Source organism: Aquimarina litoralis (assembly GCF_019295435.1).
In the GTDB taxonomy this organism is placed as follows: Bacteria; Bacteroidota; Bacteroidia; order Flavobacteriales; family Flavobacteriaceae; genus Aquimarina; species Aquimarina litoralis_A.
Genome location: NZ_WEKL01000007.1, coordinates 57,672 through 115,342, shown reverse-complemented (window position 1 = coordinate 115,342; position 57,671 = coordinate 57,672). Strand labels below are relative to the sequence as shown.

General features: G+C 32.2%; 59 protein-coding genes (2 of these 59 cut by a window edge). 3 read left to right on the top strand and 56 right to left on the bottom strand.

All coding sequences use genetic code 11. The annotated features are described in order from the left end of the window. The 11 genes from GBO31_RS05820 to GBO31_RS05770 all read right to left on the bottom strand — a co-directional run. Nucleotides 1–1,909: the 5' portion of an AsmA family protein gene (locus tag GBO31_RS05820; protein ID WP_219007387.1), read on the bottom strand. 1,286 nt of this gene lie to the left of the window's left edge; only the first 1,909 of its 3,195 coding nucleotides appear in the window; it begins with the start codon at nucleotides 1,907–1,909; the stop codon falls past the left edge of the window. A 341-nt stretch (nucleotides 1,910–2,250) separates the two neighbouring features. Then, complete coding sequence (locus GBO31_RS05815) at nucleotides 2,251–2,835, bottom strand: hypothetical protein (protein WP_219007386.1); 585 nt, start codon at nucleotides 2,833–2,835, stop codon at nucleotides 2,251–2,253. A 156-nt stretch (nucleotides 2,836–2,991) separates the two neighbouring features. Continuing rightward, nucleotides 2,992–3,738 carry a HupE/UreJ family protein gene (locus GBO31_RS05810; RefSeq protein ID WP_219007385.1) on the bottom strand — a complete coding sequence of 249 codons (747 nt, stop codon included), beginning with the start codon at nucleotides 3,736–3,738 and terminating at the stop codon, nucleotides 2,992–2,994. Nucleotides 3,739–3,810: 72 nt separating this feature from the next. After that, complete coding sequence (locus GBO31_RS05805) at nucleotides 3,811–5,982, bottom strand: M3 family metallopeptidase (RefSeq protein ID WP_219007384.1); 2,172 nt, start codon at nucleotides 5,980–5,982, stop codon at nucleotides 3,811–3,813. Nucleotides 5,983–6,123: 141 nt separating this feature from the next. Continuing rightward, nucleotides 6,124–6,708 carry a HupE/UreJ family protein gene (locus GBO31_RS05800; protein WP_219007383.1) on the bottom strand — a complete coding sequence of 195 codons (585 nt, stop codon included), beginning with the start codon at nucleotides 6,706–6,708 and terminating at the stop codon, nucleotides 6,124–6,126. Between the two features lies 1 nt (nucleotide 6,709). After that, complete coding sequence (locus GBO31_RS05795; protein WP_219007382.1) at nucleotides 6,710–7,219, bottom strand: DUF6702 family protein; 510 nt, start codon at nucleotides 7,217–7,219, stop codon at nucleotides 6,710–6,712. Nucleotides 7,220–7,236: 17 nt separating this feature from the next. Then, nucleotides 7,237–8,517: a dipeptidase gene (locus GBO31_RS05790; RefSeq protein ID WP_219007381.1), complete on the bottom strand. Its 1,281-nt coding sequence runs from the start codon at nucleotides 8,515–8,517 to the stop codon at nucleotides 7,237–7,239. A 160-nt stretch (nucleotides 8,518–8,677) separates the two neighbouring features. Next, nucleotides 8,678–9,352, bottom strand: a complete 675-nt coding sequence (locus tag GBO31_RS05785) for a suppressor of fused domain protein (protein ID WP_219007380.1) — start codon at nucleotides 9,350–9,352, stop codon at nucleotides 8,678–8,680. 22 nt (nucleotides 9,353–9,374) lie between these two features. Further along, entirely contained in the window at nucleotides 9,375–12,488 is a 3,114-nt protein-coding gene (locus GBO31_RS05780; protein WP_219007379.1) for a VPS10 domain-containing protein, read from the bottom strand. A 219-nt stretch (nucleotides 12,489–12,707) separates the two neighbouring features. Then, nucleotides 12,708–13,274: a hypothetical protein gene (locus GBO31_RS05775; RefSeq protein WP_219007378.1), complete on the bottom strand. Its 567-nt coding sequence runs from the start codon at nucleotides 13,272–13,274 to the stop codon at nucleotides 12,708–12,710. 85 nt (nucleotides 13,275–13,359) lie between these two features. Continuing rightward, complete coding sequence (locus GBO31_RS05770; RefSeq protein ID WP_219007377.1) at nucleotides 13,360–14,004, bottom strand: alpha/beta hydrolase; 645 nt, start codon at nucleotides 14,002–14,004, stop codon at nucleotides 13,360–13,362. A gap of 178 nt (nucleotides 14,005–14,182) precedes the next feature. Here GBO31_RS05770 and GBO31_RS05765 point away from each other — a divergent pair, with 178 nt between their 5' ends. Further along, nucleotides 14,183–14,899 carry a putative quinol monooxygenase gene (locus GBO31_RS05765; protein ID WP_219007376.1) on the top strand — a complete coding sequence of 239 codons (717 nt, stop codon included), beginning with the start codon at nucleotides 14,183–14,185 and terminating at the stop codon, nucleotides 14,897–14,899. A gap of 56 nt (nucleotides 14,900–14,955) precedes the next feature. Continuing rightward, nucleotides 14,956–15,819, top strand: a complete 864-nt coding sequence (locus GBO31_RS05760; RefSeq protein ID WP_219007375.1) for a helix-turn-helix domain-containing protein — start codon at nucleotides 14,956–14,958, stop codon at nucleotides 15,817–15,819. A 100-nt stretch (nucleotides 15,820–15,919) separates the two neighbouring features. Here the strand turns inward: GBO31_RS05760 and GBO31_RS05755 are convergent, their stop codons facing one another. The 16 genes from GBO31_RS05755 to GBO31_RS05680 form a co-directional block, all read right to left on the bottom strand. Further along, nucleotides 15,920–16,753 (bottom strand): rhomboid family intramembrane serine protease, encoded by an 834-nt coding sequence (locus tag GBO31_RS05755; RefSeq protein WP_219007374.1) that lies wholly within the window; start codon nucleotides 16,751–16,753, stop codon nucleotides 15,920–15,922. Nucleotides 16,754–16,888: 135 nt separating this feature from the next. Further along, complete coding sequence (locus GBO31_RS05750) at nucleotides 16,889–17,608, bottom strand: SIMPL domain-containing protein (RefSeq protein WP_246615778.1); 720 nt, start codon at nucleotides 17,606–17,608, stop codon at nucleotides 16,889–16,891. A 19-nt stretch (nucleotides 17,609–17,627) separates the two neighbouring features. After that, on the bottom strand, nucleotides 17,628–18,026 hold the full coding sequence (locus GBO31_RS05745) for a hypothetical protein (protein ID WP_219007373.1): 399 nt from the start codon (nucleotides 18,024–18,026) through the stop codon (nucleotides 17,628–17,630). Nucleotides 18,027–18,207: 181 nt separating this feature from the next. Next, nucleotides 18,208–18,834 carry a hypothetical protein gene (locus tag GBO31_RS05740; RefSeq protein WP_219007372.1) on the bottom strand — a complete coding sequence of 209 codons (627 nt, stop codon included), beginning with the start codon at nucleotides 18,832–18,834 and terminating at the stop codon, nucleotides 18,208–18,210. Between the two features lie 80 nt (nucleotides 18,835–18,914). Then, the gene (locus GBO31_RS05735; protein ID WP_219007371.1) at nucleotides 18,915–19,340 is read right to left on the bottom strand and encodes a hypothetical protein; all 426 of its coding nucleotides are present in this window, start codon (nucleotides 19,338–19,340) and stop codon (nucleotides 18,915–18,917) included. A 253-nt stretch (nucleotides 19,341–19,593) separates the two neighbouring features. Next, on the bottom strand, nucleotides 19,594–19,782 hold the full coding sequence (locus tag GBO31_RS05730) for a hypothetical protein (RefSeq protein WP_219007370.1): 189 nt from the start codon (nucleotides 19,780–19,782) through the stop codon (nucleotides 19,594–19,596). A 47-nt stretch (nucleotides 19,783–19,829) separates the two neighbouring features. Beyond that, nucleotides 19,830–20,780, bottom strand: coding sequence for a bifunctional helix-turn-helix transcriptional regulator/GNAT family N-acetyltransferase (locus tag GBO31_RS05725; RefSeq protein WP_219007369.1), 951 nt, complete (start codon nucleotides 20,778–20,780; stop codon nucleotides 19,830–19,832). Nucleotides 20,781–20,825: 45 nt separating this feature from the next. After that, complete coding sequence (locus GBO31_RS05720; RefSeq protein WP_219007368.1) at nucleotides 20,826–21,428, bottom strand: TlpA family protein disulfide reductase; 603 nt, start codon at nucleotides 21,426–21,428, stop codon at nucleotides 20,826–20,828. Between the two features lie 117 nt (nucleotides 21,429–21,545). Then, entirely contained in the window at nucleotides 21,546–22,061 is a 516-nt protein-coding gene (locus GBO31_RS05715) for a DUF6985 domain-containing protein (protein ID WP_246615777.1), read from the bottom strand. Nucleotides 22,062–22,269: 208 nt separating this feature from the next. Continuing rightward, complete coding sequence (locus tag GBO31_RS05710) at nucleotides 22,270–22,806, bottom strand: NADPH-dependent FMN reductase (protein ID WP_219007367.1); 537 nt, start codon at nucleotides 22,804–22,806, stop codon at nucleotides 22,270–22,272. A 146-nt stretch (nucleotides 22,807–22,952) separates the two neighbouring features. After that, nucleotides 22,953–23,534: a Crp/Fnr family transcriptional regulator gene (locus tag GBO31_RS05705; RefSeq protein ID WP_219007366.1), complete on the bottom strand. Its 582-nt coding sequence runs from the start codon at nucleotides 23,532–23,534 to the stop codon at nucleotides 22,953–22,955. Between the two features lie 123 nt (nucleotides 23,535–23,657). Further along, the gene (locus GBO31_RS05700) at nucleotides 23,658–24,347 is read right to left on the bottom strand and encodes an SH3 domain-containing protein (protein ID WP_219007365.1); all 690 of its coding nucleotides are present in this window, start codon (nucleotides 24,345–24,347) and stop codon (nucleotides 23,658–23,660) included. Nucleotides 24,348–24,428: 81 nt separating this feature from the next. Continuing rightward, complete coding sequence (locus GBO31_RS05695; protein WP_219007364.1) at nucleotides 24,429–25,370, bottom strand: hypothetical protein; 942 nt, start codon at nucleotides 25,368–25,370, stop codon at nucleotides 24,429–24,431. 192 nt (nucleotides 25,371–25,562) lie between these two features. Next, on the bottom strand, nucleotides 25,563–26,084 hold the full coding sequence (locus GBO31_RS05690) for a hypothetical protein (RefSeq protein WP_219007363.1): 522 nt from the start codon (nucleotides 26,082–26,084) through the stop codon (nucleotides 25,563–25,565). 5 nt (nucleotides 26,085–26,089) lie between these two features. Next, a complete protein-coding gene (locus GBO31_RS05685; RefSeq protein ID WP_219007362.1) occupies nucleotides 26,090–26,896 on the bottom strand; it encodes a hypothetical protein in 807 nt (268 codons plus the stop codon). Between the two features lie 138 nt (nucleotides 26,897–27,034). Beyond that, nucleotides 27,035–27,397: a winged helix-turn-helix transcriptional regulator gene (locus tag GBO31_RS05680; protein WP_219007361.1), complete on the bottom strand. Its 363-nt coding sequence runs from the start codon at nucleotides 27,395–27,397 to the stop codon at nucleotides 27,035–27,037. Between the two features lie 127 nt (nucleotides 27,398–27,524). Here GBO31_RS05680 and GBO31_RS05675 point away from each other — a divergent pair, with 127 nt between their 5' ends. Further along, a complete protein-coding gene (locus GBO31_RS05675; RefSeq protein WP_219007360.1) occupies nucleotides 27,525–28,526 on the top strand; it encodes a zinc-dependent alcohol dehydrogenase family protein in 1,002 nt (333 codons plus the stop codon). 92 nt (nucleotides 28,527–28,618) lie between these two features. On the opposite strand, the gene GBO31_RS27380 is transcribed toward GBO31_RS05675, so the two are convergent. The 29 genes from GBO31_RS27380 to GBO31_RS05535 form a co-directional block, all read right to left on the bottom strand. Next, nucleotides 28,619–28,840, bottom strand: coding sequence for a DUF7220 family protein (locus GBO31_RS27380; RefSeq protein WP_429725701.1), 222 nt, complete (start codon nucleotides 28,838–28,840; stop codon nucleotides 28,619–28,621). Beyond that, nucleotides 28,830–29,552: a metallophosphoesterase family protein gene (locus GBO31_RS05670; protein WP_219007359.1), complete on the bottom strand. Its 723-nt coding sequence runs from the start codon at nucleotides 29,550–29,552 to the stop codon at nucleotides 28,830–28,832. Before GBO31_RS05670 ends, GBO31_RS27380 begins: the two co-directional genes overlap by 11 nt. 68 nt (nucleotides 29,553–29,620) lie before the next feature. Next, on the bottom strand, nucleotides 29,621–30,469 hold the full coding sequence (locus GBO31_RS05665) for a helix-turn-helix transcriptional regulator (RefSeq protein WP_219007358.1): 849 nt from the start codon (nucleotides 30,467–30,469) through the stop codon (nucleotides 29,621–29,623). A gap of 75 nt (nucleotides 30,470–30,544) precedes the next feature. Beyond that, on the bottom strand, nucleotides 30,545–31,516 hold the full coding sequence (locus GBO31_RS05660; protein ID WP_219007357.1) for an acyl-CoA thioester hydrolase/BAAT C-terminal domain-containing protein: 972 nt from the start codon (nucleotides 31,514–31,516) through the stop codon (nucleotides 30,545–30,547). Between the two features lie 72 nt (nucleotides 31,517–31,588). Next, on the bottom strand, nucleotides 31,589–31,873 hold the full coding sequence (locus GBO31_RS05655) for a hypothetical protein (protein ID WP_219007356.1): 285 nt from the start codon (nucleotides 31,871–31,873) through the stop codon (nucleotides 31,589–31,591). Between the two features lie 3 nt (nucleotides 31,874–31,876). Continuing rightward, on the bottom strand, nucleotides 31,877–32,191 hold the full coding sequence (locus GBO31_RS05650) for a hypothetical protein (RefSeq protein ID WP_219007355.1): 315 nt from the start codon (nucleotides 32,189–32,191) through the stop codon (nucleotides 31,877–31,879). Nucleotides 32,192–32,455: 264 nt separating this feature from the next. Next, the gene (locus tag GBO31_RS05645) at nucleotides 32,456–32,992 is read right to left on the bottom strand and encodes a DUF2306 domain-containing protein (protein WP_219007354.1); all 537 of its coding nucleotides are present in this window, start codon (nucleotides 32,990–32,992) and stop codon (nucleotides 32,456–32,458) included. 248 nt (nucleotides 32,993–33,240) lie between these two features. Continuing rightward, complete coding sequence (locus GBO31_RS05640; protein ID WP_219007353.1) at nucleotides 33,241–34,311, bottom strand: ligand-binding sensor domain-containing protein; 1,071 nt, start codon at nucleotides 34,309–34,311, stop codon at nucleotides 33,241–33,243. A 233-nt stretch (nucleotides 34,312–34,544) separates the two neighbouring features. After that, on the bottom strand, nucleotides 34,545–36,044 hold the full coding sequence (locus tag GBO31_RS05635; protein ID WP_219007352.1) for an alpha/beta hydrolase: 1,500 nt from the start codon (nucleotides 36,042–36,044) through the stop codon (nucleotides 34,545–34,547). A gap of 81 nt (nucleotides 36,045–36,125) precedes the next feature. Beyond that, nucleotides 36,126–37,250, bottom strand: a complete 1,125-nt coding sequence (locus GBO31_RS05630) for a helix-turn-helix domain-containing protein (protein WP_219007351.1) — start codon at nucleotides 37,248–37,250, stop codon at nucleotides 36,126–36,128. Nucleotides 37,251–37,621: 371 nt separating this feature from the next. Continuing rightward, a complete protein-coding gene (locus GBO31_RS05625) occupies nucleotides 37,622–38,080 on the bottom strand; it encodes a hypothetical protein (RefSeq protein ID WP_219007350.1) in 459 nt (152 codons plus the stop codon). A 137-nt stretch (nucleotides 38,081–38,217) separates the two neighbouring features. Further along, complete coding sequence (locus GBO31_RS05620; protein ID WP_219007349.1) at nucleotides 38,218–38,664, bottom strand: GNAT family N-acetyltransferase; 447 nt, start codon at nucleotides 38,662–38,664, stop codon at nucleotides 38,218–38,220. Between the two features lie 92 nt (nucleotides 38,665–38,756). Then, the gene (locus GBO31_RS05615; RefSeq protein WP_219007348.1) at nucleotides 38,757–39,326 is read right to left on the bottom strand and encodes a hypothetical protein; all 570 of its coding nucleotides are present in this window, start codon (nucleotides 39,324–39,326) and stop codon (nucleotides 38,757–38,759) included. Nucleotides 39,327–39,450: 124 nt separating this feature from the next. Beyond that, nucleotides 39,451–40,362 carry a putative phage abortive infection protein gene (locus GBO31_RS05610; RefSeq protein ID WP_219007347.1) on the bottom strand — a complete coding sequence of 304 codons (912 nt, stop codon included), beginning with the start codon at nucleotides 40,360–40,362 and terminating at the stop codon, nucleotides 39,451–39,453. A gap of 150 nt (nucleotides 40,363–40,512) precedes the next feature. Beyond that, nucleotides 40,513–42,357 carry an AAA family ATPase gene (locus tag GBO31_RS05605; RefSeq protein WP_219007346.1) on the bottom strand — a complete coding sequence of 615 codons (1,845 nt, stop codon included), beginning with the start codon at nucleotides 42,355–42,357 and terminating at the stop codon, nucleotides 40,513–40,515. A 342-nt stretch (nucleotides 42,358–42,699) separates the two neighbouring features. After that, nucleotides 42,700–43,293 carry a hypothetical protein gene (locus tag GBO31_RS05600; protein WP_219007345.1) on the bottom strand — a complete coding sequence of 198 codons (594 nt, stop codon included), beginning with the start codon at nucleotides 43,291–43,293 and terminating at the stop codon, nucleotides 42,700–42,702. A gap of 186 nt (nucleotides 43,294–43,479) precedes the next feature. Further along, complete coding sequence (locus tag GBO31_RS05595; protein WP_219007344.1) at nucleotides 43,480–43,887, bottom strand: DUF6326 family protein; 408 nt, start codon at nucleotides 43,885–43,887, stop codon at nucleotides 43,480–43,482. Between the two features lie 30 nt (nucleotides 43,888–43,917). Next, nucleotides 43,918–44,562, bottom strand: coding sequence for a hypothetical protein (locus GBO31_RS05590; RefSeq protein WP_219007343.1), 645 nt, complete (start codon nucleotides 44,560–44,562; stop codon nucleotides 43,918–43,920). 562 nt (nucleotides 44,563–45,124) lie between these two features. Next, nucleotides 45,125–45,823 (bottom strand): LytR/AlgR family response regulator transcription factor, encoded by a 699-nt coding sequence (locus tag GBO31_RS05585; RefSeq protein ID WP_219007342.1) that lies wholly within the window; start codon nucleotides 45,821–45,823, stop codon nucleotides 45,125–45,127. A 58-nt stretch (nucleotides 45,824–45,881) separates the two neighbouring features. Next, nucleotides 45,882–46,907, bottom strand: coding sequence for a sensor histidine kinase (locus tag GBO31_RS27295; protein WP_219007341.1), 1,026 nt, complete (start codon nucleotides 46,905–46,907; stop codon nucleotides 45,882–45,884). Nucleotides 46,908–47,150: 243 nt separating this feature from the next. Continuing rightward, a complete protein-coding gene (locus GBO31_RS05575; protein WP_219007340.1) occupies nucleotides 47,151–48,401 on the bottom strand; it encodes a serine hydrolase domain-containing protein in 1,251 nt (416 codons plus the stop codon). A 285-nt stretch (nucleotides 48,402–48,686) separates the two neighbouring features. Beyond that, a complete protein-coding gene (locus GBO31_RS05570) occupies nucleotides 48,687–49,643 on the bottom strand; it encodes a hypothetical protein (RefSeq protein ID WP_219007339.1) in 957 nt (318 codons plus the stop codon). Nucleotides 49,644–49,748: 105 nt separating this feature from the next. Continuing rightward, the gene (locus GBO31_RS05565; protein ID WP_219007338.1) at nucleotides 49,749–51,467 is read right to left on the bottom strand and encodes a serine hydrolase domain-containing protein; all 1,719 of its coding nucleotides are present in this window, start codon (nucleotides 51,465–51,467) and stop codon (nucleotides 49,749–49,751) included. A gap of 66 nt (nucleotides 51,468–51,533) precedes the next feature. Next, entirely contained in the window at nucleotides 51,534–52,346 is an 813-nt protein-coding gene (locus tag GBO31_RS05560) for a helix-turn-helix domain-containing protein (RefSeq protein ID WP_219007337.1), read from the bottom strand. Between the two features lie 65 nt (nucleotides 52,347–52,411). Continuing rightward, nucleotides 52,412–52,948, bottom strand: a complete 537-nt coding sequence (locus GBO31_RS05555) for an SRPBCC family protein (RefSeq protein WP_219007336.1) — start codon at nucleotides 52,946–52,948, stop codon at nucleotides 52,412–52,414. A gap of 200 nt (nucleotides 52,949–53,148) precedes the next feature. Next, complete coding sequence (locus GBO31_RS27165) at nucleotides 53,149–53,967, bottom strand: M23 family metallopeptidase (protein ID WP_219007335.1); 819 nt, start codon at nucleotides 53,965–53,967, stop codon at nucleotides 53,149–53,151. Nucleotides 53,968–54,065: 98 nt separating this feature from the next. Continuing rightward, nucleotides 54,066–54,566 carry a hypothetical protein gene (locus GBO31_RS05545; RefSeq protein ID WP_219007334.1) on the bottom strand — a complete coding sequence of 167 codons (501 nt, stop codon included), beginning with the start codon at nucleotides 54,564–54,566 and terminating at the stop codon, nucleotides 54,066–54,068. Nucleotides 54,567–54,706: 140 nt separating this feature from the next. Further along, a complete protein-coding gene (locus tag GBO31_RS05540) occupies nucleotides 54,707–56,455 on the bottom strand; it encodes a TonB-dependent receptor (protein ID WP_219007333.1) in 1,749 nt (582 codons plus the stop codon). 24 nt (nucleotides 56,456–56,479) lie between these two features. Next, nucleotides 56,480–57,671, bottom strand: partial view of a tetratricopeptide repeat protein gene (locus GBO31_RS05535; protein ID WP_219007332.1) — the final stretch only. It continues 1,829 nt past the right edge of the window; only the last 1,192 of its 3,021 coding nucleotides appear in the window; its start codon lies off the right edge, out of view; its stop codon occupies nucleotides 56,480–56,482.

The following is a 57,671-nucleotide window of genomic DNA, read 5'->3' as shown; positions in this document are numbered from 1 at the left end:
TAAGATTGATATCTAAATCCACATCTCCATTAAGTTCAGGTTGCATCCAAAAGGCATAATCGTGTATCAACCCATCAAAGTGAAAATCACTATCATCTATATAGCCTGTAAAATCCACTATTTTTAGATCTCTGTTATTAATCAATACATCTGCATGAAAATCATGTAACTTATGTGGATAATGTTTTGGATCTGCATATAGGTTATCAATAAAAAACTCGCCTTTAGGTAAATATTTAGATTCTGTAAAATCCTTTGCAGAAGCTTTAAATGAAAGGCCTAAGCTTAGATCCTTGACTTCTTCGTCGAAACCTCTTTGGATAGTATCTTGTTTTGAAAAGCGAGTTAATTCAGCAATATCCAATGTATTAGAACTAATATCCAAATGAACATCTACTGGAATATCAGTATGGTGTACAATGGCGGGTAAATCTGAAAGAAAACCACTTATAGATAAATCCGATTTTCCAATCGCCAATTCAAATTGGTTAAGATTCGCTTCTTTACCATTCATTACTAAATTCACATTCAAATCGTGTAAAGGAGCAGGAAGTTCTTTAGCTTCTAGACTCAAGTCTTTTATGATCAATTCTGCAAAATATGCTTGATTAAGTTTCTGTAATGCCTTTTCAGGATTATCGATATCGATAATGTCATGAAAATTCATTTTCAAGGAAACTTCACCAGATGCATTCTGGACTTGTTCTAGTTCAAAAAATTCTGTGATAAAGTCCAAATTAAAATTAGAATTGACTTGCATATCGACTTCTGGTGAGTCAAAATTCTTCACAAAAACGGAACCTTTAAATTCGCCTTTTTCTAAAGATGCTGTCATATCTGTAAGCGAAAATTCCATGGTGCTAGTATCCCGATTTTCACCATTTGTAAAATGACCGTTGAACCCCATATTATCAATCTTTTTAGCTTTTTTAGTATTTTCTAAAAAAGCTTTCCCAGCTCCAAAATTAGCCTTGATAAAAGGTCTGTTTCCTTTGTTTGCAGGCCCTTGGATCTTTGCATTAAAATAGATCTCACCTGCATTTCTGTATTTTTCTAAAACTGGTATGACATCTGTTGGAGCAAAAGCAATCAGCATATCAAAATTAGGTTTTGTTCCTTTTATAGAAAGGTCGAGATCCACATCATTTTTTGTATCTATGGATCCTTCTAACTCAAAATCTCCATTTTCCATGACAATACCTGAAGGTGATATATCTAAAATACCTGTATCTTCATTAAATACTACATCTGTATGTACTTCAAAATGTTTATTATGTATAAAAGTGGTATCTCCGTCTTTGATTACATTTAACTCAAAATGAGTATCTATATGTCCTGCGATCTCATTCTCTTTCTGGCTAAAACCACCAGTCCCCGCATACATAAACTTTTCTACATCTGTATTTGTTGCTTCGTCTAAAGTGTGAATATCCAAGCTTTTAAATCTAATTTTTTTTAGATGAATATTGGTAGAAGATGCTTCGGTTTCAGAAGTACTTGCTAAAGAATTTTGAATATTGGTGGTATTGTTTTCATGAATCACAATATTAAAAACTCCCTCTTCTATCACCAATGACTGAATATCATAATTTCCTTTTATTATATCCCAAAGATTGAAACCCACATAGATATCTTTTACATCCATAATAGTGGAAGCATCCTCTTCTTTGGTTTCAAAAATTTGAACATCATACACTTTTATGGAAACATAAGGAAAGTTGCTAAAAAGAGATAATTCGCTTTCTCCTACTTTTATTAGACCTTTATGTTCTTTATTTAGTTTTGCTATCTCTCCTTGAATGATCTCAGATTGGTTATTTTGAATATAGAGCATTAGGCCTCCTATTACTAAAGTTGGGGCTAAGATTAGTACTACTAAAATTCGTTTCCAGAATTTTTTAATCTTCAAGGCAGTGGTCTTTAAGGTTAGAAAAAGTATACGACTTTAAAAGTAACGAATTCGTATCAAAAAATCGTATGTCAAATGTTATTTTGTATGTCATTCTATTGCTTACTATTCCTTTTTTATTTTTAAAATCTAAAACAGCACAAATTATGATTTTTATATGGTAATTATTCATATGCTATAGATGTCAATTGCTTCTGTTATTAAAGGGTTATAAACTTCCCTTTGAGAATCATTTTATCATACATTCAATTTTAAATACTATTACATTCTAAGGTTCTAAATAACAAAACCGAAGTATATATCATACCTCGGTTTTAAACATTTTGTATATAAAGAATAATTTACCTCTGGTTAAAATAGTTTGCTACTTCTTCATAGCTATAGATATCAATACCTTTATCTTGTAAATTCTGCATTTTAGTTTCTACAGAAGTAGCACTTCTTGAAGATGCATCGTTCGAAGAAATAATAAAATAACGCACTTTTGAGATACTAGCATTTAATGGGCCTGTAGTAGAAAGCGCATAAACGGTAATTAAATCTGGTTCATAGGTATACGTAATTACTTCTTCATTACCATTATCAAAAGGAAATGCATACGTCATAGGATACCAAATATTACTACTAAAAAGTTGGAAGTAGACTAAAACTAAAGCATCATCAGCAACTGCTTCTGTTAATAACGGTTCTGTAATTTCTACAAAATTGGCCTCTTGTCCTAGGTAGGATCCTGAAGTCCAAGATGGAAAAGGATCTACTGTTACACCAGTTACGTTTGCATTTCCATCCTCTCCATCTTGTCCAGGTTCTCCTTGTATTCCTTGTTCCCCGTTTAATCCATCCATACCATCTTCACCTTCGCATGACATGCATAATGACAAAGAAATTATAAACGAAAAATAAAATAGTCTTTTTAAAGTTTTCATAATTTAATTTTTAAAAAAGTTTTGTTTACTATTAATCTGTACTCTTTTAAAAAGGTTAACATTCAAAAGAATATTTTTTTAAAAATTAATTATGCTAGTACTATTTTTAAGTTGAAGAATAATTAAAAAGAGAATAAATTTATACTGATATTACAGCTACAACATTCTTTCAATAAACCAAAATAATCCCATTGCAGCAATCATTAGAGAAGCTGGAATCTGTATTCGTTTCCTATACCAGCTTTTGTTTTTCATAAACCATACAAGTATTGCAGCGGTAATTAACACCAATAACTGTCCTAATTCCACACCAATATTAAAGGCTAATAAAGAAGGCACAAAGTTATTTTTAGGTAATCCATATTCACTTAACACCACTGCAAAACCTAAACCGTGTAGTAAACCAAAGCCAAACACAATAAATGGTCTCCATTTGGTCGTTTTTTTAAACACACAATTCTCTACAGCAACCCAAACGATAGAAAGTGCTATAAGAGGTTCTACTATATCCGAAGGCACTTGTACAAAACCAAGTGCTGCTAATGCTAATGTAATCGTATGGGCAAGGGTAAATGCTGTTACCTGCCAAAGCAGTGGTCTTAAAAAAAGACTAGAAAAAAATAGGCCTAGCACAAAAAGTATATGATCCAACCCTTTTGGGATGATATGTACAACACCTGCTTTGACGAATAAGAAAAATCTTTTATACCAAGGCATCGCTGCTAATTGGCGCTTACGCTGGCGTTTTAAAGCAGCTTTGTATTCAGCTGTCATTTGTTCATCTTGGAAAGAAAGTTCACCTTGCTCTATTTCCAATATCAAAAGGTCATCTTGCTCATGAGAGAAAGCCACAAAACTTGAATGTAAGAAAATAAAGAGAATAAAAATTTTAAGATACTTCATACAAGCAATAGGTATTTTTAAAAACAAAGCGGCAAGAATACCCTTGCCGCTTTCTATATAACTTTAGAAGAATTAGTCGGTGGAACCATCCAATCCTCTTACTTTCAATAGTGCATCTATTTTAGGCTGACGCCCACGGAATTGTTTATATAGCTCCATTGCTTCTTCTGTAGATCCTTTTTCATAAACATGTGTTCTTAATTTTGCCGCAAGTTCTGAATCAAAAACATTTCCTGCTTCTTTAAATGCCTCAAAACCATCTGAATCCAGAACAGCTGAGTGCACATAACTATAATATCCTGAAGCATAACCACCAGCAAAAATATGTGAAAAGTAAGTACTTCTATAACGAGGTGCTATTTCCTTAATTAAACCAATTTTGGTTAATGCAGCTTCTTCAAAAGCATCAGCATCTTTAAGATCTTCGTCAGCCTTAATCGTATGCCAATCCATATCCAATAATGATGCAGCTAGATATTCTGTATTTGCAAAACCTTGATTGAATTTGGAAGCTTTTAATAATTTGTCAATTAATGCATCAGGAATAGCTTCTCCAGTTTCATAATGTGTAGCAAACGATTTTAGAATTTCAGGTTCACTTGCCCAATGTTCAAGAATTTGTGCTGGAAATTCAGTAAAATCCCGAGGACCAGATGTACCCGACATACTACCGTATGTAACATTCGTTAAAATACCGTGCATCGCATGACCAAATTCATGAAATAAAGTAGTTACATTTTCAAAACTTAGTAATGCTGGTGCATCACCTACAGGAGCAGGAAAATTACACACATTCACTACAACTGGGCGTTCTTTTCCATCAAGATTGGATTGCCCTTTAAAACTACTCATCCATGCTCCACCACGTTTATTGGAACGTGTAAAGTAATCGCCAATAAAAATACCAAGGTGAGTTCCATCCTTATCTTTTACTTCCCAAACACGAGCATCTGGATGATATACATTAATATCAAATAATTCGGTATAACTTAACCCCCATAATTTATTTGTAGTTGCAAATACACCTTTAAGGACATTATCCAATGATAAATAAGGTTTTAACGCTGCTTCATCTAAATCGTATTTAGCTTTTCTAACCTTCTCAGAATATTGCCACCAATCCCAAGCAGCTACTTTAAAGTCATGTCCTTCTTTATTTACGACTTCTTGCATATCAGCAACTTCCACTTTTGCTCTTTCCAATGCTGGCTTCCATAATTGCATTAATAGATCATAAACTTCTTCAGGTGTTTTTAGCATACGTTCTTCTAGTACAAAGTGTGCATGTGTTTCATATCCCATTAACCGAGCGCGTTCTGCACGTAGTTTAGCTATTTTGGCAGCGATTTCCTTATTATCAGTTTCGTTATCATTATCACCTCGCTGTACATAAGATTTGTATAGTTGCTCACGTAAATCACGTCGATTAGATTGCGTTAAAAACGGATACATACTACTACGATGTGGAGTAAATACATATTTGTCTTTGTATTTTGCCCTTCCTTCTTCAGTTTCGGCTTTTTCCATTTTCTGTGCGGCTGTTTCTGCAGCTGCTGCAATAATACCTTCTGAAAGACCGTCTAAGTCATCTTTACCCAAAACAAGTTCGAAACCATTCGTTTCGGCTAATAAATTTTGACCGAATGCTGTTGTAAGTTCGGAAAGCTTTGAATTAATTTCTGTAATCTTCGCTTTTTGTTCTTTATTCAATAAAGCTCCACTACGAACGAATGACTTACGCGTATCTTCCAATAATTTAAGCTGCTCATCCGTTAGTTTAAGATTCTCACGATCTTGATACACGCTTTCCACTCTTTTGAACAAATCTTCATTAAGCGTTATTTTATCGTAATGAGCAGAAATAAGTGGGCTTAACTCTCGCTGTAATTCCTGCAATTTCGGGTTCGTATTTGAACCTGTTAAATTAAAAAACACACGTTGCACTTTAGTAAGTGACTTTCCTGTTCTTTCTAAGGCTTCTAGTGTATTAGCAAAGGTTGGCGCTTCGGTATTTTTTACAATGGCATCAATTTCCGCAAGGTTTTCTTCCATACCTTTTTTGAAAGCAGGCATAAAATGCTCATCTTTTATTTTATTAAATGGCGGCACACCAAATGGTGTATCCCATTCTTGCTCAAACGGGTTTTCTGATTCTGTTACTGGCACTTGGTTTTCAGTTTTTTTTGTTTCTTTTTGACAGGCAGCTAAAAGCACTACTATAGAAACAATAAGGACTTTTTTCATTATTTGAGTTATTGATGATCTCGTAAATATAATTGTTTAAGGTATTCTAAACCAAGAAATTTTAAAAGATGACTTTTAAAGTTTTCTTAATTAACAGGCATTTTTATTCAGAATTACTTAAAATTTTAGAAATAAAGGTATTTACCAGATCTTGTTTTCCAGTATAAAAATAAGTGACATTCCTGTTGCAGCTCCTGAAATAAAAACATTCCAATCTCTATGTTTCACTGCAAGTTTATTTAAAAACAAATAGGCTATACCAACAATAAAAAACACTACCAAAATTTGTCCAAGCTCAATTCCAATATTAAACCCTAATAAGGGCAATGCTACTGATGATGAATCCATTAAAAGTGCCTTAAAATAATTTGAAAAACCCATCCCATGAATAAAACCAAAGAATAATGCCATGGCATAGTTTTTTCTCATTTTGGTGTTATCATCTGCTGGATTTGAACCTATGACATTATTTAATGCTGTTAGAAATATAGTAACAGGTATGAGGAATTCGATAATATTAGATGGAATTGTAACGATATCGAGTGATGACAAAGCTAGCGTAATACTATGACCAATGGTAAAAGCTGTGACCAAAACAAGTATACTCTTCCACTGCTGAATTCTATAGATAGCACATAAAGCCACTAAAAAAAGCATATGGTCATAGCCTGCAAAATCAGAAATATGTTCGAAACCTAATTGAATATAAAAACCAAAAGAATCCATACTAAAACTTTAATTCATGAACCGACTTTTTTTTATCAAGCATCAAACTTTTTGATTTTTCATCGACATGAACATAGACGATATTGTTTTGATCAAAAAAAAGGTCTGTAAAAACTGCATTTTTAACTTCAAGAGATTTTAAAGGTGTAGATTGATTATATTCGAAGTATACCCAAAGCGCTGTATTATCTCCTTCTCCTTTTAGGTTTTTATTTTTAATTTTCAGCTCTACCAAGGTATTATTCACTTTGACATAGAAAAATCGATTCAAATAATTAAGAAGTAATTGATTTGCTTTTGCTGATTCGTTAGGTTGACAGAATGCAAGTTCATTACTATTAGGATCAAAGACAATGGCTTCATTCACATCTGTAAGGAACAGTTTAAGATTAATTGTTAATTTTTGTTTTTTGGAAGAATACTCAATCTCACATAACGATAACTTCAGTGGATGTGCTTTTAATGAGTTAGTTGTCCAACATAAAATTATAAATACAAACAATCGAAGCATGATCATAGAATTTTCACTTATGTGGTCTCTTCAGCTTGTATCTTTTTAGCAACTTCCTGTACTTCTTTAAAGACACGAATCAAATTACCTCCCCAAATTTTTTCAATCTCTTCTTCTGTATATCCTCTTCTTACCAATTCGATAGTAATATTCATTACTTCACTAGCATCAAAAACCCCTTCTATTCCTCCTCCTCCATCAAAGTCACAACCAATTCCTACATGATCAATTCCTGCTACTTTTACAATATGATCAATATGATCTCCTACATGCTTTAATGTAGCTGGTGGAGCAGGATATTTCGTATTGAGCTCTTCAAAAGCTTTTCTAGCAGCAGTTTGTTCTTCTAATGTCATCTGACCAAAAGGCTTCATATTAGCTCTTAGTGCAGCAACAGCAGAATCTCTTTCCTTATTCGGTGGTGCTTGACGTAAATAATCAGCTAGCATTGTAAGTTGAACAACTCCTCCATTTTCAGCCATTAACTTTAACATTTCATCAGACATATTACGATCGTGTTTGGTTACTACTCGCGCATTAGAATGACTGGCAATAATAGGTGCTTTGGATACAGAAATGGCATCGTAAAACAGACTATCACTTCCATGAGAAACATCTACCATAATCCCTAAACGGTTCATTTCTTTCACAACTTCACTACCAAAATCACTTAAACCATCATGTTCAGGTCCATTAGGATCAGTAGCTGAATCTGCTAAATCATTATTAGCTGAATGTACCAAAGTGATATAACGAACTCCTTTTTCAAAATATAAACCAACATTTGAAATATCATTACCAACAGGATATCCATTTTCAATACCGATATAGATAGCACGTTTCCCTTGTTTTTCAAGAGAATAAGCATCATCCGGATTGAGTGCTAAACCTACCTCATCGGCATTTCTTTTTGTGGAGGTAATAATAGAGTCTATCATTTGCAGACAAAGATTTTTTGCTCTACCATGACCATCATCATCTCGAATATCTTGCGCCACAAAAGTTGCGAAGAAAATACCATCTAATCCTCCTTCTTTCATGCGTGGATAATCTACCTTAGAACCAGTTTCCTTGGGGTCATGTTTTTCAGATAGATCAAAACCTGGTTGTATCATCCGTAAAGGAGTATCTGCATGTGTATCCAGTGTTAGAACACGACTATGAATTTCAAGTGCTTTCTGAATTAACTCTTTGTCTTTATCCGCATTTGCATTTGTTGTTTCAGAACTTTTTTTACAACTTACTAGTAAGAAAGTAATCACTAGAATAACTAAATAATTAGAGTTTAGCTTACACATATGAGTTTCTATTATGATTTGAATGTATTTAAAAGTACAATAATAACTTTAATTGTGTTCATTTAACTTTATAGAGTTTCTTAAAAGCATCAATTGAAAATTGATTTTCAGCAAATTATCTTAAACAAGAGATCTTTTGGCGTTTTGTTATTCATAAAACTTATATCACTGATTCCCGATTCTTTGATAATTTATAATAGCCTTTTTCTATTAATTTATCTGCAATTTCCTTTCTACCATCTGCACCATTTTTCATGATATGATCTAATTCATTTTTTGTCAAAACAACTACACTTACTAGCGAAATTTCTTCAATACTTAACGCGATTTTATCAGAAATCTCATTGTTTTTTAATCCTAATAATACGCCAACTTCTCCATTCTCTCCTAAAAATATCTCTGGTAAACCATTTCCATTTATGGTTGATGATATATAGGTATAATCATTTAGAGTATACGATATATTTGGGTTGAAAGCCGCCATATTACTAACTTGTTTAAGAATACTAAATTCCCATGAATCAATTACCTGTTGAATATCAGTATATATATTATCTGTTATTGCGTATAATTCAATTCCTATACCATTATACCCTTGATTCTCTTCATTAGTATCAAAGTCATCATAGGGATCACTCAAACCATCAGTAGCGATAACCGTTCCGTTCGCTGTTTTTATTCCAATATGAGCTTGCCTTAAGGACGGCCATCTTGGCCCTCCTAAAAAAGAAGGATTTATCAGATTCCCTGCAACATCTGAAAAAAGTTCTCCAATACTCTTCCAATAGGTATCTCTTTTTTCATTAGATAGTTTAAAATGATCTTCGTATTTCACAAGTTTAAATTCTAAGAGTTACTTAATTCTTTTCAATAATTAATGCTGGAATATCTAATGATTTGTATAGATCATTATAAGCTTTCATTTCAGTATTAATAATAGCATCTCTTTCATTTTTATACACTTTCCAATCACCCATAAGATCATTAAAACGTTCTTTTGCTCCTTTAGTCACTTTTGGATCTGCTTGATCTATATAGTGTAATAGTTGTATCAGCTGTGCATTTAGTTTATTATTAAAATTGATGACATCCTGAAATGTTTTCTGCTTTTCTTGTACCAAATTTTCTTCCCATGTATTGATACGTTTTTGTAATTCTTCTCCTTTTTCAATCAATGTCTTAGCTTTCTCATCCTCTTTCAAAAGTTTAGCATATTTGGTCAATTGATCTTTTGCAGAACGCATTTGAATAACAGATTCATGCATATCTTTCAATGTATTTTCTATGTTTACCAGTATTCTTTGTTGCTCTACAAAATCCTCAGGAGTTGATTGAATTGATGGATTCGGAAGAATTGTTACTTCTGTTTCTACGGTTTCTTTCTCCAAGGATAGTCTTATTGTATACTTTCCCGGAGCAACACTTGCTCCAGAAAGTCCTCCAAAAACAAAAAGTTTATTGATGGCTGGAATCGCTTCTCGATGAAAGTCCCAAGTAAATCTATGATATCCTTTTTTGGAAGGTAGTACTTCAGGTTTAGCAGGACCTCCAGGCCAAGTTTTAAAATCTTTCTGCTTCTTATTCGTATAAGATCTGATCACTTTTGTTCCTTGTAAAACATCTAATTGTAACTTTAAAGAATCTGCATCTTTGTTTAAGTAATAATCTAATGTAACTCCACTTTTAGGATTGAGTCCTTGACCAACGGCTTTAGAAACTCCTCCAAAAATTCGATAGCTAGCTTTAGGTTTAAATAATTGAATATTTTTCTTTTCTACATTCATTTTTTGAAGCACACCTAAGTCATCTAAGATCCAGAATCCACGTCCGGATGTTGCTGCGACCAAATCATTATCCTGAATAATCAAATCATTAATAGCAACTACGGGTAAATTTAATTTTAGACGTTGCCAATGTGCACCGTCATCATTAGAAACATATAAACCTGTTTCGGTACCTGCATATAACAATCTTTTTTTCTTTTTATCTGCTCTAACCACTCTTACAAAACCATTCGGGTCGTCCAATCCATTTACAATTTTCACCCAAGTTTTACCATAATCATTCGTTTTAAAAACATAAGAATTCAGATCCAAAGATTTATACCTCATAATTACGATATAGGCAACCGCAGGATCATGTTCAGAAATGTCGATGCTATTGATAATACCATCAGCAATACCTTGAGGTGTAATATTTTCCCAATTAGTACCTCCATTTTTAGTAATATGTACCAAACCATCATCAGTTCCCGCATACAGTACTCCTTCCTGATGCTGAGACTCTACCAAAGCGGTGATTGTATTATAGTTTTCACCACCAGCAGCTTCGTTGGTATATGGGCCTCCACCAGGACCATGCTTATCTTTTTGGTTTTTTGTTAGATCAGAACTTATAGTAGTCCAATTGATTCCTCCATCTGTTGTTTTAAAAACGACATTCCCGGCATGATAAATAGTTTTTCTATTATGGGGAGATGCAATGATAGGAGCATTCCAATTGTAACGATATTTAGAATCTTTTGGTGCAATACTTAATCCTAATTCAGGATATTCTTTGATTGATTTATGTTCTCTAGACGATTTTGTCCACTTACTAATATTTCCTTGATAGGTTCCTCCATAAACAGTTTCAGGATTGTCCGGATCAAATGCAATAAAAGCACTTTCTCCTCCAGCTACAGAATACCAATCTTTCCAATCAATTCCTGCATCATTGGTACGACTTGCAATAGCAATTGCGGTATTATCTTGTTGTCCTCCGTACACATTATAAGGCACCAAATTATCCGTAATCACACGATAAAACTGGGCAGTAGCCTGATTTTGTTGTGTGCTCCAACTCTTTCCTCCATTAAAAGAAATATTTGCACCGCCATCATTAGAATTGATCAAATTTGTATTATCATGTGGATTAATCCACAGATGATGGTTATCTCCATGAGGTACAGGAATATTTACAAAGCTTTTTCCTCCATCGATAGATTTCATTACTGGAGCATTTAGAACGTATACCACATTTTCATTCTGCGGATCTGCAAAAATCTCCATATAATACCAAGAGCGTGCTATATTAACACGGTTTTTATTGACTTGTTCCCATTTTTTTCCGGCATTATCAGAACGGTATACACCACCTTTTTCGCCTTCGGCTTCTATTACTGCATACACTCGTTCTGGATTTGCTCTAGAAACAGATATTCCAGATTTACCGAAATCTTTAGGCAAACCTCCTTTCAATTTATTCCAAGTATCACCACCATCAATAGATTTATATAATCCAGAATGTTCTCCACCAGATTCCATGATCCAAGGATAGCGACGATGTTGCCACATAGAAGCGTATAAAATTCTTGGATTTGTCATATCCATGGATAAAGAAGATGCTCCTGTAGTATTATTAACGAATAGTACTTTCTTCCAAGTTTTTCCTCCGTCATTACTTCTGTAAATTCCTCTTTCATTGGTAGGAGCATATTGTGCACCTTGAGCAGCAATATAGATGACATCTGGGTTTGTTGGGTGAATAATTACATCAGAAATATGACGTGTTTTCTCTAACCCAATATGAGTCCAAGTTTTTCCCGCATCCATTGATTTATATACACCATCTCCCATAGAAGTCATTACACCACGTGCAGGATGTTCTCCCATTCCGACAACTACAATGTTTGTATCACTTTCTGAAACGGTGATGGCACCAACAGATCCCATCTTAAAAAATTTATCTGAAATGTTATTCCAAGTAATACCATCATCGGTAGTTTTAAAAACTCCTCCTCCGGTAGATCCCATATAGTAGGTATGAGGCTCACCTATAACTCCGGTAGAAGCAACACTTCTACCTCCTCTAAACGGGCCAATATTTCGCCATTGTAATCCATGAAATAAGGAATCAGTAAGCTTTAAATTTGGTTCTTTTGTATTCTTTTTTCTTTTTTGAGCCTGATGAGTTACAGGCACTAAAAGCATACAAACAAGAATGATTTTAAGAGTTTTACAATAGCTATGAATTGTTGGGGAAACAGACGAGCGTCGAAAAAAATTGATAATTATTTCTGAGTTCATTTTGATGAAGTACTAAGATATTTGTGTGATTCGTTACAGAATTTTCTGAAGGAAATATTCTGAAAAGTCACTAAGGTAGGAAAATTACAATGTTTTTTAAAGATTACTTCAAGATCATCCGTTTTAATTTATAATTTCGATATCCCATTTTTTATTTGCCCCCATATTGAAATATTCATTTGTAAATTCAATAAGTCTCTTTGTATTATCTTTCTTTGGATAGAATACTATTTTTACTACTTTCTCATCCTTATAATAATAAGTTTCAGGTATTGAAGCGAATATTTCAGGTTTATAATATCCCGCTTTCAGATATGCTTTACAAACAGCACTTAGCGGAATTTCTTGACCAGATTCCGTTGTTATGTACTGATGTATGATCTCATCGATACCTTTTGATGGATCAATCTTTTTCAAATTCTCTTGTATAAGACTCATTGAAATTCCCATTTGATGTATACGTAAAGTATCTATTTCAAACTCTAGTTTAGGAATGCTAATCGGTCTGCCTATAATTTTCAAACTATCGATTAAACCTGTCTTCACAAAATCCTCTATTAGCATATCGTACGCTTTTGGAGGGTCTAAAAACTCATTACGGACAATTAACTCCAGAATCTCATTTTTTTGATAAGAAGCACAGGAATTAAAGGTTAAGAAAAAAATAATAAAATAGCTGATTCTAGTCATTTGAACTTTTTAAATTTGATTAGCCTTCATTATAATTCTTATTAGGTTTTGATTCTTAAATCAATTTATGGTATTCAACAAAAGTCTAATTCATCTTATAATTACCATTTGCCCATTGCATCGTAGGCTTTATCCATTCTTTTAAAGGTTTGAATAAAAATCCATGTTCCATTCCTGTATTTAATTCTATTTCTTTAAAATTCTCAATAGTACAAGTGGAATTTTCTTTCCGTTCGATTGCTGAGACACCAAAGGGATCAGATTTTTCATAAATCGTCAAAATATTTCCGCAATAATTAATTTCAGGAATATCCTGAATATCACTATTCTTGAAACTAGCAATAAATACAAAATTTAAATTAGGATTGTTTGCTAAGGTAGAAACGTATTGCGCAATATATCCACCTTTAGAAGTTCCAACCACAGTAATCTTTTGAGGTGTTATGCCGTTTTGTAGCAAACTATCGATTTGGTTCACAACTCCAATAGCATATGTACGCGCATTTACATTTCCTTTTCTTTGTTCACTAATAACATTGAATCCGCTATTTTCAAAAGCTTTCAGAATCTCATTGTATTGAGTTCTTCCATATTGTGGATGAGATTCTTTTAGTGTATGCTCTTCCAGAAATCGGTTATGAAGAAAAAAAATAAATCGATCATCCTTTTGCCCATTACAAGCAAATAATATGGAACAAAATAAAATTCCTATGAACCAATTTGTTTTCATGTACTTCTTGATTTTTAATTATGTGTAAGGTGTAGATTACATATTAAAAGAAAATATAAAGGTAACTAATTCCGACATGCTTATTTATTAGAAAATTGTCCATGCATTAGTACTGGTTATCCATTCTGAGAACTTCTATTTCGCCTCAACTTTGCATTGCAACGATAAAACAAAAAAAATGAAAACAAAAATCCCACTAAGATTAGCACTATTAATTATCCTTTTAGGAATTACTATTCAAACATTTTCAAACTCTAAAAACACAAGTACTATGGACACAAAAAAAGAAAACATTGGATTATTAGTTATTATGAAGGCAAAGCCTGGAAAAGAAGAAGCTGTAAAAGACTTTCTTTTTAGCGGATTGGATCTAGTAAACCAAGAACCTCAAACGCTATCATGGTTCGCTTTTCAAATCGATGATCGTACCTTCGGTATTTACGACACATTCGAAGTTGAATCAGGCCGGCAAAAGCATTTAACGGGTGAAATAGCTAAGGTTTTATTAGAAAATGCAGAAAGTTTATTGGAGAACTTTAATCCAAATACCGACATTAAGACTGTGAACTTAATTGCTGCTAATCATAAAGTAGGTATTCAAAACAAAGGTTTATTTGTTACAATGAAAGCAAAGCAAGGAGAAACAACTGTAGTTGAAAAATTTTTAAACACAGGTGCTCAATTGGTAAGTGATGAACCCGAAACCCTATCTTGGTATGCTATAAAAATAGATTCTCAAACCTATGCTATTTTCGATACTTTTACTGCAGACTCTGGCAGAGATACTCATCTAACAGGCAAAATAGCAGCTGCGCTAATGGAAAATGCTCCTATTATTCTTGATGGTTTTGACGTATCTGCCATTCAAAAAATAAAAATTCTAGCTTCGAAATAATTAATATATTTAGAAAGGAGTGTAAATAACACTCCTTTCTTTGATTAAGAAATAGTATGGCACAAATAATTATTGATAAACAAAATGGTGAACTTGCTTTTCGGTTAGAGCAATTTGATGAGCTAAGTCATTTTGATCACATACAACGCAAAAATTATTATTCGATTATTTTATTAAAAGGGAATCATTTTACATTAAAGGCCGATTTCTCAACCTATGAATTAAGTGGAAATCAATTGATTTGTTTGGCTCCTTATCAGCCATTTATGATTACGTCTTCAGAAAAATGTACTGGATGGTTATTGAATTTTCATCCTGATTTTTTCTGCACATATCGACATCAAAATGAAATAGAAACAGAAGGTATATTGTTTAACAATTTTTATGGTCTTCCTTATTTTGAAATAGCTAAAGAAACTTTGTTTTATAATCTGATTAATCAAATCTCTGAAGAAATGAATCGCAATTCTATTGCGCAACATGAAGTACTTGTCGCTTTTTTAAAAGTTCTTTTGATTGAAGCTGTGCGACAGAAAAAACAGTTTGATAAAACTATAGTTCCTAAATTCTTAGATAATCAATCTGAGCTCCTACAAAATTTGGTAGATGCTATTGAAAATAATTATAAACGGTTACATTCCCCACAAGAATATGCAGATGAACTATGTGTAAGTCCAAAAACATTGGCCAGTATTTCTAAAAAATACCTCAACCAAACTCCTACGTCCTTAATATCCAATAGAATTATTATAGAAGCGAAACGAGAGTTGTATTTAACATCTAAACCGGTAAAACAAGTGGCAGCCCTATTAGGTTATGAAGATGAATTTTATTTTAGTCGCTTCTTCAAGAAGAAAGTAGGTGTATCTCCAGATATCTACAGAAAGACTGTCGGCTTTGCAAAACTAGAAAGAGATTGAGATATAGGTTTTGTTTTTTCATTTATAAAAAAAACTTTTTCATAGAAATCTATGAATTACGTATTTAGCGATACTCCAGATCAGTCATCCAAAGAGTACTCTACTTCGATAATCGATCGAGTTTTTCCTTTTCTTTTTTTGATAGTTTATCGTAACCTTTTTTATTGATCTTATCCAAAATTTTGTCTAATTCGTTCTGTTTTGAAACTTTATTTGAATTATATCTATCTTCTAAGGTGTATACATTTTTTGACTTTGAAAAAGGATTCTGAACTATCAATAAATGAGGTTTTCTACTAATGAGATATAAAAAAGTTAATGATGGTATTAAGATCAGAATTATAGGAAGATAATTCACATAGATAATATTTGGATGTATTCCAATTGCCATAAGGATTCCAACAATTCCACCTCCTAAATGTGCTTCATGTCCTATATTGTCTTTTTGTGTTTTAATTCCATAAATAGAATATAAAACGTAAGCTATTCCATAAAGCCAAGCAGGAATAAAAACTGGCAGAAAAATAAATCCGATTTCCATTCCAGGAAATAATCCGATTGATGCAAAAACTAACCCGCTAACTGCTCCAGAAGCTCCAATTGCAGAATAATCAGGATGTTTTCTATGAATATAAAGCGCTAACAAATTACCTCCGATTAAGCTTCCAAAATATACAGTTATGAATGCAGGTATTCCTATAGCTTCTTCTAAACCTCTGCTAAAGAGATACAAGGTAATCATGTTAAAGCCAAAATGCGTCCAGTCTCCATGTAAAAACCCTGATGTAATTAATCTTTTATAATCTTTGTGAATTAAAATTTGATCTACATTGAACAAGAATTTATTGAAGAACACCAAATCTTTTAGTCCCTTATAACTAACAATTCCATTCACTAGGATAATTGACAGTGTTATTATTCCAATTTCTTTCATTTATTTTTTCATTTCCTCCAATCTTAGCATTGCTACATAAAGCTCACAGAATTACTTTCCCCTATATTCTTTTCTGAAACGTCTATTATAATAGTTCAAGATTCATTTTAAATTTTCAAGTCTAACTGGTTGTTTTTATTCTAATCTAAAGTGCACCGTAACCGTTGCAGCAACCTTTATCTTATCAAATTCTACTTCTAACTCTGCTTCTGCTCGATTTACTTCATACGCTGCTGCCATCCTTGCCGCGCTATATCTTCTTACATTCAAACCATTTACTCCTCTTTGATATGCATTTATATTTGACTCTACATCAGAAATGAAGATTGCTTTTCCAATACTTTGATTGAGCGCTTTTGCCATTTCTTCTGCTTGTTTTTTTGCCTTTAAAACTGCTTTTGATTTGAGTTCAATTTTCAGTTCTTCTAACTTGGTATATTCTGTTTTGGAAAGATCTACATTCGATATTTTTTGCGACTCTAAATCTCTTAGTATTTTGCCCACAAGCTTTAGGTCCTTTAGTTCTAACTCGTAACTTTTCGACTTATAAACATCTGTCTTTTTTAAGAAAAAGCTTCTAAAATTACTAGAAAGTGTAACAAGCCTTAATTGACTTTGTATATCTATATCATTCGATTGTAAAACCATTTCCAATCGCTTTTCTAATTCCTCCACTGAAACTTTCCCTCTTGTATTACTTTCTTTTAGTAAAATAGATAGTACTATTTTATCAGGTGCAACTTCTGTTGTATACGTAGCCTTGGTTTGGATCTGTGGAATCCTCGAAAAATCCTTCTCTTGAGAAAATCCTAATATTGATAGTAAAACCAGTAATACTATTATATATTTTTTCATTTTGTGTTTTGTTTTTATTTCAAATATGATGGGTTCTACCTTTTAGTTTTCGTCTATTGAAATCACTAACTCTTGTTTGATCTTGTTTATTGATAATTGCATACGCCACGACAGGAACTAACAAGAAACCTCCAACAAAATAAATCGAATAATGGCTTTGAGTTCCTGTAAAAACTGGATTTATTAAAAAGAACATCAATGGCGTTCCTATTAGAAAAATTAATCCAGCTCCAATTTGAGCTATTTTTGAAGGTTTTGTATACAATTCATCTACACTAAATTCTGAATCCGCTCCACACTTTTCGCAATTTATTTTTTTCGATTCTCCCTCTTGGATAGCAAATTCTACCCTCGTATATGCATTCGTAGTATATTGCATTTCATGGCCGCAACATTTACATTTTCCGTATACTTTCATTTGATCAGATTGATGTTTTATAAGGTTTCTTATGAGTACCAAAAGAACGCAAAATGTTACCTCCTAATTTTGTTTTTTTTGTAAACAGAATATTAACTTTTTGTTTTAAAAAGTATTATACTTAATTAAAATATAATATCCATCATATGTATTTTTAGAAATTAGAATTGCTTAAGTGATTTTAATGATTTTGTTTTATTGGTATTTCATTGTCAAGCTTGTTGAACACTACCCAAAGTTCACTACCAATACTATCTTTTTCTTCATATCTCATAATAGCATTTCGATCAACTTCATAAATTGAAGGCTTGATTACGGCATACTCATAGTAACTATTCTCAGATCTATTTAGATTAATGTCATGAAAAAATATAGTATCATTCTTTACTCTATAAGATCCTGTAACCTCACTAACACCAAAACAAACACTACGCTCTTTGAATGTATTATTCTCTTTTAATTGTAAAGTCGTCATGCAATTTGCTACGCCTTCTCTTTGTGCAAATAATACATCTTTTGCTTCGAACTTGTAAAAGTCTATTACACCTCTTGGTCTTAAAAATATTAGTATCAGGATGAATGTTACGAAAACTACTGTAAAAAGTCTTTTTATATTTCTAAAATTTTCGGCGAACAAAAATAATATCTGAATAACCACCAATGCACATAGTACAAAAAATACCAATATTAGCGCTATAAATACTGGAAGTGCAAAAGCTTCTAGTTTAGCATCCCAAAAGTATCTTGTATTAACTAAGACAAATAACAAAAAAGTAGCTACTACTAATCCTATCTTTTTAAAGTTCATCTCTTTAAATGATTATGTGCTTTAATATACGTGTTATAGTACGTAAAAATGTTACTATGCTTTTTTAATAAATCATTTTTTCAATCTAAAATAGTCCGCTTTACTTTTCGAAGGTCTTTTATGATAAAAAATAGCCCTGCCAAGATAACAAAAGTCAATATGATGGTTCGACCAATAGAGATTGGTGTAACCATAAAAAATCTTTTAAGGATAAATACTAAAAATAATAGAAATGGCGGTGATAAAATCCAGTAAATAAATTTCCAGTAAAAAGAATTAAATTGTAAAGGTTTATCTAATAGCATCCTAATTGAAACAATAACGTTGTAAAATAGTATTAGAGTACATAAGACAACTATAAAAATCAAACCCAACTTCGTTCCTAAGGAATCAGGATTTGTTACTTCAGTTTCAATATTAAAGTGTAGCATCGAATTGATAAATCTATATCCAATGAATAGTGTAAGAGCCAATCGAATAATACCGTAAAAAATATTTTTGTTCATTAGTTACCGTTTTATAAAAGTTGGTGTTGTACTGAAGTAAAACATTACTTCATCTTGTCACTTTACCTTGTTTCATTTTATTCTTTATATGAAATAAGACATTTTATATAAGTATCAGAACAAAGCTAAATGTTACCCACTTTTTTTATTTTTTGAATTGGCAACTATCTTTTTCTATGCAAGTATATATGATAATTAATATGAACAGTTTGTTCTCTTTAGGTATTAGCGTATACTGAGATTAGTTATTCAATCACTTTTCTATATTTCTGGTAATCAATACTTTTTGTGATTGTTTTAGTTTTAACAAATGAAACCCTTGAATTATAATCGCAATTCCACAACCAATTATAAACGGTGGTGCATTTAATAATAGACCATAAATCATATAAATTGAATTAGCAATTAATGACAGTAATCTTAATAGGAAGATATTTTTCATAGTCATTGAAAGTAAATTAATGCCTAAAGCTATACCAACTATATGAATCATAGCGGAAGACACATGATTTTTTCAGTTCTTTTCAGAACATCCATTTGTGGTGGTGATACTCTATCATTAAAGCCAAGTTTGTAGTATAGCTTGTGAGCTTTAGGCATACTCATCGTAGTTTGTAGCCACAATTCTTTAGCATCATTTTCCAAGCAACGACTTATGCAACGTTCAATTAATTTTGTTGCTATTCCAAGCTTTCTAAATTTTGGATTGATAAATAATTTCGCAAACTCAAAAGTCTCGTCATCTAATCTCTTTAATGCTACACAACCTACAATTTCATTCTTAAATTTTGCGTAAAACAGAAATCCACCCTTTTCTAAATAAGCTTTTTCCGGATTGTTTAAAGTAAATTTATCATCTTCTTCTAATTCCCCTTGTAGCACTTCTAACAACCAAGGTCCAGCCAATTCATAGAAATATTTTTTTAAACTAGGCTTATAATCAACGATTTTTATAAACTCATCCTTTGCTTGATGAATACGTTTATTTATTGGTTTATTATTGATCTCCCAATCCAACCTATTCAAAATATTAATCATATCTGGATGTCCTATTGAGAAAAGGTCCTTCAACGTATTTGAAAACGAAAGCCATAAAGGTTCGAGTTGCTTTTGTAGTGCTTTCCCTTTTTTGGTGAGTTCAACCAATTTCGAACGCTTGTCATTGGGATTAGGGTTTATGCTAACCAGCTCTTCTTTTTTTAATTCTCGTAAAATATTTTTTACCGTAATGTGAGAAAAGTCAATTTGATTAGAGATTTCAAGTATGGTTTGAGAAGAATCTGATTTTGCTAATACGTAATAAACCGAAAACCAGCTTGCTTTGAATCTGATTTTAGCATCAGCATAAATCTTATCACCATCTTGTTGTAGTTTTTCACTTATTCTACGAAACCTTGAAGCTCCTGCAAGATATCCTAAATCATTTAATACATCAATCATTTTTATTATTTATGAAAGTCCTTTCACAAAAGTATGAAAGGTGTTTCATAAATTCAAATATTTTTTAATTTTGATCTCAAATTCTGGCTCTCTAGGCCTCATATAGACATTGCTTAAAATCTTACCACTTGGTGATATGATGACATATTTGGGAAGAGCGATTGCTACATCCCATTTGCTTTCAAAAGGTGGTTTTGAATATAATAAATAAGAAAAATCATCATTCTTGTACCTTCCGTGCCAAAAGTGATTTCCTTTCCAATCATTTTCTATTAGAAACTTCTTCCATGTTGAGAAGTCACTATCAATGGATATGGAGATAAACGCTACATTTTCATTTTCATATTTTTCTGCGATTTCCTTAAAATATGGAGCATCGATAACACAACCAGAACACCAGGTTGCCCAAAAATCAACCACTAATAATTTCCCCCTAAAAGAATCGGTTTCAATAAACGTACTATCCCTCGTTGTAAGTGTTGCTTTTCCTACTTGATTGCCTTCTGCAGCCAATTCTAATTTTTGTGCATCAGTAAGAGAAATACTGTCTTTTTCTTCAACTATTGTATTCTCGGTTTTCGTAGTATTTGTACAGCTATAACATAGTAGTACTATTACCAATAAAAAATGTAGTTTACTAGATATCATGACTTTAAGATTTCTTATAGGTATCATATATTCGAAAAATGTTACTCTAATATTTTGGCTTTTTGTGTATTGGTAACAAAAACATCAAAATTCACAATATTCGACTTACATCTCTATCTAGCAATACGTTTTATTATATTCATTTAACAAGAAGTCTTCACTATCCTCTTTTCCGTAGGCATCCGCTTCTGTTATATGTCCGTCGATTCCACTAATACGTGTAAGCATTTTACCTTGTCTAAATACTAGTTGAAGTCCATGTTCTTCTTCCCAATTACAATTACATTTTATACTTACATACACATCTTTATCCGACCATAATCTTCTTTCTACATGAATCTCATTAAAAGAGATGTACTTCCAGATATCGGATCTATTTTTGATATTCAGAAATTCCTGAAATTCGTCGTGATATTCTTCTTCTAATCCATTTACAAAATCAATACAATTCTGATACACTAAATTCGTTACGGTTCTAGCATCTTGTATTTCAGTTAGGTTTTTTAAAGCGGTATCAGCTTCTCTTATAAAGGACACATCTTCTTCGGGAATAAAACCTGTAAATGTCACTGGTAATTCCTCGTTTTTAAACAGTGGCACCACGATATCTCCACCATACCACCATACCACCATTCTTCAAATTCTTCATCTTGTTCTAATTGCCCTACGATTTCTGAACGTATTTCTTTCATTTTTAAATTAATTGAAGTGTTTAGTATAAGAATATAATTGAATTGTATATTAAAATTACGATCGTTTGATATCCTTTATACGTAAATATAAAAAAAGCAACTTTGACACTTGACCAAAGTTGCTGCTGTTTATACAGTTAGTATTATATTTAGCTATTCAAATGCTGTTCAAAAAGTTGGATTTTCTCGCTCAATTCTTCTTTAAATTCAACATTCGTAATTTCATTTTCTACAAAAGAGTCATAATAATTTGGTAATGAAAAATCTGCTATAACTGTACCTCCTAAATATGGAAAATAAGATTTGGCAGATTCCAAGACTGTTTTTCCTCCTCTACCACCAGGAGAAGTTGCTAATAACAACATGGGTTTATCCTTCCATACCTTCATGTCAATTCTAGATAACCAATCCAATGTGTTTTTAAAAGATGCTGTATATGAACCGTTATGTTCAGCAAGTGCTATAACGAATCCATCTGTTGATGTTATGAGATTATTCAACTGTTTGGCATTCTCTGGAATTCCATGTTCCGTTTCAAAATCTACTCCATAAAGAGGTAATTCATATTCATTTAAATCAACAACCTGTACTGTTGTATTTTCAACTTTATTCGCGGTATAAACTGCCAATGTTTTATTGATGGAATTTTTACTATTACTTCCTCCTAATGCGATTATATTTTTCATCTTTTCTCTTGTTACTATTGTTATACATTTGAATTCTATAAATTGGTTAAAAAATCGATAGTGGTTACCAAAAATGCTATTGATTTTTTAGCTACTACAAAGAACTAGCTCTTTGCCATAGAGAAAAATAATGTACATTAAGAAAATTACTTTGAGGACAACTTTTTTCGCAGTACACTCAAAAATTCGGGAGTAACACCTAAGTAAGCGGCGATATTTTTTTGAGAAATTCGATGGATCAAAGAAGGATATTTTTTGATGAAGTTATAGTATCGTTCTTCAGCGTTTAGCGAAATATTTTGATCCGATTGCTGGATAAAAGATACTAGTGATCTTTGATATAAGATTCTATAAAAACGTTCAAACTTTGGAATTTTTTCAAATAGCAAATCAAAATTTTCTTTTGACATGAGTAACACTTCAGAATCTTCGAGTGCTTGAATGAAATAGTTGGAAGGTTGCTGAGTGATATAACTTGCCAAATCTCCAGACCACCAATCTTTAATTGCAAACATGGTGATATGTTCTGTCCCATTATTATCTATTTTATAGATTTTTAAGCAGCCTTGCGCGGTAAAGTAATTATACCTAGCTATTTCGCCAGGTCTTAGTAGAAATTCCTTTTTTTTAAGTTTCTTTTCCTTTAATAAAGAAACATACAGATCCTGTTCTTCTTGAGTTAGCTCTATAAAACGACCAATGTTTTTTAAGATTAATTCACTACTCATTTTTATAGAGATTTCAAGAGTGGATTAAGTAAAAGTAGCTAATTTGATTGAATTTTTATTACTATTGGAAGTTTGGCTGTATGAATACATCGTTATAAAACGGTGAGCTTCTAAAAATAATTTCTAACAACCTGGAGCATTAAAAAAAGATATTATTTTCCACTTTCCATTTACCTTAGCAATCGTCATTTCTTTTATTAGAGCATAAGAAGTTAACGCTGCTGAAATGTACCCAACCTTTCCCGATTTAAGTTTTATTTCCAGCCAATTTATACCATCAACTTGCTGATGGGTGCTTTTTTTCATTGTAGTAATATTGCAGTCACAGCTAAATTTTTCGAAAGATGCTTGCCTTATGATCTTTCCTTTTAAGCTTGGTGTCTCTCTAATATTTACATTTTCCCCAAGTACTATTATTTCGTTATCCGTATCTACTTTTTTTAAATAGGAAGGCCCTTTAAATATTATTTTATCATGAGGGACTATATTATTCGGGTATTCATCTTCAATCCTACTAAATCCAAATCTTAAAATAGTAAGCATATGATTCCAAGACTCATCTGGATACTCTCCAAAATAATATTTGATAAATTCATCCTTAGTACAACCGGGATATCCACAAGTATCTTTACTTTCTAGTACATGCTCTGCTAGAAAGTCTTTCAATTTTTCTTTGTCCTTTCGGATAACACAATGCAAAAGATTGGTTTTGAATTCTAAAAACTCTACATCCAAATACGACTCATCGTTGATTAATTGAGCATTGGTATGTAAACAAAAAAATCCTATTAATATGCATGCAATTTTTCTCATTAGAATGATTATCTATGTTTTTTGTATAATGCTTTTGCTACCTTAAAATAGCCAAAATAATATACAATTTGTTAGTGCTTTTTATTTAGTATAGTATTCATATTCATAACTTATAGAATACACCAAATCTCCTTTTTCGTAAGCATCAGCTCGTTCTAACAATCCATTGTTCAGATAATAATGCTTGTACAAATAATGATTGTCTAAACTCATACAAGGATCGCTGAAATAGGTGTATTTTTCTTTAATAGCGCCATTTTTATAATACGAAATTCTCGTTATTAGTTCTGAAATATCTGAACGATTACCATACTTCCTATGATTAATCATTTCGATTCTAAAACTATTCTTTTCTCTCTTTTCTATTAATCGATTGGAAGTATCATAGGTATATCTGATTGTATTTTTAATAACATCTTCATTATAATAAACTTCTTTGAATACATTATGATTGCCATCATATTCATATTCTGTACGGTAGACCGTTACTTCTCCATATTCAGAAGGTTTTGTTGAATCAATGATCTCCGTTTCCGTAATTTTCCTTTTTAGTTTCCCAAAAGGTGTCCAATCGAAGGTTTTCGTTTTACAAACTATAGTCTCATCGGCTTGCTGATCTTCACTTAGTTGTTTTATAAGTTGCTGTTTTGAGTTATAAAAATTTCTAAACGTATCTTTTCCACTTTTAATTAATTGATTATTTGTGTCATATATATGCGGAAACGAATCTATTTTCGTGGTGTCTATTTTGTCTATCCAAATGGTGAAGATTTTACGATCCTTTTTATCATAAACCATTTTGTATCTAGTTCCCAATCTTCCCATATTCCATTCGATTGCATTTCCTCGTCTGTCATAGGTTTCCCAAATAGCAGTACAGCTAGAATTCGAACCCGCAAAACAATGTTTTTCAATGGATTCTTTCACTTTGTTTTTAATAATCATATCCTTTTCATTTTCGACTTGCGCAGAAATCGAACTTAAGAATCCTAGGAGGATGGTTATTGTGATTTGAATTTTCATTTTTCTCGTGATATCATATAATGATTCCTATATAGAAAATTTATCTTTCTATGTTTTATCAATTATTTAAAGACCCAATAACTATTAAAGTTCTAAAATAGATAATTTCGAAGTTGCAAACTTCGAAGAGCGACGGTAATGTTTAATGTAAAATGCGTTTAGTACGTTTTTATATACTATAGACACTGGCTTTTATTTTTTTATATCATATCCTATTTCCTTTATTCCACAAAAATCCTGTTTTGACTCCCGTTCAATCAATATTCCATTTTCTTTCAATTCCACTAGCAATTTCTTTAATTTTTTTACCCTTGGTTTTTGATTCAATAACCAAGTTTGATCAGAAACAGGAGCTCCATTCAATTGCATGAGGTTTATTGGAGTAATCACGATATTTTTATTAGAGATTTTAATTTCTGCTATGAATTTCTCTAATAGTTCGATTGTCAATTCTTTTGGATCAATTCTACTAACATTCGAGTATTTTTTCCGATTAGGAATTGCTATTGGCTTTTCAGTTTCTAATTCCTTTCTATTATCAAATTTCAAAAGTCCGTTCATTAGGTCTTCATCTTCTATATAGAATACTTCGGGGCAAAGTTCTTTTGGTTTTGCAACAGCAACAATAAGTTGTCCCAATCTAAAGTCAGGATTAGCTTTCCAAATTCGTTCTAGTTCATTCAGTATTTTCGGAATTCGATGTTTATCTCTCATTTTCTTTATTTCTCCCAAATTTTTCGCACCAGTTTTAAAATCGGAAGTTTAGATACATCCAATTTTGTTGTTTCTGGTTCAGTGTCTATTTGTTCATCCGTTTTCTGCTCAGTGATATTTTCTTTTTCTGCTTTTTCTCTTTTCGCCATTTCAATTTCCCATAATTCATCTTCGTCAAGCGGTTGAACTAAATCAGCTCCACCTTTATGTGGAACTTGAACATAATTCTCTGGTGGTATAGGTAACTTTTGTTCACATTCTGATGAACAAAGGTTTGCAAGCATAGGAATAGTATCTGTTCCAATATATGCTGAGATCCACTTTTGATTTGTGGTTTCATATGTCAAATCCTTATTACAAACACTGCACTTTAATTTATCCCCAAAATACCTTACAGGATTATGATCAAGTTTGGGAAATCCCATTCGGTTTTTATAATTCCCATAAAGTGCTCTTGTACTAATTCTACTATCCTTTAAGTTTTTACACTTATATATCTCAAAAGGAAACCAATGTAAATTATAGGAAGTATATGGATCGAAGTATTCTAGCGATTCCATTTCTCCAATTTCGGGTGGAATTCTTTTTAAATTACTTCCATAGAGTCCAACTTTTTTAACTTTTTTAAGCTTTCCAATTGATTCAGGTAGTGTAAAAATTTGAGCAAATAATTCATCCCCAAGAACTTCTCTTGGAACAAACTCGTCAGAACCGCTTTCAGCAACTTGTTCAATGTATTCACATAATTTTTTCCAAGCAACGGAATCTCTGTCTTGAACTTCATTCGATATTTTGGAAATTCTTTTATTCATTCTTTAGTATAGATTGTGTATAATGTTTTATATAAGTGTCATTGCTGTACAAAATGTTACCTGCTTTTTAAATAATTGGGAAGTCCTAAACTTAATAGAACACGACTGAAACCTAAATTCTATCCAACCGTAACCACATTATTTCTTCTCAATAGTGTAATCAAGTTTATGCCCATTTTCTAAACCCCAATGATTCAATTCATTGATGATTTTATTTAAGCTTTTACCAAGCTCTGTTAAGCTATATTCTACTCTCGGAGGAACCTCCGCAAATACTTTTCTGTTTATAATTCCATCGGCTTCTAATTCTCTAAGACAATCAGTAAGCATTTTTTTACTAATATTCTCGATATGTCTGTGCATAACACCAAATCTGTTGATATCTAAATAAAGCGCATAAATAATTCTGATTTTCCATTTTCCACCAATCACAGACATCGTTGTGCGTACTCCACAAGGTAATCCATCAATAGAATTTTCAATTTCTTTTACTTTTTTCATTTTATAACTTATTGATTTACAACAAAAGTAACTTTTTTATAACTACGTTACATAAATATAACTACTTGTCAAAAATAAACCAATAAAATAACTTTGCGGATGAATAATTTTTTAAAATATCAAACTAATGATTAGAAAAAATGCTAAAATCGTCCGCTTTCATGAGCTAGGAAATGCTGACGTTTTGAAAATTGAAGAAGAAGCAATCCCAAATCCAATAGCAGACGAAATCACAATTAAAGTAGATGCCATTGGATTAAATCGAGCAGAAGTTATGTTCAGAGAAGGGCAATATTTAGAATCTCCGACATTTCCTTCTCGTTTGGGGTATGAGGTTAGCGGAACCATTGAAGCAGTGGGAGCGCAAGTAACATCTTTTGAAGTGGGTGATAAAGTTAGTACCATTCCTGCTTTCTCTATTGGAAAATATGGTGTTTATGGAGAGTTTGCTACTGTTCCAGAACATGCTGTTGTAAAATACCCTGACAATTTAACCGCTGAAGAAGGAACTTCTATTTGGATGGCCTATTTAACAGCGTACGGCGCAATCATTGAACTTGCCAAAGCCAAAGCAAAAGATGTGATACTAATTACTGCTGCCAGTAGTAGTGTTGGTTTGGCATCTATTCAAATTGCAAAAACCGAAGGTTTGGTGGTTATTGCTACGACCAGAACTGAAGATAAAAAGCAATTTTTACTGGATGCTGGTGTAGATTATGTGATTGTTACGAATGAAGAAGACTTAGAGGATAGCGTAAACATCATAACCAATGACAAAGGAGTAGATATCGTATTTGATCCTGTTGGTGGTAGTTATCTAGAAACTCTGGCCAATGCAACCGCTCATCAAGGAATCATTATTGAATATGGAGCGTTGTCACCAGAAGCAACACCTTATCCTTTGTTTCAAGCCTTACAAAAAGGACTGAGCATTCGAGGATATACCCTTTTTGAAATCACAAAAAACCCTGAAAGCTTAGCAAAAGGAAAAGAGTATTTGTTTACAAAGTTTGAAGAAGGTGCTCTAAAGCCCATTATAGATACTACATTTTCCTTTGATAAGATTGTGGATGCGCATAAATATATGGAGTCTAATGTGCAAAAAGGGAAAATTGTAGTAACGGTTTAATCTTTAATGAAGATTATTATTCGAAGGATAAACATACATTTCCACAACCAAAAAACCAGCATGAATCCATTGCTGGTTTTTTGCCGTTCTTATTATTTTTTATCGGGGTGTTGTTTCTTATTAAAGTATCTTCTTAATATATAGTTTCTTAAGACACTCAGAACTGTTAAGTAGATGGTTATCAAGATATTTTTACCGGAGTGGCTTTCTATTCCCAAAAGCGGAAATATGATATGCAATGAAAGTATGGTGACCAAAAACCCAACAGTTACATTCGCCAAACTTTCCACCAAAGATTCTTTTTTAGTCTGCATCATGTAGAAGTATCACTTTTGAAGAATGTTCTTTAGTATCAAGCTGAATAATTCTGTAACCGTAAACAGTAGTATCAATCTCTATATTGTCAATGTCTTTTTTAATTTGAAAAGCTACTGCTGGTGTAATATATTGTCGAACATTCTTATATGCTATCGTACTATCCATATGATAGTGACCACAATAAATAGTAATTTTATTAGGTACTTTCTCAAATATATTTTTCAGGTTTTCTCTGTTTTCTAGCTTTCCTATATCATCTACTTTTAGGGGAAGTCCAATAATTGGATGATGAACGAAAATAACAATAGGTTTAGACGTTATAAGTTCCTTTTCTAACCATTGCATTTGTTGATCATCGATAATTCCTGAAGATGAGTCTAAATAGATAAGCTTGAAGGCATTTTCTACCACGCTTCTATACATTTTTCCTGAGTTATAATCTGCACCTAAGTCATAATGCTCGGAAATCTTTGTAAAACTATCATGATTCCCTAAGGTGATTGATAAATTCAGTTTTGTAAGCTGGTTAAAGAAATAAGGAATACCGTCATTTTCACCAATATCACCTGTACATACAACATCATGAATATCATTCTCTAATATGCTTTCTATGATATTATCCAACCGTTTTCTTGCTGATGTTTTGCCCAAAAATGGGTGTGATTCATCAAGATGTACATCTGTAATATGTGCTATTTTTTTTATCATCTACCTTTAGCTTGTTAAAACCAAAAGTAATAGCGCTTTTTGATAGGTAGTTATAAAATCTTGCTGATTTATATGGCTTTCCTAAATTGTGTTGGTGATAATCCTACATGCTTTTTAAACACATTAGAAAAGTAAGCTGTATTGTCAAAACCTGATTGGATGGCGATTTCAAAAATGGATTCCTTTGAATATTGTAGCTTATTCTTTGCATTTGCTATCCGAATAGCTGTTACATATTCCAGTGGCGTGCTTCCATGTATTTCTTTAAAAAGTCTATGTAAATAATATTTACTAATTCCTATATCTTTACTGATGCTCTCTAACGATATTTTATCACTAAAATTATCATTAAGATATTCTTTAGTTTCGGTGATTGATTTGTACAAGGCTCTCTTTGTATTATGTCTGACTATTTTTAACTTTTTAAAGTTATCATCGATCGAAACTTGTTCTTGGATAATCAATTCAGATATGGTCATGAATAGATCTTCCATCTGTTGATGTAAACCGATCTTATCGTTATGATACAAGTATACTAGTGTATCGAGTACGTTTTTGACTTTTTGATTAGCGTTTTTTTGAATGACTTCGAGAAATTTTACGGGATCATGATGACCAAAATAAAAATGAGATATTTCATCCATGAGGGTTGGCGATAAGAACAAGGATAACCCTTTTGTTCCTTTTTTGGCTTCTGTAATAATTTGGCTATTGTTTAAAATTAGGTATTCATATTTGGATACTTTTAAATCCTGATTATTAACATGATACCTTTTCACACCATCCATAACATATTTTATGGTATAGGTAGATTGATACTGAACCGAAATAGTATCCGAATGATCAGAATACAATATTTTATTTTCCAATTGACTGGAAAAGGTAGGAATTGATGTTATTTCTTCAAGTTGAATCATATAAAAAATAGTGTCTATTGAAGCTGTTAGCGGTCTGGCTAAATGGCGTAGCGGCGTTTAGCCATTATGAACGTTTTAGCCTTTGTTTTGTATAGTTTCAATTTTCTTTAAGAATTCAATTACTTTAATTCTAGAATCTATCATTGCATTGATTGTAGATTCTTTTGTGCCTCCGAACAAAAATTTATGTTTTTTTATACCCGTTAAGTTCATTGATTGATATTGTGGAGCATTTTCAGGAGCTTTTTTATCAAACCAAACAAACTGGTGTCCGCAATTTTTGTAAGATATATGTTCTACATTTATATTTGAATCGCCTTCTTCTATTTTTGATTGAATTAAATTCGACATTCTTGTTGCTGGCCAAACTAAATCATTTTCTCCAGATAAGAGAAGTAAATCACACTTGATGTTTTCAACTTTAATTCTAGATTCCGCTAATTCTTCTACATCATCCAAAACGGGTTTAATATACTTGTTATAAGTTATCTTTCCCGCTTCATCATTAAAAAAATCTAATTCAGTGAAGGGAATTTCTTTTCCATTAAAAGTCCAAGAAGATTTTTGGGGTTCATTTTTCTTTAAGCCTACGTGGTTTGGTAACACAATGCAGCTTGGGGAATAACATATTATTCCATCAATAATATTATATTTACTAGCAAAGGTCAGAGCATATTCCGCTCCTTTCGAAATTCCTAGTAAAACTATTTTCCGCTCAGGAAATCTCTTTTTTACTAAAGCAATAGTTTTTTTAAGGTACTCTAGTGAAACCTGTTCAATTTTATTTGGTAAGCCTCTTTCTCCAACGTAAGCAATAGAAAGAGCGTCATATCCACTTTGAACTAACCCGAAAAGGTGTTCATCTGGCAAATAACTACCTCCTGAACCAGGAATAACTACCACCAGAATATGATTAGAGTTATCTTTATGTGTTATAAGTTTTGAATGGATTTCATTAGATTCAATTTTTTCTATATGAATTCCTGTAATATCATCTTGACATCCAAAAATTAAAGCACACGATATGAAAATCAATAAGCTTCTCACTTTTATAGGAATTTACTTTTAATTACAAACAACGCTAGTAGATATGCAATATACAAATCGCTAGTTTCATTTTTATTTCATTCTCATCAGACAAACTTTTAGTCTGTTGATATATAARTCATTATTTAAACATTCTATTGGGGTTAGGTTATCTAAAGCAGGTACTTTTGTATTCAACCAAATAATGCTGTTTTCACGATTATGATAATATATTACTCTGGCTAAATCTACTTTTCCATTGAGTAATTCCAAAAGTTCATTTTGGAATTTGGTATTTTCCCATATTTCATTAAATAATTCGGAAAACTTTAACCAATTTTGATCTCCATCATAATATTGTTCCAATTTGATATTCATTTTCTAAAAAGTAGACATTATGAGTCCGACAGGTATGATCAGATAAATTATTGTCAATATGTTAACCGTCAAAGCTATTTTTCTGTAGGCATTTTTTCTTTTCATTCCAATAATGCTCAGAAGTAATGAGATTAGAACCGGAATAACATAAAGTAGTACGATCTTTATTCCTCCAGCAATCAATTTTGGCGATGAATCTCCTTTTGACATTATTTCTTTCATTATATGGAACGTTGAAACATCAAACTGAATTTTTAGGACCACAAAAACTAATGCGATCAATATTGAAATCATTGATAAATATTTTCCAATTTTCATTTTGTATTATTCTGAAAATGAATGCTAGCTATTTATATAAGTGTCGTAACAGAGCAAAATGTTACCTTACTTTTTTGGTATAAAAATAGCTAAACACTTTTTACATAGCTACGAAGTTGCAAACTTCGTAGAGCTAATATATATTTAATATACAAACTGTTAGCCTTTTGTTTTTAGTTATTCTCCCACATTAGTTATCAATGTTTTCAACTCAGATTTTTTAAATAAATACAAAGCTATAGTTGTATTCAATATCCAAGGTAGTCAGGCTGAAAGCTTGTAAATAAATATAAACTCTATATCTGTTAATAGAGGTATCAGCAAAAGTGTTCTTTGGGTAATCGCAGCGAAAGTTAAACCATAACTGACAAACATCCATTTTTTATGCTTTCTAACTTGCTTTTTCCTTATTGCATTCATTGCAATGATAGCTGTTAYAAACCAAAATACCGCTAGCATCGAAAATCCTATTGTAGAAACTATTCCACCCATTGCAAATTGTGCAACTATTAATCCCATCACTGAACTAATTAGAACCGAGAATAGATATATGTATCCCAGTCTCCTATGTACATTTAATCTCTTTATTCTCAATTTTGTCAAAAATTGTGTTGGTTCAGTAAAAATGGCAATAATCCCAAACAGAATTTGGGATTTAAAACATAACCTGTACAATGTATTTGATGCGACTTCTTTGTATTTCATTATTCCAGATATGTCATTCTGAAAAAAATGTAGAGACATTACCAACATTGTAATTGCTCCAACAAAGAAAAATCCAATGAGTAAATATTTTTTCATTCTGTCTGTTTAATGAAGGCTAACGAATTATATATTCATATGATATTATTTCGGCTTATATGCAATTATATACAAACCCTTTATAAAGAAACGTAAATTCTCGTAAACCAAAAAACCAGCATTTATCAGTTGCTGGTTTTGTGTCGTCGCGAAGTTGTAAACTTTGTGGAGCTGAGCAAAATTGTAATGAATTCCGTTTAAGGAATTCAGCAGCAATGAGCTATACGTGTTACTAGCTTTTCGTTATTTTAATTCCAAGGGCCGTGTATGGTGATATTTTTTGTTTTTCCATCTTCGCCTATTTTGTATAATCCACCTGCACAGCCTAACCATATATTTTCATCTTTGTCTTTCAATATATCCATTACGGAAACAGGGACTTTATAATTAATGAACTTGTTGTTTGTGTATTTGTAAACACCATTACTGATGGTACTAATCCATAAATTGCTTGTTTGGTCTTTGTAAATTACATAAACATCACTTTCACTTAATCCGTCAATTTTTGGAAAATGAGTTATTTTGCTGCCATCAAATTTATTCAATCCGCCTTTTCCAAATCGTTTGTCAATTTCTGCATTGTCTTTTTCCGCTACTCTTGTTCCAATCCAAATGTTACCTTCTTTATCTTCTGCAATAGATTGAACATTGTTAGAGTTTAATCCTTCTTTTGTAGTGATGTGAACAAACAAATTTCCATCAAATTTACTTGCTCCGTAACCGTCCCTTCCAAACCAAATATTTCCTGTTGAATCTTCTATTATAGAAGTAATCCAATCTTTCGTATCAGGATTGATTTGAGTTTCTACTTTGGGGTAAGGGATGGGAAATTTTTCAAATCGAGTTCCATCAAACTTGCAAACTCCTTTCCAAGTTCCAATCCAAAAATTTCCCTTGCTGTCTATTAATAAATTGCTTATCATATTGCTACAAAGTCCATCTTTTTCTGAATAATTTGTATATGTTTTTCCATCAAATTTGGATAGACCAGCACCCGTTGCAAAATATAAATTTCCCGAATCATCCTCAATTACATCAACAATTCGATTACTAGGTAATCCATCATTTGTGGTCCAGTAAACTAACTCCTCTCCGTCATATTTTGCTACTCCTTTTTCTAAAGTTTGAAACCAAAAATTTTCTTTAGAGTCTTGAAATACTCCAACATATTCTCCAATTTGTGAATCTACTTTTTTTGATAGGGTATTAATTACGTTATCATTTTCCTTTTTCGAGTTGTATTGACCTCTACAAGAAATCATCAAAGAGATAAAGAAAGCTAATAAATAGATTTTTGAAAATAAATAGGATTGTTTCATTGGTATTTTTTTCAAACTTAATCCTAAAGGCTAACTTCTAGCTTTATCAAATGTAAAACTGTGTCAAAAAAATGTAAAACTTCTTTTTACATTCAAATGTTTGTCATAATTAAGGTTAACTGTCTCGCGTATGAGTAGTAGTGTATTTTATTTACTAACCTTTGTTCTTGTCTTTCTACTTTCGTTGTATTACTTAAACCTCTATTACTAATACACAATGTTTTCTGCACGCTTTATTTCACTTTAAAACCATTTTTTAGCAAAAATTCTTCTCTAAGTTTTCTTCTTTCATCAGAATCTTTTTGAGAACTTCCTTCAAAATAAAAATGTCTGGCACCAGTATAGGAACGCCAAGTGAAACTATTCTTGGTTTCTTGAATAGCATCCCTGAATTTTTCAAATTCAGAAAATTCGACCATATCATCCTCCTCACCATGGAAAGCAAGTATCGGTGGAAGGTTCTCCTTTATAAGATAAAGAGGAGAGATCATTTTTGTATCGTAAGAAACGTTGTAAACATCTCTACCCGCAATGTCGTATGGGCAAGAACCTAAAATGATAGCATTGGGTTTTGAACTATATTTTGACGTCACCCCAAAATCTTCTCTGTTTTCAATCATACTTGAAACCAAGGCTAAATGAGCTCCTGCAGAAAAACCATCTGCCACAATCTTGTTTGGGTCAATTCCTAATTCCTTCGCATTTTCACGTACCCAAGCTATGGCAGCTAGCGCATCACTTACTGAGGCTTTTACATCTGTACCGTATACATTTCTTTTTCGATAATCGAAAGCAATGGCAACTCTTCCATCTTTTGCTGCACCTTGACAAGCTCCATAACTCCATTCAGGTAGTCCAATCGCCCAACCACCTCCGTTAAAAAATAGATGGGCAGGTTTTGGTTGAGTTTTATCATGATTTTCTGGGTAGAAAATATGGGCACTAAGCGTGATATCATCTACTGTTTTGTACACTTTTATTTCGCTGGTAGCATTCCTTCTATCTTTACCCATTTGGTAGGTATCCTTAATTTTCTTGATATAGGTTGGATTTTTAACATCTTTTAAAGCTTTCGCAAAAGCGTAATCAAAAGCTTCTACACGGTAGGTCCAAATATTGGAAGTAAAATGTTCCTTGATAAAAAAATCTTTCACGCTTTGATGAGCGTCTAACTCTGCTATGGCATCATAACGATTGTCCAAACGTCTTAAAGGAACATATTCCAAATGAGAAAACTTGTATTTTCCAGCAGAAAGAATATCAAAATAATAATTCATACATCTTTTATAATGTTTAAACTGAACTAAGGAAGGGTTATCAAAACTTCCCTTCATTACATTTTCAAAATAGTCTTTGGAGACGGTTGCGTTTTTCTTAAAATTTGCAAAACGATGATAGTTATTTGGATACAATAAACGATAGCGTTTGTGTACGAATGTAGTTTCAGTCAATAAGCTATCAATTATTCGTGTATCTATTGCTTCAGAATTTCCTTCGTACTTCTTGATCAATTTCTGTACGGTTTGCTCTAAAGAATCAATGGTTGTATTAAAGCCGTCTAATTCTTGACTGAATATTTTTCCGCGGTTGTCAGTCACAAAAACATCATTTTTTTTGAGGAGTTTGTTGTGAGCCTCCTTAATTCCAATAGGATAGTTTTCAGGATTTTCCTCGCTGTATTGAAATAAATTTGACGATAAAAGAAGTACAAAGACGAAAAAAAACTTATGCATAGTATCTCTTGATTTGTTAATGATTTCAAAGATCAAATTTTCGCAATTAAAAATTACAAATCATCAAAAAAGATGGTCTTACTACGTGGAATGAGACTCTTTTAACGCCAATGTTCTATAAACTGAAGGTGACACTCCTGTTTTATTTTTGAAGATTCTATAGAAGCTACTCTTTGAACTAAAACCACAACTAAGACCAATTCCGGTAATCGAATGACTCTCAACAGCATCAGATTTTAAAATGGTTTTGGCTTCTTCAACTCGAAATAAATTAATAGAATCATAGAAATTACTATCTAATACCTCTCCAAAAAATGCTGATAGCTTACGTTCAGAAACCTCCATGCTATTGGCAATCATTTTCAAATTCAAATCTGGTAATAAATATAATTTTTCCTCATTCATACACTTATAAAACTTTTGCTTCAACGCATCTTTTTCGTCATCCTTTAAGTACGAAGTTTTGTATTCTAATTCAGTGCTTTTTGTAATGTGTTCTTGAATTAAAAAATCAGGTAAGAAAATTTTAGATTGAGTAACTCCATAATAACCAAGGTATGACATTGCTACTATTATGAAAAACACGGTGATATAACCATCCCATGAAACATTGTATCCAAATGAAATTTCGCTTATTGTTAGAAGAAGATCAATGATAAGAACGAGTAGAAAGCAGATTAGAAAATTTCTAATCCATAGAAAATCTTTTTCTTTAATGTTTGAATAATTATGTTTCATAGTCTTATTGACTACATAGAAAAGCTTTATTGAAAGACTAAAATATACGATTCCATATATATCTTTTATTAATGCTCTGTTTATATATGCATCAATCCATCTGGTAAATTCAAAATCTAAAGAATTAGGCACCGTATAAAACGTAAAATAGATGAGAAAAGGAACAAAATGAATTAAATTCTTTTTAAGCAAATCTGGTTTATTACTAAAAATTGATTTTACGTAAAGAAATAGTAGTGGTGGAATTATAAAACGAGCACCTCCTTGAAAATAATTAGCAATAAATCGTACTATTCTTAAATCATGTAAATTCGCATAGAAAAAAATAAAAATACTAAGAATTAAAAGCCAAAAAACAATTAATATATACTGCGGTAATTTCTTTTGCTTTAAACGAAACAAGCCTATTAAAGCTATTATATTCAATAAAATACCTATAATTAGTATAAAGTCTACTGCTAATTTCATGGATGTTTAGTCTATTGAGTGCGTGTCTTTATGATTTTCGTACCTAATCTTGTATAAGTAATATATTTTACATCTTATTATGATCAGTTTTCTTTTTTAAAATTGTAAACTCGATTCTTCTTCTTTTTCAGCTTATTTGTTTTTATATAGACTATAAAAGTATGTAAAGGTTCAATAGGATATTGATTTTTATGTTTGTAGAGAACATAGAAATATGCTCATTTTGCATAATTTCGGTTTATATGCAATTATAGATACAAAGCCTTTATAAAGAAACGTAAATTCTCGTAAACCAAAAAACCAGCATGCATGAGTTGCTGGTTTTGTGTCGTTGTGAAGTTGTGAACTTTGTGGAGCAGTGCGTTTGTCAGCTAAAAATCAAAACTATTTCCGGATTGTTGTTTAAAATATTTTACTCCAGCAGATAGAATCAATTTTCCAGTTCGGTTACTTGAATTATGAACTCCTTGCGCACTTGCAGTTTTAGCATTGTTCAAAACCCAATCGGGAATGGTACTTGACCAACGATCATTTCTACTGCTTTCGCCATTAACTCCATAAGAAGGCGTCATAATTTCGTAAATCGGTTGACTTGCACTATCAAAAAATGTGATTTTCATGGCTCCGGTAAATCCTTGCCATCGATTGGAAGATGTTTGAACAGTGGAAGTAATCGTACCATTCCAATATACGATCACCGTACCGCAACACCTAAAAGATTTCCCACTAATCCTATTACAATTTGGTGGGATAGTCACTGCAACATTATTTTGGGCGTACACTTCGAACAAACTGAAAATCAGAGCAATTAAAAATAGAAAGCGTTTCATACTATAATTTTTTATGATTACTAATTGTAGCAAATTAGAGGATCATCTCATATGAAGACATACCCTATGGTGAGTATTTTTATGGGCTTATAGGAACGAATTTGTAAGGCTAGGAAGTTGTACTTTGTGGAGTTGATCTATATTTTTTTGGTCATCAATTTTCGATCATTAGAGCTGTAGCCTTTGCTTAGATACAATTTGTTTGCATATATATTATGAGGTTCTACTTCTAGGTGTAGGGCTTTTACGTCTAGTTTTTTGGATTCTGAGGCTACAAAATCTAGTGTTGTCTTGCCAATTCCTTTATTTCTATAATCAGGTTTTATATAGAACTCATCAATAAAAGCGTCTCGACCTTTGTATTCAAAACTAAATCCAAATGCTAGGACTAGATATCCAATGGTTTGTTGTTGGAGTTTGATTACATAGAGTCTCCCTAAAGATTCGTCTGAAGTAAATTCTAGTAGGTTCTTTTCTCTAATAATTGGATCAAAAGCATAGCCCTCCATTTTGTTAAACGACACCATCATTTCCAAAACCTCAGCTTTGTCTTCATCTGTATAGTTTGTAAATGATATTTGCATCTTCTTATTTGCAGTTTTATGGAGATATTAAGTTGTAGACTTTACTAAATAAATATATTATTTATTGCTTAGTCCTTCCCTATTTCCCTTAGTTAAAACTCTTTGTAAATCCTTAATTTCCCTGAGACATCACCCTGATCATGACAAGTTCCATTAATATTAAATATAGTTATCCTTTTTCCTTTTCCATAAACAGAAGAGTTTGGAAGGAATACAGCATTAGTACCAAAATATGTCTTGATCGGCTGATTATCTACATATATTGCAATACTTATATCGTTACAATTATTAGTGTTTAGAAAATCAATGACAAATTCAGTTTCTTCATCAAATGAAGCCAAAACTTTTCCTGATGAAAATTTAGGATGAAACATCCAAGAAATGGAGTATGTTGTAATTCTATCATCATCTAAAACTTCCCAAGTGCCATTTAAGTTATCATTTAAGTTAGGTTGATTAAAGTAAATTCCTCTTGTATCCACAAATAAAGCTCCTCCTTCAGCACTTGGAATGTTAGGGAGATTGTTTCCTTTAACAAACTCAAAAGGAATTGGAGTACCGACTAATACACTGGTTACTTTGACTAACTTTCTTTCCGGAAATTCAGTTTGTGTAGCAGTATGAAATCTATTTTTTTTATTTGTAGACCAACGTCCAGACAAAAATTTTGTTTGTGAACAAATGTTAAAGATCGAAAAAAGGGAAAAAATTAGTAGAAGTGAAATTTTCATAAATGAATAATTATTTAAGATAACAAATTTGATAAAAATCATCAAATTATTGATATCAGTTATCGGTTAACGAAGGTTTTCCAAAGGCACTTTTATTATAGAGATTAGTATGATCTTTTTGCTCAAATATTGGATTTTTTGGCATATTCTGTAAAAAATGATACTCCTCTATTAAAGGTTTAAATTTTCTATTTCCAAACTTACTCAAGCAATTGTAAAACAACATCAATAGTTCAGATGAGGACAGTTGAGCTCTTAGTAAATTTGCGTAAAAAAAATTATCTCCTGGATTCTTCTTGTGTACAAACTTTAGAATATTGTATAAATTCCTAAAGTAATGCCCTAAATCAGTTTGATGATTGACGTAAAAATCAATGTATGATTTTTGAATTCTATCTAATTCATTTTTTTCATCATATCGACTTGCGTACATCTCTTCAAATTCTTGAAAAAAATACTGAAAACAATCTCTACCGGTAAGAGTTACATCTTTTTCTTTCTTAAAATCGTAAAGACTACCACCTTTTGTTGTGTCTATATCAATTCCATCAACTATCTGGTGATGAAGATTTAGCAAGCTAAAAAAGGTTGATTCAAATTGTTGAAGTTTTAATGTATCCCTTTGTTCAGTAAAAACTTGTCGTGTCAATTCCAATTCCTGTCGTTGCAATTCAAACTCTTCTATTTGTTTTTCTAATGCTTCGACTTGAGTTTTTAGAACATCTCTGTTAGTTTCAATATCTGCCCTTTGTTCTCTAAGAGCAACATAAAATAGTATTACACCTGCCAAAGCCCATAAAGAACCTATTAAGCCGCCAACAAAATCTCCAAAATGTGCAACCTTATCAGATTTAATTTGACGATTGGTTTCAAACAAGGTATCATTCCAAAAAAATAAAACAATTCCTAAAAAGAAAATTGCTATCCCTATCCACATTAATATTTTACTTGTCTTTTCTGTAAACATTTACCAATTAATTTATATAAACCTCTCAAATAAACGAATAGACAAAGATTTTTACTTAAAAACTTTCCTATTCTATATTTACCTCTTTTGTCTTGATCTCTTTGCTCGATTATTTAAATCATTATTAATCATAAGCGTTATTAGAAAGATCTACTTTTTTAATTTTTCATTAAGATTGAATACGAAGTTGTAATAAATATTATACTTATTTTTTGCATCCTCTTTACTTAGTTTGTTTATATCGTTAAGTATCCCGTTTACCAAAATACCTTTCAACTCCTTTACATTTATCTTTCCTTGTAGGTTTTTATTTTTGGTTTCAATTTGTTTGATTATTGGACTTTTACTATCTAACTCTATTTCAACCTTATAGTTTTTGCTAACTTCTGAAATGATATAGTGAATAGGATATAAATCTTCAAGGGTGGAAGCTTTATTTGTTTTATAAATGTCATTAATCTCAAAGGTATTTTTAGTGTTAAAAGACTTACTTTCATTTTTCACTCGTTCTTTAATTTTGACTCCAGCAGAGTCAGAATCCACAACTATAAAACCTTTAACAAGTTTACCTTCCATGAATTTCACGTACGTTGGTATCTTTTCTACACCATCAGCTGATATAGTTCCAATTCTAACAGGTTTTATGTCTCTCTTATATTTCTTTAGAAATCCATCAAATAAATCTTTATCAGTTTTTCCTTCAAAAATCAACATATTAGGTTGAATATGCTCATAAACCGAAGTCCCCAAAGCTTCGTAAATAACCTCTTCCTCATAAGGATTATCTTTCTTAATTTGTTTTATAGATGTTAAAGACATTTCTTTTGATACTTTAAAATGTCTATCTAAATTGAGTTTATCAACCATATAAATAGAATGGGATGCAACAAAAACTATATTTGATAAGGCTATTTTTAATAGTTCTTCTCTCAAATATTTCACACCACTTGGATGAAGATGAATTTCAGGTTCATCTAAAAGAATAATTTTATTTTTGATTTTTTCAGTATTACTTTCGATAGATAAATTAAGAAGTATAGAAATAAATTGCTGAAATCCTTCACTTCTTTGTTCCATTTTATATTTGGGAAGTGTATCATCTTTATCCTCAACCATTACTGAACACATCATATTTTCTATTTCTATAAATATATTAATCTTATGTTCTGGCCATCTTTCGTTTATATAATTCGTAATTGAAGAAGAAAGTTCTTGTTTCAATTGTGCTCTTTCTTCAATGTCATCTTTAATCAAATCGATCCTTTTCTTTATATCGATTATACCAGAAATATTAAAAATATTTCTTAGGGGCAAGGATATTGTTGGTTTTGTGGAAAAATCATCCAGATCAATAGGCTTATTAATCAGAAATTCACTTGATGGTCTCCAAATTATCGGCATTGGTGTATTGTGCGTAACATTGTCCAACATTTTTTTCTCAAGGTGAGATTCAATCTTTGATTTCGTTAATAGAATATATGTTGAACCTAAAATTGACTTAATATTATCCTTTGTCAAAGGTTCTTTTTCTTTATACTTATCAGATATCAGATGAAATGAAAAATCCGAACTATTGTAGACATATTTGGAGAATTCTTTGTCATCATTTATCCAAATATGTAAGTAATCTTTCCTATCATTTTTAGAATTTATTTCTGTATGTCTTTGAATTTGATAAGGAATAATTTTAGACTGCAAGGCTTTTGGTATTCCAAAATTATCAAATTGTTTTCTATAATGTCCAAAATTCTCAAATTTCAGATTAAGAGTTATTGTTACAGATTCATCCTTCTTCTTTGCTTTTTTGTTACAGTCTGTTTGATAGTCAAAATAGGCATCTTCGTTCAACAAAGAAATTGCTTTGAGAATATTGCTCTTACCTGATTCATTTTTGCCTAAAAATATTTGACATTTTTTATCAGAAATTCTAGTAATTGGTACCTTTAAGCTTTCAATGCTTTTATAATTATAAATTTCTATACTTTCTATATTCATTCAACTTAATTTTTTCGACCTATAAAGTATCTCAAATGATATACATTTCTATTACACTTTATTTTATTTACAATTATCTACAAACCCCACTAAAGAAACGTAAATTTCCCCAAATAAAAAAACCAGCTAGTAGGAGTTGCTGGTTTTGTTGTATGAGTGGTTGCACTTCGACACTTCGGGAGCCTCAGTGTCCGGTTTCGCTTTTTTGCTTCGAGAGCGCTTCGACACTTCGACAAGCTCAGTGTGACACCTCAGTGTCTGTTTGCATTTTAAGCTCAGTGTGAAACTGCATGATTACTGTACCGCACTTCGAGAGCCTCAGTGCTCGGGTTCTTGATTGGGTTAAAATTGGTAGCCGATAAAGAACCAAAAGTTGTTTACGAATCTGTGGGCGTTGATCGTGGCGCCTTCCCATTGTGTTTCTGGTATGTTATTAAAGTAATACCGAAAAGGAATAGAGATATTGGTATATAAATGTTTGATGCCAAATATATTTTCTTTTCGATATCCAATAGCAAATCCTACCGTTGCCGTTTCATTTACTAAACGATTAGTAGAGATCATATGGTTATACTCATCTTTTACATAGGCAATACTACCACTGTAGTAAAAGTTCTTGCGCTTTCCAAAATATCGATCGTAGTACAATTCATAAATCCGAAAATAGCCTTCTACATTATCACCATCCACAGCCGCAGATTCCCATTTACTAGATAAATGCCTTTCGGTTAGATTCACCTCTCCAATCATTAATCGCATTTGATGTTTCTCATTAAAACGATAACCTACTTCTCCGGCAAAATTCTGGAACTTATTCATGGTCATTTCAAAGGTTTCGTATCCCACAAAAAATGAGGAGCGATCTTGTTGCTGCGCATTTACTGCAATCACTAATAGCAGTAATATAATGATTAGTAGTTTCTTTATATGTATCATATGTTTTTTGTTTTGTATTGATTACACTTCGACACTTCGAGCACCTCAGCGCGACGCCTCAGTGTCCGCTCTCATGCCGGATTCAATTAGATGTCTCAGCGCTCGGATTCGTGATTGGTTTTAGTTTTGAATTTTGAGAGTTCATTATCTCACTTCGAGAGCCTCAGTGTTCGATTTATGGTTGGTTTATTGTGACAGCTCTGTATTTCGTTTTGAGGGTTGTTTGGATAGTTTCCAGGAAACTCGGATTATTACGAGTAATAGTATATTTTCAATAATCACAAAAAAGATATCGTCCATATCCGCGTTAGGTAATGTGCTTAGAAAACCCAGTGATGTTATAACCGCTGCAATGGTATTATACCAAGTATTGGCTTTGTCTTTTAATATTCTGGATAATAAGATCATCATAATTGGAATCTGAGCTACGAAACCATATACCAACATATTCACTTCTGGTATTTGAAGCGACATCATCTGTTCGATATATCCTTCTCGTAAAAATTCGTGTAGATCTCTTACGATCATATTAAATAAGATGACAATCCACAATGTGGATAATAATATTCTTGGGTCTATCGTGTTTGTTTTCATCTGTTTGTATTTTTTAGATAGATTGAAATTTTAGTGTATGGATGTGATACGATGATTGAATACAAATTTGAGATCATCCAATACCGCATTGGATTGTCCCCAATAAAAACTATCATCGCTACCTGATATTAATTGAATCACAATCGTGACATAGGTATTCTTTTGGATCTTATCTATATCTAAATGAAACCTGTTGAATTGCGCTTTTGGAGTGGTGATGTTCAAAATATTAGCATCTTCCAAATGTGTATCTGAGATCATGTGGATCACTTTTTCTGAAGAGATGACGATAATTCGTAATACATCTTCTGCCCTATCAATATCTGATCCTGAAAATTTATAGCGCCCAATCAATTGGAGATCTTCCATATGTGCTGGAACTAAAAAACTGGTTAGGATCTCATTGCTTTGCGCCAGATATCCTCTATGTAATGCCAAGGCATTTTTATTGGCATCTGGTAATTCATATTTGTAAGCAAAAACTTCTCCATAAGATTGTCTCCATTCCTCATTTCTAGGATGTTCTCTCCAACCAACCGGAATTTCATATTCCTGATCTTGACTATAAATAGTTTCGAATTGATTAAAATCTCCGTTTGGAATAGCTACTTGTGCTGCCAACTCTGATACCGTTGCGATAACCAATAGCAATAGTTTGATTAGTAAAGTTCTCATTGCATCATTTTTTACTTAATTAAACAATTAATAATGAAGCAAATATCTAAGGAAGTGAATGGATATAAAACTTTACTATGCAAGACGGAGATATGTGTCTRCAAAAGCAGATTTTCTATCTGCAAAAGGTTTTGGGGTTTATAACAATTATTGTTAGAAATAAAAGCTATTATTGATACCTTCTGAAGACGGGTAAGTATAGAAGTTCTTAATCAGTTGGTCTTTAATTTATCTCCAACTGCACAGTATTGACATGTTATACGATTTACTATATGTAATTAATTTAAAAATCGCACTTTAATTGAACTATTTTTCATTTTCTTTGCTCGCCCAAAGAAAACGAAACAAAAGAAATGGCGTTTTTTCAAGGTGTTTTTCAGCCATGCTGAAAACCAGATTCATTCTGCTAAAATCCTTCCAAGGCTTCAGGATTTTTTAACGCAAAACAAATCTTACACTGGTGAAAAAAAATTCAAAGCGCTGCTTTGGAACGTAAATCATTACGATAGATAAGACTTTTATCTCAAGCCTCGAATTAATACCAATATTAATCGTTACAAGCTTACCATTTACTAGTACTGATTTGCTGAAAAAAAAAAGTTTTATAGGTTTCGGAAATAGGAATAAGTTGTTCGCCAATTCGTATTCGATTTCGTTCGATAGAATCAATTTTACTGATAGAAACCATATAGGATTTATGAACCCTACAAACCAAATTGGCAGGAATGATCTGCTCAAATTCTTTAAAGTTCTGCAGTGTCATAATTCTTTTATCTGGCATATGTATTCTGCGATAATCTCGCATTCCTTCGATATATAAAATGTCTGCCAGATTGATTTTTTCTAATCGGTTTTCGGTTTTTACAAAAATGAAATCTGGTTGTTTTTGCTGTTTCCTATTATCCAGATTTTCTTGTGCTTTGTTCACAGCTTGCAGAAATCTATTAAAAGTAAAAGGTTTTAAAAGATAGTCTGTAACATTGAGTTCAAAGCTTTTTAAGGCGTATTCCTGATAGGCAGTAGTCATAATCACCTCGCTCGTAATCTTTGAACTTTCCAACAATTCTATACCCGATAATTCATCCATATTAATATCCAGAAAGATTACATCCACCGTATTCGTTTTTAAAAAGGCAAGACCATCCAAGGCATTGTCAAAAGTAGCTGTTACTTTTAGAAATGGTATTTTTTCAGCAAATTCTTTAGTTCTTTCTAACGCTAAAGGTTCGTCTTCGATGATGATACAGGAATAAGGTGTCATTCGTGATTCAATTCTTTAAAATTTACTCGATAATCGAGTTGCAAATACTTTCAATAGTTTACTGCGTAATAATTAGACGTACTTTATATTCTTCTTTTTCTTTTACTACGTTTAAAGTATACTTTTCTGGATATAGCAATGCCAATCTTTTTTCGATAAGCGTATTTCCTAAACCATTATTCATATGAGTTACTTTCCTATTCCGATTGAACTTGTTGTTACATTCAAATCGTATACTTCCTTCTTCTATAAAGATATGAATCGTTATCGCATTGTCTATTTTTTTATTAGAGGTGTGCTTAAAAGCATTTTCAATAAAGGGAAGAAAAATCATAGGAGCGATTTCTTTACCATTTGGTGAACCGGTGACCTGATAATTGATATAACGCTCATTGGCAGTTCTTATCTTCTGCAATGCCAAATACTTTTCGATATATTCCAATTCTTTAGTCAATAAAATCGTATCTGTTTTTGTCTCAAAAAGCATAAAACGCATGATATCTGATAATTTATTTAGGTACGTAGAGGCTTCTTCAGCATTTTTAAGGATCAGAATATCAATATTATTCAGGGTATTGAACAAAAAATGTGGATCTAACTGAGATTTTACCAAAGCCATTTCCATCTCGTGATTTTTTTGCTTTAGCTCTTCTTTTACTTTTAATTCTTCATACCAGGTAATAAATCCTTTGGTTACCAATGCGACAACTCCAACGATAAAATCTACAAAAGAAATAAATACAATACCTACAGTAATAGATTCTTGTGCTCCTGTTAAACTATCTATTCCTAGAAAAGCATAGATCAGCACATTGCCAATCAACGCTGCTCCAATGGCAAAACCAAGTGCATATGTAATAGACAGTAGTATCTTTTTCTGTCGAATTTTGGGAAATACCAAAAAATAAAACGAATAATAGGAAATAACCGATGGAACTGTAGCAAAGTAAAAAGCTCTTTCTGTCGCTTGTTCAACAACTGCATTATCCTCACTTCCTACTGAGAGATACACTAGAATAACGGTTAATACTAAATAGCATAACCAAAATCCAATTTGTAATCCAATAATGATTGACTTTTTCACGATGAATAGCTAAAAGTTTACTCGATAATCGAGATTTAAATGCTCCGAGACTTGCCTTGAAATCTAAATCTCTTTCAATCCAACTCCTAATGGGTTTACCAAAAGGTTGTTTACTATGACAAAAATCACCTATTAATCTAAGATTATAAAGTATATTCTGCAAAGTAGCATTATTTGTCTGCAAAATATAAAGATGCAGTTTTTACATATATTCTAAGTATTACAACAGTATAGTTTATACTATTATTCAATAATAGAAGATGCTACATAATCTTGAAATAATTGTCTTAATCCTAATTGTCTGTAAGGAGATAATTGTATCATCATTACATACGCCATATCATTAGCTACATCTATTTTGAAATATGTACCTACAGCGCCTCCCCATCCATATACTTTTTCTAATTCATTTTCACTTTTTCCTCTTATGGCAAATCCTAATCCAAAACCATATTCACCTAAGGGAAGTCTGAAACGTTCTTGATAATTTTTGACTTCTTGTAAGTGATCTTTGAATAGTAAGGCAACGGTTTCTTCTTTGAGCAATCGATGTCCATTTGTGGTTCCTTTATTTAGAAGCATCTGACAAAATTTCAAGTAATCAAAGGTTGTAGAAACCAATCCACCACCTCCATTGAATAAAGTAACTTCACGTACATATCGGTTATCTCTTTGCGCTTGTGATATGTGCAATCCTGTTCCTTCTTGCCAACCATATCCAACTGTAAATCGTTCTATTTTTTCTTTAGGCAATTGAAAATGGGTGTCTTTCATTGCTAAAGGACCAAAAACTCGCTCACGTAAATACGCATCTAATGATTTTCCGGAAAACAATTCTACCAAATAGCCACAAATATTGGTCGACAATCCATATTGCCAATCTGTTCCAGGTTCAAACAATATGGGAAGTTTACTCAATTTGAGTACAAATTCTTTATTCGTTTTAGAAGTATATAAATTGGCGTCTGCATATAGCTGATTTAGTGCTGCATTGGGTCCTCTCCCATAATTGAATCCTGATGTATGCCTGAGCAGATCGATAATTCTAATTGGGTTTTTAGCTTCCGTTATTACAGAATCCCTATGAATATTCATTTTTTTAAACTCAGGTATGAACTTATACAGCGGATCTTCTAATCTGAACTTTCCTTCTTCATACAACTGCATAAGTGCAACTGACACTATAGGCTTGGTCATGGAGAAAATCCGAAAAATATGATGCTTATCGAGCGGTTTTCCTTCTTCAATATTTGCATATCCATAACTATCAAAATGAACTAATTTCCCTTTTCGAAGAATCGCTGTTTGAATTCCTGCTAGTTGTTTTTCGTCTACCAACCTATGAAAATGAGCATTCATATTTTTTAGGCTGTCACTAGACAAACTCATCAATTCGGGTTTGACAACTTCAAAAGGTTTTTCCTGAGCAATGGATGTTATTGAAGTCATGCAAATTAGAAAAATCAGGTTTGTTACTCTTATCAGTGTATTCATAGGGTATTTTTCTAATTGGTTATGATCTATAAGATGTATTCTTCATACATTCGATGTATGTTTGTATTGACTGGCTTACAAGCCTTGTCTAAAAATAAAATAAATTCTAGTAAATAAAAAAGTAAGATTTCTAGTGGGTTACATCTAATCACATTTCGAGTACGCTTCGACACTTCGAGAGCACTTCGACACTTCGGGAGCCTCAGTGTCCGCTTCCATATTGGCTTAGTGTGGCACCTCGATATTAGATTTAGTATTCTGTCGGGATTTGTTTACAAACTGTAATCATTTAGAGGTATCTGTCCATTGGATGAATTTTGTAAACTGCTTACTCCAAAGAGATTGTTTTCCCTCTTTATTTTTCTTAGCATAGGCATGATCACAACCTATACAGACTTCAAAAGTTAGKTTCTCTTTTCGGTTTTCAATAAACTTTACAGGAAGTACATAGGCCGTTTCGATAGGTGTGCTTTCGTCTTCCGTTCCAAATAGTGCGTATATAGGAATATCCAATTGTACTAAATACTCAATAGGCGCTTTTTCATAGGTAGACCAGCGTTTGTTGGTAAATCCATAATGATCAATTTCTGTGGAATTGGGATTTTTTATAACCGATGTATACCATTCTAGAATTCCTTGTATATTTTGATGCGCTTCTTCATCAGAAAGTTCTCCTTTTAAGGATGCGATTCTATTAAAGAGTGAGAACTCATAAAAGTTATGCAATACATTCCCAGACCAAAACCCTAAATGGGTAATGCTTTTATTTGTAGTAGCCAATGCTGCTCCAATCACCGCTCCTTCAGAATGACCATAGACAATAATTTTCTTTGGATTTGTCAAATGATTCTTGATGATATGGTTAATCGATTCGTCCATTTGTTTTATGCGATACTCCAAATAGTTATTCTTATAATAGCTTTTAGGAATCGTTATATCACCATCTTTATACATTCCTTCCATTCCTGGTTTTGGAATAATAGCGTAAGTATAAGATGCATCTAGCTTTTTATAGTCATCTCCAAACCAACGGTAATATTTGGTTTTACCATTTTCTTCAGCATATGAAAATAGAGGATTTGCGTCCGTTCCTTGTATAAAAACAACCAAATTGCTAGGTTTTTCTTTTACATTTTTCAAAAAATAAGTGATGGTATCGGTATCGCTTAAAATTTGTTCTTGAATAAAACCATATTTCTCAAGAGCATTTTGCATTGTTGGAAGCTCTTTGGTTTGAGCCATGCAAAACGAGGAACAAAAAGCTATTATAACCGCAACATATATTCGCATAACATGATGTTTCTTTATCGACGATTTGAAAGCTAAAATGTTACTATACAGTCATGTTTAATTTACTATAGCTGGTAGAATGTATTTTTGTAAAATATCTCTGGGTTGGTTGCCTTTTCGGTTTCTAAAATTTCCTGAAGTGATAACTACTACCGTTTCTAATGCTGGTAGGATAAATATAAACTGTCCGCCAGCACCTCTGGCTTCGATCGCTTCAATATTTTTTCCTTTTACTTCATAATCATCATGCCACCACAAGTACCCATATTCATTTTTGTCATCATAATCTTGTAATCTTCTGTATTTACCGAAGGATTCTTGCACCCATTTTTCAGAAATAATTTGTTGCCCCTTCCATTTTCCATTGTTCAGATATAATTGTCCAAACTTTAAAAGATCTCTTGGTGTTAGTAACATACCACCTCCAAAATATGGAACACTTTCAGAATCATCGGTTTGATTGATATAATTTCTGATTCCAAGTGGTGCAAATAGTTTTTCATCCATATAATTTTCGAGTGGTATGTTAAGGCGTTCGTTTAGACAAATTCCTAATAAAAATGGATTGGCAGATCCGTAGTCCGCATAAGTTCCTGCTTCTTTTACCATTGGTGCTTCTAAAACAGTTTGTAACCAACTATTAGGATTACTTGGATTCTGATACGTATTTTCTGATGCCTCTTTATTGACTGCCAAACCACCACTCATCGTTAGTAAATCCTGTAAGGTAATCTTGGATTTTGAAGCATCTTTAGTGTATTGATACTTTTGAGGAACAAAATCATACAGTTTTTGATCTACACTTTCTATAATTTGATCATCAATAGCAATTCCGATCACAGCAGAAGAAATACTCTTAGAAGCTGATCTTAAATCATGAGGAATATCTGCATTGAACCCATCAAAATAGGTTTCGAATACCAAGGTGTCTTTTTTGGCAATGAGAATACTGTGTGTATTTACCAATTCTTTTTTATGGATATCCGAAATAAGTGTTTCTAAAGTGTTGCTATCAATTCCAACATCTTTACAATTCGCAGTAGCCCAACCATCATCTAATTGTTTTGGCGTGTCTGTATTTTGTACCTGCGGAATTGGGTTCTGTGTATATTCCCAACCATCTTTGGCAAAAGTCAATGTGGTTTTGGTTAATACTACATCAGTGAGTAAAATCTCCAGTTCGATGGTATCTACTAACAGTTTTGCTCTAAAATTAAAACCAGTATTTCCATCTTTAAATGATACGATATTACCTTCCTTTTTAAAATCTTTGGTCCAGGCACCTCTAAATCGTTGATCTCCAAAGAAAGGATACGCAGCGATATTTCCATTTTCTCGATGTTCTACATATAAATCGATATCATCTGATTGCAAACTATTATTAACCATAAATGGATTCCAATCTACTTCATAACGATTAGTATCTGTACGCTGAAAACGAGTTCGATATAAGAACTTTCCACTTTTGATAAATCCAACCAATGCTTTTCCACCTTCTTCATACTCCAACTCAAAAAATAATTGTTGATTTACATTCAAATGAATCTTATCCTTATTGGTTGATGTTAGTTTTTTATCAATAATCGTTTGATCATTGGCAATCGTAAGATGAAATGTATTGGATTGCTGTTTTTCTATAGTTACCTTAAAATTGAAAGTGTTTTTATCTGGTAAATGTCCTACCCATTCGCCTTGATAATTCTTTTTAGGGCTTTGTGCACAACTGATCAAGGTTGCACATACGATAAAAACTAAGATTGTGATGTTTTTGTACATAAATGTAAATGATTTGAGAAGCAAATGTATTGCATCACGAACTTCAAAAATTGTATGAAATTAACATCAGGTATTTTTGATAATTTTCTTTCGATAATGACTTGGATTCATATCAAAATGAGACTTGAAAACACGATTAAAATGACTTTGATCTGAAAAACCAGCTTCATAAGTGATTTCCGTTAACGAATTGGAGGTATCTAATAAAAGTGGAATTGCCTTTTTTAGTTTTTGTTGTCGGATATATTTTCCGAGACTCATAGAAAGATATTTGGGTGCTGCTCTGGAAATATGAACCGGATGTATGTTTAACTCTTTGGATAAATATTCTAGTGATAAAGGAGTACTATCATAATGTAGTAATTCTTTTAAGTCTCGCACCCAATCTGGATGATGTAAGGCGTCTATTTGTTTTAGATCACTCAGTGCATCACACACCTGAACGAGTAGCAATTCTACAGAGACATCGCTAAAAGTATCCGAAACGATAAACTCGCGATAAATTTCAGCAAAAAGGAAGTGTAATTTTGGATTATGGATCAGCTGGCTTCCTTCCCAAACCTCCAAAGAGATTCCATGTTTTTGTAGCCATTTTTTTTCAAACTCTAAATGAAAACCACTGGCATTTGCAGAATGTTTAGACCCAAAATGTGGTTCTTGCCAATTATTAAACATCAAACTACCGGAAGGGCAAAGCGTTTTTACTTTTTTATTGCAATCTTTCATATCACCTTCTAACACATACATAAAATATGGGTTTTCATGGTAATGCCAATCAGTTCGCTCTGTGGTATAGCTATACTGCGATAACAAAACTCCATTGAATGAACTTTCTGAATTTTGTTTCCCGTAATATGTTCCTTTGGTTAATATTTTCAAGATGTGCGCTTCATTAATTACCCCTTACTTTTTACTACTAATGTCAATTTCGTTACTCTAAAGTACTATTCTGAAGCGTATTCTTTTGTATTTGATTCGATCAAATTTTTCAAAGCAGCTAAATTTTTGTCTTCTTGTCCTTTCATTCCACTTTTCATCAAAGCCATCATGGACTTCGCTATCAATCCATTTCCTTTTACCATCGATTTGGAGGTTATGGTTGTTGTTCCGTTTTCTTCTTCAAAAAACATCTCATATCCCATATCCATAAATTCCATAGTAAAGGTCATTCCCATATGTTCATTCAATTTCATATCGGTAATTGTTTCTGTCATCATCATTTCTTCTCCTTGATCATCAACATACACATTGGATACTGCTCCAACCGTATTTTTTGTACCGCTTACATGTTCTGTTCGTATATAACCTTCAATCCATTTTGGCAAATTAGATTCATCTGATACGACCGCCCATGATTCCGCAGCAGATTTATTAACTACTATTTCATTTTCATAGGATACGGAAGAGGTAACAAGTCCCATCCCGAAGAAGACTAAAGCAAGTACGATCACTACGTACAAAATGTATTTAATATATTTCATGATTGTTATGGTATTGGTTTGTTGTTGTATTTGCAAAAGGGAAAACCCTTCTCATTCCAGTAATTTTAAACAGCAACTGGTCTTATAAATGTACTGATTTTCTGGATGTTTGAAAAATAGCGGATTAGAAAAAGGCTAGTTCATGTAGTTCCGTTCTATATCAATGTAGTTTATTTTGAAATTCTCCTCAATATAGTTCGCTAATAGGATTTGCGATAGGTTTTTCCCTCTTCTAATTGTTCTGCCATTTTTCCATTACCGGTTAAAAATTTTGTAGCTAATGTTTCCCGATCATTAAATCGTTGCAAAAAGACCACAAAATGTAAATGTGGTCCTGTAGACCATCCTACATTTCCGCTAAATCCTATATGTTGTCCTTTTTTAACGATCTCTCCTGGTTGTACTTTGGATCCATTCTTTTTGATATGGGTATATTCTGCAAAAGTTCCATCGGAGTGGTATACTAATATGTAGTTATTGAACTTTTCGCAACCTACATCCGCACAGGTTTTAGCATTGCTTTCTTGTACTAAAATAACTTTACCATCTCTTGCGGCGTAAATTGGAGTGCCAATTGGCATTCTAAAATCTAATGCATACTCATCATGATGTGAAATCTTACCCAAATATCCTTGTGTAATCATATGCTCCGTTCCTTTTTTAAAAGGAAGATGATAGGCATAGTTTTTATCATACGATTTTTGTAAATGATTGCCATGATTGTACCGAATACTAAACCCTAATCTCAGTGCTTTTTTTCTATCGATTACCGTAAGATCAGCAATATAAAATTTGGTAATTTGTTCTGGCACTTCTATGATTTTGATATCACCAATACTAGAAGTTAAATTTTCGATCTTAAAATCAATCTCTACCGAAACCGGGCAAAACTCACCGTTATCAGCATAGATCTTATATCCATTATCGGTTTCTTCATAATATACCTTAAAATTTTCCTGTGCAAAGATAGGTATCGACAATAGGCACAGTATCCCAAAAATAGCACGCTTCATATTCATTTCATTTCCAATTACGAGAAGAAAATACTGTTTTTAATTCTAATACAGCAAATTAATTTAAGAATTAACTTTAACAATATTCTTTTTTTAACTTAACCCTACTTTTTTAGATCTTCTTCTATTTCGTTAAGTGGAATTTCATTCATATTTGGAGCATATTCACCATAAACCATTTTCTTTTCTAGGTCGACATCCAAAAAGTCAGTGAAACAGGAAGAAAAACTGTAATCATTTATTTTTCCATTCTTAGAATTACCCCAAATTTTATTTGGTGCTATTAAATAGTGTTTTCCAATTTTAAAATAATCAGTATATGGTCGACAAAGAGCTCCATTATCCCCCCAAATTTGAATAATTTCCCTAGACTCTTCACCTTTGTATTTTTTTATAATTTCTGCCTTCATTGCTAAAGGCATTTTTTTTATTTCTCCATTGAACTTATATTCTGAATATTTAGAGTATTCTATAATTTTTACTAAAGCCACAAATCCTCCAGTAGATGATTTGCTAAAAGAACAATCTCCATTACATTCGCAATCACAGGCGATCAACTCAAGTGAATAAAACAACGTAATTAGGAAAATTAAATACTTAAACATCTTTAATATTTGTTGATTTAATACTATTAGAATTTAGACTAAATCATAGAATAATACTTTTTCATTAAAGTATTTCACAAAATTAAAAATTAACATACCTAGAAAACACACCATATTCAGTGAATATAGTTTCTCTATTTTTAATAATTAAATTTATACGTAACTCCTCCTAATACCTGAACACCTTGTACTGGAAAGTTTGCCCAACGCTCATAACTCTGCCCAGCAAGATTATTTCCTTTTACAAAAACGGATAATTTCTCATTAAATCGATATCCTAGATTCACATTGGCATCAAAATAGCTGTCCAAAGTTATGGTTGCTTCTGGTATCGTTGAAACAAAAGGTACTGCTGTATTTATATCTTTTCGTTCCCCTACATAAAACAGCTGCGCTCCGGCGAACCACTGCTCTGTAATTTGATAATCTAATAATGCAGATGCTTTTAGTTCTGATAAATTCCACGCTTCCTGTTCATCATCTGTATTATAACTAAAATACTCTCCAGAAACTCCAAGCTTAAACTTCTTATTGATATTGAAGTTCAACTCTCCATATCCACTTAGTGTTAAAATATCATCATATCTGTATGCAAACGAATTTCCGTAATCGTATCCTTCTAATGGAATAACTTGTGGTCTGTTATTTACAAATAATGGTTTATCATTTTCTGAAGCATAACCACCTCTAAAATTATAACTAACTACATCAGATATTTTTCCTTTTAATCCTACATATGCATCGAATTGGTTATGTGTAGTTGTTAAAAATAATGTTGGCGACACATATGGATTAGCTTGCACAGCATCTCTGTACGTATTTTGTCGCAATCCTCCTTCTAAACCTCCATAAGCAATTACGGTTTCATCTATTAATCGATACGATGCGGTTACTTTAGGATAAATAAAGAAATCATTATCATTATTTTGGCTATCGATACTGAAAAATACAGCTGCTCCCAAATTTAAGGTGAGATTGTCTCGTAATACTACCAAACTAGGTTGGACTCCTAGATTTAAGATACTAAAATCATTAGGCGTTTGTAAAGTAAGATCCAACGGTCTATCAAAATTTCCTCCTAAATAATCGATGWTAAAATCTGTAGTCACTAATTCATCTACTATCTCAAATTCGAAAGTAGGTTTAAAAACTGCATGATGTTCTGTAGTACTCAATGCATCTCCAAAATAGCGATAGTTTAGGGAAGCCCTTTTAAAATATAAATCATCAAATTGCAATTTGCCCCCCAACTTGGCCCCAAAATAATTCTGTTGAGGGTCAATTGCATCAATTTGTTCTTGTGTTAATACTGGAATATCTGGTAATCCATACCAATTATATAACTGGTGTTCTGCTCCTACCTCAATTCCATAAGTAAAGTCTCTAGTTCTAGATGTGTAATTTAAATCTAAAAAAGTGTTGTAAAATTTATCATCGAGTACTACATCATCAATACCTCCTTGAGAAGAATTATGATGTAAGTATAAACCGATATTATCTGTCCGGTTTAATTGAAAGTTACTGTAAAACTCTGCTAATACCGATGTAAAGTTTCCAAAACCTAGTGTAGCATAATTGTCATACAAAGGTATTTTTTTAGGTTTATCAATATTAGCTGCTCTTCCTTTTGCTGGTGTAAAAGTAGATGCTACAGGAACTGAAAAAATACTGTATCGCAATTCTTTTTTCTTTTGAATGACAGAATCATTTAGAACGGGTGTAGATTTCACCTTAAAAGCATCACTTATGGTAGGTGTATAGGTTTTTACAATAACTACACGTTCTGTTTCTATAGTTTCTTCCTCTTCTTTTTCCTGAGCGACTAATGCCGTCATACTAAAAGCGGTGATACAGGTAAGAGAAATGAATTTCTTAATATATCTAGACATAAATACGAAGTCGTTTATAACTGATTATTGTTGTTCGGTTTTGATCGATGAATTTGTTTTTGCTTCTTCAGCTTTGATTTTTCTAAGTTCGGATCGTGCTTCATTAATTACATCAGGATAATCTGTAAAGTTTTTGATCACACTTTCTAATATATAAGTTGCTTGATAGGCATCTTCTAACCCGTAAAAATTCTTGGCCATTAATACTAAGCCTTTGGCACCATACAATTTATATCCTGAAAAATCTTTAGCTAGTTTTTGTACGGTTTCATTAGAACCTTTATAATTACCTTCTTTATTTTTAAAATATGCATCATAATACAAAGCTTCTGCCGCCAGCTCTCCGGTTGCTATTTTTCTAACTTCTGCATATGCTCTTTTGGCTCTGGCATCATCCGCAGTTTGCAAAGCTGCTCTAGCTATAAAAATCTGAGCATCACTCTTTACATCGTTTTGAATTTTTGGATTTTCCAGTACTTTTTCAGCATAAGAAATGGTTTCCTGATAATGTACCAACTGATAATGTGACTTCATCAGATTCGATTGTGCAAAAATGATATTTTGTGGAAAATCAGCTGTTTTTTCCAGTCGTTCTAATACTGGAATTGCTTTATCATAGTTACGATTCTCTAAATGTATCTGAGATAAACGTGCTAATGCTTGCTCTGTAAATTCGGTACGATCTTTTTCCAATACATATTCATAGTGAGGAATGGTAGCTTGTTTATCTCCTTTTTTATAATACAATTGTGCCAGATAAAAATGACTTTTTAGCGCATGAAGACCATTTGGAAATTCATCTAAATACTTTTGAAAGCCAATAACAGCAGCATTATCATTATTCTCTAAATATTGTTTCTCTGCCGCTTCATAAGAAGTATTATCCAAATCAGCGTCTGTTACATCCACAAAACTCAATCCTTTTACCCAACTAGAATATTCACTCGTTCTTCCTAGATCTACATAGATCAATCTTGCCGTATTAACTGCTTGAATTGCTTCTTCTGTTCCAGGATAATCAGCTACTACATTTTTAAACTTGCTTAAAGCTCTGTTTCCTTGATCTCCATTATAATAAATCAATCCCTGTTTGAGTAAAGCTTTTGGTACATACGAACTTCTAGGAACTTCTCGAATCAATCTATCATATGCTTCAATACCTCTTTGTGTTTTATTTTCAGCAACGTAGGTATTTCCAAGGGCGAACATAGCGTCA

Excerpts from the sequence above, each read along its gene's own strand:
- GBO31_RS05790 (WP_219007381.1), bottom strand. The coding sequence starts at position 8,517 with ATGTGTAAGCTAAACTCTAATTATTTAGTTATTCTAGTGATTACTTTC.
- GBO31_RS05765 (WP_219007376.1), top strand. The coding sequence starts at position 14,183 with ATGAAAACAAAAATCCCACTAAGATTAGCACTATTAATTATCCTTTTA.
- GBO31_RS05730 (WP_219007370.1), bottom strand. The coding sequence starts at position 19,782 with ATGAAAAATATCTTCCTATTAAGATTACTGTCATTAATTGCTAATTCA.
- GBO31_RS27380 (WP_429725701.1), bottom strand. The coding sequence starts at position 28,840 with ATGCAGACTAAAAAAGAATCTTTGGTGGAAAGTTTGGCGAATGTAACT.
- GBO31_RS05630 (WP_219007351.1), bottom strand. The coding sequence starts at position 37,250 with ATGAAATTAGCAGTAGACTTTATACTAATTATAGGTATTTTATTGAAT.
- GBO31_RS05800 (WP_219007383.1), bottom strand. The coding sequence starts at position 6,708 with ATGGATTCTTTTGGTTTTTATATTCAATTAGGTTTCGAACATATTTCT.
- GBO31_RS05635 (WP_219007352.1), bottom strand. The coding sequence starts at position 36,044 with ATGCATAAGTTTTTTTTCGTCTTTGTACTTCTTTTATCGTCAAATTTA.
- GBO31_RS05750 (WP_246615778.1), bottom strand. The coding sequence starts at position 17,608 with ATGAAAAAATATATAATAGTATTACTGGTTTTACTATCAATATTAGGA.
- GBO31_RS05565 (WP_219007338.1), bottom strand. The coding sequence starts at position 51,467 with ATGTACAAAAACATCACAATCTTAGTTTTTATCGTATGTGCAACCTTG.
- GBO31_RS05755 (WP_219007374.1), bottom strand. The coding sequence starts at position 16,753 with ATGAAAGAAATTGGAATAATAACACTGTCAATTATCCTAGTGAATGGA.
- GBO31_RS05620 (WP_219007349.1), bottom strand. The coding sequence starts at position 38,664 with ATGCAAATATCATTTACAAACTATACAGATGAAGACAAAGCTGAGGTT.
- GBO31_RS05720 (WP_219007368.1), bottom strand. The coding sequence starts at position 21,428 with ATGATATCTAGTAAACTACATTTTTTATTGGTAATAGTACTACTATGT.
- GBO31_RS05575 (WP_219007340.1), bottom strand. The coding sequence starts at position 48,401 with ATGAATACACTGATAAGAGTAACAAACCTGATTTTTCTAATTTGCATG.
- GBO31_RS05680 (WP_219007361.1), bottom strand. The coding sequence starts at position 27,397 with ATGAAAAAAGTAAAAGAAATTGAAAATTCTATTGATGGATTACCTTGT.
- GBO31_RS05780 (WP_219007379.1), bottom strand. The coding sequence starts at position 12,488 with ATGCTTTTAGTGCCTGTAACTCATCAGGCTCAAAAAAGAAAAAAGAAT.
- GBO31_RS05795 (WP_219007382.1), bottom strand. The coding sequence starts at position 7,219 with ATGCTTCGATTGTTTGTATTTATAATTTTATGTTGGACAACTAACTCA.
- GBO31_RS05625 (WP_219007350.1), bottom strand. The coding sequence starts at position 38,080 with ATGAAACGCTTTCTATTTTTAATTGCTCTGATTTTCAGTTTGTTCGAA.
- GBO31_RS05725 (WP_219007369.1), bottom strand. The coding sequence starts at position 20,780 with ATGATTGATGTATTAAATGATTTAGGATATCTTGCAGGAGCTTCAAGG.
- GBO31_RS05735 (WP_219007371.1), bottom strand. The coding sequence starts at position 19,340 with ATGAACAAAAATATTTTTTACGGTATTATTCGATTGGCTCTTACACTA.
- GBO31_RS05715 (WP_246615777.1), bottom strand. The coding sequence starts at position 22,061 with ATGGTGGTATGGTGGTATGGTGGAGATATCGTGGTGCCACTGTTTAAA.
- GBO31_RS05805 (WP_219007384.1), bottom strand. The coding sequence starts at position 5,982 with ATGAAAAAAGTCCTTATTGTTTCTATAGTAGTGCTTTTAGCTGCCTGT.
- GBO31_RS05710 (WP_219007367.1), bottom strand. The coding sequence starts at position 22,806 with ATGAAAAATATAATCGCATTAGGAGGAAGTAATAGTAAAAATTCCATC.
- GBO31_RS27165 (WP_219007335.1), bottom strand. The coding sequence starts at position 53,967 with ATGAATATGAAGCGTGCTATTTTTGGGATACTGTGCCTATTGTCGATA.
- GBO31_RS05545 (WP_219007334.1), bottom strand. The coding sequence starts at position 54,566 with ATGTTTAAGTATTTAATTTTCCTAATTACGTTGTTTTATTCACTTGAG.
- GBO31_RS05600 (WP_219007345.1), bottom strand. The coding sequence starts at position 43,293 with ATGATACATATAAAGAAACTACTAATCATTATATTACTGCTATTAGTG.
- GBO31_RS05815 (WP_219007386.1), bottom strand. The coding sequence starts at position 2,835 with ATGAAAACTTTAAAAAGACTATTTTATTTTTCGTTTATAATTTCTTTG.
- GBO31_RS05610 (WP_219007347.1), bottom strand. The coding sequence starts at position 40,362 with ATGTTTACAGAAAAGACAAGTAAAATATTAATGTGGATAGGGATAGCA.
- GBO31_RS05590 (WP_219007343.1), bottom strand. The coding sequence starts at position 44,562 with ATGAGAACTTTACTAATCAAACTATTGCTATTGGTTATCGCAACGGTA.
- GBO31_RS05555 (WP_219007336.1), bottom strand. The coding sequence starts at position 52,948 with ATGAAATATATTAAATACATTTTGTACGTAGTGATCGTACTTGCTTTA.
- GBO31_RS05675 (WP_219007360.1), top strand. The coding sequence starts at position 27,525 with ATGATTAGAAAAAATGCTAAAATCGTCCGCTTTCATGAGCTAGGAAAT.
- GBO31_RS05705 (WP_219007366.1), bottom strand. The coding sequence starts at position 23,534 with ATGAGTAGTGAATTAATCTTAAAAAACATTGGTCGTTTTATAGAGCTA.
- GBO31_RS05760 (WP_219007375.1), top strand. The coding sequence starts at position 14,956 with ATGGCACAAATAATTATTGATAAACAAAATGGTGAACTTGCTTTTCGG.
- GBO31_RS05585 (WP_219007342.1), bottom strand. The coding sequence starts at position 45,823 with ATGACACCTTATTCCTGTATCATCATCGAAGACGAACCTTTAGCGTTA.
- GBO31_RS05745 (WP_219007373.1), bottom strand. The coding sequence starts at position 18,026 with ATGAAAGTATACGGAAAATGTAAATGTTGCGGCCATGAAATGCAATAT.
- GBO31_RS05605 (WP_219007346.1), bottom strand. The coding sequence starts at position 42,357 with ATGAATATAGAAAGTATAGAAATTTATAATTATAAAAGCATTGAAAGC.
- GBO31_RS05595 (WP_219007344.1), bottom strand. The coding sequence starts at position 43,887 with ATGAAAACAAACACGATAGACCCAAGAATATTATTATCCACATTGTGG.
- GBO31_RS05690 (WP_219007363.1), bottom strand. The coding sequence starts at position 26,084 with ATGAGAGATAAACATCGAATTCCGAAAATACTGAATGAACTAGAACGA.
- GBO31_RS05650 (WP_219007355.1), bottom strand. The coding sequence starts at position 32,191 with ATGAAAATTGGAAAATATTTATCAATGATTTCAATATTGATCGCATTA.
- GBO31_RS05700 (WP_219007365.1), bottom strand. The coding sequence starts at position 24,347 with ATGAGAAAAATTGCATGCATATTAATAGGATTTTTTTGTTTACATACC.
- GBO31_RS05665 (WP_219007358.1), bottom strand. The coding sequence starts at position 30,469 with ATGATTCAACTTGAAGAAATAACATCAATTCCTACCTTTTCCAGTCAA.
- GBO31_RS05670 (WP_219007359.1), bottom strand. The coding sequence starts at position 29,552 with ATGATAAAAAAAATAGCACATATTACAGATGTACATCTTGATGAATCA.
- GBO31_RS05695 (WP_219007364.1), bottom strand. The coding sequence starts at position 25,370 with ATGAAAATTCAAATCACAATAACCATCCTCCTAGGATTCTTAAGTTCG.
- GBO31_RS05740 (WP_219007372.1), bottom strand. The coding sequence starts at position 18,834 with ATGAACTTTAAAAAGATAGGATTAGTAGTAGCTACTTTTTTGTTATTT.
- GBO31_RS05685 (WP_219007362.1), bottom strand. The coding sequence starts at position 26,896 with ATGAATAAAAGAATTTCCAAAATATCGAATGAAGTTCAAGACAGAGAT.
- GBO31_RS05640 (WP_219007353.1), bottom strand. The coding sequence starts at position 34,311 with ATGAAACAATCCTATTTATTTTCAAAAATCTATTTATTAGCTTTCTTT.
- GBO31_RS05810 (WP_219007385.1), bottom strand. The coding sequence starts at position 3,738 with ATGAAGTATCTTAAAATTTTTATTCTCTTTATTTTCTTACATTCAAGT.
- GBO31_RS05775 (WP_219007378.1), bottom strand. The coding sequence starts at position 13,274 with ATGACTAGAATCAGCTATTTTATTATTTTTTTCTTAACCTTTAATTCC.
- GBO31_RS05770 (WP_219007377.1), bottom strand. The coding sequence starts at position 14,004 with ATGAAAACAAATTGGTTCATAGGAATTTTATTTTGTTCCATATTATTT.